The organism is Anatilimnocola aggregata (genome assembly GCF_007747655.1).
GTDB lineage: Bacteria > Planctomycetota > Planctomycetia > Pirellulales > Pirellulaceae > Anatilimnocola > Anatilimnocola aggregata.
Map to the genome: position 1 here is coordinate 2,940,469 of NZ_CP036274.1, position 57,671 is coordinate 2,998,139.

General features: G+C 57.3%; 45 protein-coding genes and 1 tRNA gene (2 of these 46 only partly in view). 24 read left to right on the forward strand and 22 right to left on the reverse strand.

The genetic code is table 11. The annotated features are described in order from the left end of the window. The 5 genes from ETAA8_RS11135 to ETAA8_RS11155 all read right to left on the reverse strand — a co-directional run. Positions 1 to 835 carry the start of a reverse transcriptase/maturase family protein gene (locus ETAA8_RS11135; protein ID WP_202921377.1) on the reverse strand. The gene continues 905 nt to the left of window position 1, outside the view, so the window shows 835 of its 1,740 coding nt (coding positions 1-835); the start codon lies at positions 833 to 835; its stop codon lies beyond the left edge, outside the window. 545 nt (positions 836 to 1,380) lie between these two features. Then, the gene (locus tag ETAA8_RS11140; RefSeq protein WP_145088091.1) at positions 1,381 to 2,445 is read right to left on the reverse strand and encodes an AAA family ATPase; all 1,065 of its coding nucleotides are present in this window, start codon (positions 2,443 to 2,445) and stop codon (positions 1,381 to 1,383) included. A gap of 96 nt (positions 2,446 to 2,541) precedes the next feature. Then, on the reverse strand, positions 2,542 to 2,736 hold the full coding sequence (locus ETAA8_RS11145; RefSeq protein ID WP_145088092.1) for a DUF2997 domain-containing protein: 195 nt from the start codon (positions 2,734 to 2,736) through the stop codon (positions 2,542 to 2,544). A 4-nt stretch (positions 2,737 to 2,740) separates the two neighbouring features. Further along, a complete protein-coding gene (locus ETAA8_RS11150) occupies positions 2,741 to 3,103 on the reverse strand; it encodes a DUF1257 domain-containing protein (RefSeq protein ID WP_145088093.1) in 363 nt (120 codons plus the stop codon). A 59-nt stretch (positions 3,104 to 3,162) separates the two neighbouring features. Beyond that, positions 3,163 to 3,726, reverse strand: coding sequence for a hypothetical protein (locus tag ETAA8_RS11155; protein WP_145088094.1), 564 nt, complete (start codon positions 3,724 to 3,726; stop codon positions 3,163 to 3,165). A 274-nt stretch (positions 3,727 to 4,000) separates the two neighbouring features. On the opposite strand from ETAA8_RS11155, the gene ETAA8_RS11160 reads away from it, so the two are divergent. From ETAA8_RS11160 to ETAA8_RS11170, 3 genes are all read left to right on the forward strand, one after another. Then, positions 4,001 to 5,287: a hypothetical protein gene (locus ETAA8_RS11160; RefSeq protein ID WP_145088095.1), complete on the forward strand. Its 1,287-nt coding sequence runs from the start codon at positions 4,001 to 4,003 to the stop codon at positions 5,285 to 5,287. 53 nt (positions 5,288 to 5,340) lie between these two features. Further along, on the forward strand, positions 5,341 to 5,649 hold the full coding sequence (locus tag ETAA8_RS11165) for a MerR family transcriptional regulator (protein WP_145088096.1): 309 nt from the start codon (positions 5,341 to 5,343) through the stop codon (positions 5,647 to 5,649). Positions 5,650 to 5,802: 153 nt separating this feature from the next. Next, positions 5,803 to 6,825: an IS110 family RNA-guided transposase gene (locus ETAA8_RS11170; RefSeq protein WP_145087198.1), complete on the forward strand. Its 1,023-nt coding sequence runs from the start codon at positions 5,803 to 5,805 to the stop codon at positions 6,823 to 6,825. Between the two features lie 1,345 nt (positions 6,826 to 8,170). Here the strand turns inward: ETAA8_RS11170 and ETAA8_RS11175 are convergent. The 6 genes from ETAA8_RS11175 to ETAA8_RS11195 all read right to left on the reverse strand — a co-directional run bounded on the left by ETAA8_RS11175 (position 8,171) and on the right by ETAA8_RS11195 (position 13,097). Then, on the reverse strand, positions 8,171 to 9,424 hold the full coding sequence (locus ETAA8_RS11175; protein WP_145088097.1) for an AIPR family protein: 1,254 nt from the start codon (positions 9,422 to 9,424) through the stop codon (positions 8,171 to 8,173). 133 nt (positions 9,425 to 9,557) lie between these two features. Next, entirely contained in the window at positions 9,558 to 9,869 is a 312-nt protein-coding gene (locus ETAA8_RS11180; RefSeq protein ID WP_145088098.1) for a hypothetical protein, read from the reverse strand. A gap of 31 nt (positions 9,870 to 9,900) precedes the next feature. Beyond that, entirely contained in the window at positions 9,901 to 10,131 is a 231-nt protein-coding gene (locus ETAA8_RS11185) for a hypothetical protein (protein ID WP_145088099.1), read from the reverse strand. Positions 10,132 to 10,711: 580 nt separating this feature from the next. Continuing rightward, positions 10,712 to 10,773, reverse strand: a tRNA-Phe gene (locus ETAA8_RS34575). Then, positions 10,750 to 11,913 (reverse strand): tyrosine-type recombinase/integrase, encoded by a 1,164-nt coding sequence (locus ETAA8_RS11190; RefSeq protein WP_145088100.1) that lies wholly within the window; start codon positions 11,911 to 11,913, stop codon positions 10,750 to 10,752. The genes ETAA8_RS34575 and ETAA8_RS11190 overlap by 24 nt, the downstream gene beginning before the upstream one ends. Continuing rightward, positions 11,910 to 13,097, reverse strand: coding sequence for a tyrosine-type recombinase/integrase (locus tag ETAA8_RS11195; RefSeq protein ID WP_145088101.1), 1,188 nt, complete (start codon positions 13,095 to 13,097; stop codon positions 11,910 to 11,912). Before ETAA8_RS11195 ends, ETAA8_RS11190 begins: the two co-directional genes overlap by 4 nt. 126 nt (positions 13,098 to 13,223) lie before the next feature. On the opposite strand from ETAA8_RS11195, the gene ETAA8_RS11200 reads away from it, so the two are divergent. Then, positions 13,224 to 14,723: a sulfatase family protein gene (locus ETAA8_RS11200; protein ID WP_238397734.1), complete on the forward strand. Its 1,500-nt coding sequence runs from the start codon at positions 13,224 to 13,226 to the stop codon at positions 14,721 to 14,723. Between the two features lie 4 nt (positions 14,724 to 14,727). Next, positions 14,728 to 15,579: an alpha/beta hydrolase gene (locus ETAA8_RS11205; protein WP_202921766.1), complete on the forward strand. Its 852-nt coding sequence runs from the start codon at positions 14,728 to 14,730 to the stop codon at positions 15,577 to 15,579. 91 nt (positions 15,580 to 15,670) lie between these two features. On the opposite strand, the gene ETAA8_RS11210 is transcribed toward ETAA8_RS11205, so the two are convergent. Beyond that, positions 15,671 to 16,603: a sugar phosphate isomerase/epimerase family protein gene (locus ETAA8_RS11210; RefSeq protein WP_145088103.1), complete on the reverse strand. Its 933-nt coding sequence runs from the start codon at positions 16,601 to 16,603 to the stop codon at positions 15,671 to 15,673. Positions 16,604 to 16,821: 218 nt separating this feature from the next. Between ETAA8_RS11210 and pstB the strand changes: the two genes are divergently transcribed. Then, complete coding sequence (gene pstB, locus ETAA8_RS11215) at positions 16,822 to 17,700, forward strand: phosphate ABC transporter ATP-binding protein PstB (RefSeq protein ID WP_145088104.1); 879 nt, start codon at positions 16,822 to 16,824, stop codon at positions 17,698 to 17,700. A gap of 55 nt (positions 17,701 to 17,755) precedes the next feature. Here pstB and topA read toward each other — a convergent pair whose 3' ends face one another. Continuing rightward, complete coding sequence (topA, locus tag ETAA8_RS11220) at positions 17,756 to 20,551, reverse strand: type I DNA topoisomerase (RefSeq protein ID WP_145088105.1); 2,796 nt, start codon at positions 20,549 to 20,551, stop codon at positions 17,756 to 17,758. A 420-nt stretch (positions 20,552 to 20,971) separates the two neighbouring features. On the opposite strand from topA, the gene ETAA8_RS11225 reads away from it, so the two are divergent. After that, complete coding sequence (locus ETAA8_RS11225) at positions 20,972 to 22,072, forward strand: calcium-binding protein (protein WP_145088106.1); 1,101 nt, start codon at positions 20,972 to 20,974, stop codon at positions 22,070 to 22,072. A gap of 114 nt (positions 22,073 to 22,186) precedes the next feature. Here the strand turns inward: ETAA8_RS11225 and ETAA8_RS11230 are convergent, their stop codons facing one another. Beyond that, positions 22,187 to 22,924 (reverse strand): peptidoglycan-binding protein, encoded by a 738-nt coding sequence (locus ETAA8_RS11230; RefSeq protein WP_202921767.1) that lies wholly within the window; start codon positions 22,922 to 22,924, stop codon positions 22,187 to 22,189. A 486-nt stretch (positions 22,925 to 23,410) separates the two neighbouring features. Between ETAA8_RS11230 and ETAA8_RS11235 the strand changes: the two genes are divergently transcribed. The 3 genes from ETAA8_RS11235 (at position 23,411) to ETAA8_RS11245 (ending at position 25,928) form a co-directional block, all read left to right on the forward strand. Then, complete coding sequence (locus ETAA8_RS11235; RefSeq protein WP_145088108.1) at positions 23,411 to 24,334, forward strand: DUF1559 domain-containing protein; 924 nt, start codon at positions 23,411 to 23,413, stop codon at positions 24,332 to 24,334. A gap of 62 nt (positions 24,335 to 24,396) precedes the next feature. Continuing rightward, positions 24,397 to 24,828, forward strand: coding sequence for a hypothetical protein (locus ETAA8_RS11240; protein WP_145088109.1), 432 nt, complete (start codon positions 24,397 to 24,399; stop codon positions 24,826 to 24,828). Between the two features lie 170 nt (positions 24,829 to 24,998). After that, a complete protein-coding gene (locus ETAA8_RS11245; RefSeq protein ID WP_145100408.1) occupies positions 24,999 to 25,928 on the forward strand; it encodes a DUF1559 domain-containing protein in 930 nt (309 codons plus the stop codon). 24 nt (positions 25,929 to 25,952) lie between these two features. Here ETAA8_RS11245 and ETAA8_RS11250 read toward each other — a convergent pair whose 3' ends face one another. From ETAA8_RS11250 to ETAA8_RS11260, 3 genes are all read right to left on the reverse strand, one after another. Then, complete coding sequence (locus ETAA8_RS11250) at positions 25,953 to 26,234, reverse strand: hypothetical protein (protein ID WP_145088110.1); 282 nt, start codon at positions 26,232 to 26,234, stop codon at positions 25,953 to 25,955. Between the two features lie 447 nt (positions 26,235 to 26,681). Continuing rightward, positions 26,682 to 28,805, reverse strand: coding sequence for a hypothetical protein (locus ETAA8_RS11255; protein ID WP_145088111.1), 2,124 nt, complete (start codon positions 28,803 to 28,805; stop codon positions 26,682 to 26,684). Between the two features lie 218 nt (positions 28,806 to 29,023). Continuing rightward, positions 29,024 to 29,521 (reverse strand): acyl-CoA thioesterase, encoded by a 498-nt coding sequence (locus ETAA8_RS11260; protein ID WP_145088112.1) that lies wholly within the window; start codon positions 29,519 to 29,521, stop codon positions 29,024 to 29,026. Between the two features lie 738 nt (positions 29,522 to 30,259). Between ETAA8_RS11260 and secA the strand changes: the two genes are divergently transcribed. Together secA and ETAA8_RS11270 are read left to right on the forward strand one after the other, a co-directional pair. Beyond that, positions 30,260 to 33,937, forward strand: a complete 3,678-nt coding sequence (gene secA / locus ETAA8_RS11265; protein WP_145088113.1) for a preprotein translocase subunit SecA — start codon at positions 30,260 to 30,262, stop codon at positions 33,935 to 33,937. Between the two features lie 211 nt (positions 33,938 to 34,148). After that, positions 34,149 to 35,498, forward strand: coding sequence for a 3-deoxy-D-manno-octulosonic acid transferase (locus ETAA8_RS11270; protein ID WP_145088114.1), 1,350 nt, complete (start codon positions 34,149 to 34,151; stop codon positions 35,496 to 35,498). Between the two features lie 96 nt (positions 35,499 to 35,594). On the opposite strand, the gene ETAA8_RS11275 is transcribed toward ETAA8_RS11270, so the two are convergent. Together ETAA8_RS11275 and ETAA8_RS11280 are read right to left on the reverse strand one after the other, a co-directional pair. Next, positions 35,595 to 37,400 carry an Hsp70 family protein gene (locus tag ETAA8_RS11275; protein ID WP_145088115.1) on the reverse strand — a complete coding sequence of 602 codons (1,806 nt, stop codon included), beginning with the start codon at positions 37,398 to 37,400 and terminating at the stop codon, positions 35,595 to 35,597. Further along, positions 37,401 to 37,949 carry a DUF2760 domain-containing protein gene (locus ETAA8_RS11280; RefSeq protein ID WP_145088116.1) on the reverse strand — a complete coding sequence of 183 codons (549 nt, stop codon included), beginning with the start codon at positions 37,947 to 37,949 and terminating at the stop codon, positions 37,401 to 37,403. 741 nt (positions 37,950 to 38,690) lie between these two features. Here ETAA8_RS11280 and ETAA8_RS11285 point away from each other — a divergent pair. The 4 genes from ETAA8_RS11285 (at position 38,691) to ETAA8_RS11300 (ending at position 46,072) form a co-directional block, all read left to right on the forward strand. Next, the gene (locus ETAA8_RS11285) at positions 38,691 to 43,724 is read left to right on the forward strand and encodes an Ig-like domain-containing protein (protein ID WP_145088117.1); all 5,034 of its coding nucleotides are present in this window, start codon (positions 38,691 to 38,693) and stop codon (positions 43,722 to 43,724) included. 155 nt (positions 43,725 to 43,879) lie between these two features. Further along, entirely contained in the window at positions 43,880 to 44,698 is an 819-nt protein-coding gene (locus ETAA8_RS11290) for a sugar phosphate isomerase/epimerase family protein (protein WP_145088118.1), read from the forward strand. Between the two features lie 99 nt (positions 44,699 to 44,797). Next, a complete protein-coding gene (locus ETAA8_RS11295; RefSeq protein WP_145088119.1) occupies positions 44,798 to 45,241 on the forward strand; it encodes an RbsD/FucU family protein in 444 nt (147 codons plus the stop codon). Positions 45,242 to 45,316: 75 nt separating this feature from the next. Continuing rightward, a complete protein-coding gene (locus ETAA8_RS11300) occupies positions 45,317 to 46,072 on the forward strand; it encodes a hypothetical protein (protein ID WP_145088120.1) in 756 nt (251 codons plus the stop codon). A 58-nt stretch (positions 46,073 to 46,130) separates the two neighbouring features. Here ETAA8_RS11300 and ETAA8_RS11305 read toward each other — a convergent pair whose 3' ends face one another. Next, positions 46,131 to 46,493, reverse strand: coding sequence for a response regulator (locus ETAA8_RS11305; protein WP_145088121.1), 363 nt, complete (start codon positions 46,491 to 46,493; stop codon positions 46,131 to 46,133). Positions 46,494 to 46,653: 160 nt separating this feature from the next. Here ETAA8_RS11305 and ETAA8_RS11310 point away from each other — a divergent pair, with 160 nt between their 5' ends. From ETAA8_RS11310 to gyrA, 6 genes are all read left to right on the forward strand, one after another. Then, on the forward strand, positions 46,654 to 47,268 hold the full coding sequence (locus ETAA8_RS11310) for a hypothetical protein (protein WP_145088122.1): 615 nt from the start codon (positions 46,654 to 46,656) through the stop codon (positions 47,266 to 47,268). A gap of 516 nt (positions 47,269 to 47,784) precedes the next feature. Further along, on the forward strand, positions 47,785 to 48,633 hold the full coding sequence (locus tag ETAA8_RS11315; RefSeq protein WP_145088123.1) for a hypothetical protein: 849 nt from the start codon (positions 47,785 to 47,787) through the stop codon (positions 48,631 to 48,633). Further along, positions 48,611 to 48,799, forward strand: a complete 189-nt coding sequence (locus ETAA8_RS11320) for a hypothetical protein (RefSeq protein ID WP_145088124.1) — start codon at positions 48,611 to 48,613, stop codon at positions 48,797 to 48,799. The genes ETAA8_RS11315 and ETAA8_RS11320 overlap by 23 nt, the downstream gene beginning before the upstream one ends. A 171-nt stretch (positions 48,800 to 48,970) precedes the next feature. Next, positions 48,971 to 49,729 (forward strand): hypothetical protein, encoded by a 759-nt coding sequence (locus ETAA8_RS11325; protein ID WP_145088125.1) that lies wholly within the window; start codon positions 48,971 to 48,973, stop codon positions 49,727 to 49,729. Between the two features lie 79 nt (positions 49,730 to 49,808). Beyond that, positions 49,809 to 50,501, forward strand: coding sequence for a hypothetical protein (locus ETAA8_RS11330; protein WP_145088126.1), 693 nt, complete (start codon positions 49,809 to 49,811; stop codon positions 50,499 to 50,501). Between the two features lie 330 nt (positions 50,502 to 50,831). Further along, a complete protein-coding gene (gene gyrA, locus ETAA8_RS11335; protein WP_391484817.1) occupies positions 50,832 to 53,633 on the forward strand; it encodes a DNA gyrase subunit A in 2,802 nt (933 codons plus the stop codon). 709 nt (positions 53,634 to 54,342) lie between these two features. Here the strand turns inward: gyrA and ETAA8_RS11340 are convergent. Next, complete coding sequence (locus tag ETAA8_RS11340) at positions 54,343 to 55,260, reverse strand: alpha/beta hydrolase (RefSeq protein WP_145088128.1); 918 nt, start codon at positions 55,258 to 55,260, stop codon at positions 54,343 to 54,345. Between the two features lie 183 nt (positions 55,261 to 55,443). On the opposite strand from ETAA8_RS11340, the gene ETAA8_RS11345 reads away from it, so the two are divergent. Further along, positions 55,444 to 56,232 (forward strand): hypothetical protein, encoded by a 789-nt coding sequence (locus ETAA8_RS11345; protein WP_145088129.1) that lies wholly within the window; start codon positions 55,444 to 55,446, stop codon positions 56,230 to 56,232. Positions 56,233 to 56,341: 109 nt separating this feature from the next. Next, positions 56,342 to 57,280 carry a DUF1559 domain-containing protein gene (locus ETAA8_RS11350; RefSeq protein ID WP_145088130.1) on the forward strand — a complete coding sequence of 313 codons (939 nt, stop codon included), beginning with the start codon at positions 56,342 to 56,344 and terminating at the stop codon, positions 57,278 to 57,280. A 30-nt stretch (positions 57,281 to 57,310) separates the two neighbouring features. Here ETAA8_RS11350 and ETAA8_RS11355 read toward each other — a convergent pair whose 3' ends face one another. Beyond that, positions 57,311 to 57,671, reverse strand: the 3' portion of a protein-coding gene (locus tag ETAA8_RS11355) for a carboxypeptidase-like regulatory domain-containing protein (RefSeq protein ID WP_145088131.1). The gene runs 62 nt beyond the window's last position; only the last 361 of its 423 coding nucleotides appear in the window; the start codon falls outside the window, past its right edge — the gene reads right to left on this strand; it ends in the stop codon at positions 57,311 to 57,313.

Genomic DNA, 57,671 nt, shown 5'->3' on the forward strand with positions numbered 1-57,671 from the left:
CATAACGCACGTAGGTTAGCCGCCGAAATTCCGGATCGCTCTGGTCACCGCACGGCAACAAGCGCATGGCTTGTCGTGCCGCTCGCCAACCTTCCCGATCTCCAGCTTTCCTGGCCACACGTGACAGGTATTCATAGTGACGGTAGTCACTATTTCTGGCACGTATTTTCCCTCGCGTGTACTGCGGAATCAGCACGTCTTCGACGTAGCGATCGAGCTGATCCAGGTAGATGTTGGAAAGAAGTGGGCTGATCACACCGCCTTGTGGCGTACCACTGAGCGTGCGATTCCACTTCCAGTCCTCCAAGTACCCGGCCTTCAGCATGTTCGCGACGAGTCGCAGCAGGCGGTTGTCCTGAATGCGTTCACCCAAGATCTTCAACAAGACCGAATGGTCTATTTTGTCGAAGCATTTGGAGATGTCGCCTTCAATGAACCAACGGCATGCCTTCCACTGTTTGACTCGGAAGAGCGCCGTATGGCAGCCCCGCTGAGCCCGAAACCCATGGGATGAATCCCGAAACTGCGGTTCGTAGTACGCCTCCAGAAGAGAGCGAACTACGTCCTGCAAGAGCTTGTCGGACCACGTCGGCAATCCCAAGGGACGAGTACCACCCGCTTTCTTGGGAATGTTGATCCGCCGCACCGGCGTCCATTCGTATCGTTCATGCCTTAAAGCATCAATGATCGCATGGATTCGCTCCAGGGACATTCCGTCTGCAGTTTCACCAGTGGCCCCCTTCGTCAGTGCTCCGCTGTTACTGTATATCTTGCCGTAACTTCGGAGGTAGAGTTCAGGGTTAAACAACTGTCGATAGACGCGCTCAAGGGGCATCCCTTGAGTTCCTCGTTCACGATAGATTCCAATTAAAATGTCGGCTTCTTGCATTTCGCATACCTCCAAATGATTTGGAATCAAACACCTGACCCCCTTCGCCATGTGACAGGCTTTCCCTATCTCGGACTACTATGGGGTCTCCGTCGCCGTAGGACTCGCGTCCCTTAGGCGATCCCGTCTTCCAACGTAATGGACATTCAGGGCGAGGTAGGTGCCTCGTTCAAGTCCTTGCGGTTGCTCATTGCAACCCGTCCCCTCGCGGATGCGTTGCCACAACTGGCTTAACTTTGTGGTATGCGAGAGGCAACCGGAAATACAACCGTTGTATCCGGCCTGCTGATCATTACAGCGTGGACTCTGAGGTTCAACCAATCCAGGTTTCACCGTATCGCCCGGGTCTCGCGATGCCTGCCCTAAACGGCTTCGAGGCAGCAATCGCTTTCCAGACATGCTACTTTCCCCCTTTCCTTTCGGTCCGAGGTGGGTCTGGTGACCCGTGGGTAAACTTGCATCCAACCCACTCCGAGTTTCTCGGAGATCCATTACGCCGTGAAACGGCGCACCAACCAGACCAACAACTGGCCAAAGAGCCGGGCCGAAACTCCCGAGTCGCCGCTGCCGGAGACTCCCGCGAGTCCTTTCTCCAGTTCATCAAGAAACAAGACGCAGGGCGCCATGGCATCGACCACCTGCAAGGCTTGCCGCAGATTGCGCTCCGACTCGCCAACCAGACTGCCGAGCATGGCGCCCAAGTCCAGGACCAGCGTTGGCCGGCCTGTCTCACGACCCAACGCCTTCGCAAACTGACTTTTTCCGCAACCGGGTGGCGATAACAAGAGCACGCCCCGCGGCCGCAGCAGGGGATTGGCCTCCCCCTGCCGGCGCATGGCCCGCAGACAAAAGGCTTTCAAGGACTCCAGGCCGCCGAGCTGCGCGAACGATTCTCCACCCCGGTGCAAGGTGAGGAGACCACTCTTCTTGAGCAACTGGGCTTTCTGTTCCCACAGCACCTCAGCCGACAAGCGGCCATGGCGAATGAGCGACAGGGAAAACGCACCTTCGGCCTCGTAACGAGTCAGACCGAGGGCGGCGTCGAGCACCCGCTCGAATTCCATTTCGGGTGGAAGTTCATCCTCTTGCGTGGCAATCCCGCGGGCGATCTCCGCCAGTTGCCGGCGGCCCGGCAAGGCATGCTCCACCACGACAAACTGCTTTTCGAGTTCAGGCGGCAGAGCTACTTGATGCGCCAGGATGACCAGTGAAGTGCGCGACTGCTTGCCGCTCACTACCTGATGGGTCAAGGCTTGCACCGTCTCCGCTCCTTGGAGAAACCGGTGAAAGTTGACCAGCACGACAATCGTTGGCTGGTCGGATGCTGGCAGCGTTCCGGCCACCTGAATGGCCGCGAGGGGATCGGCGGCGAGCGGTGCTGCCTCCAGGCCAGCGAGTTTCATCCCTTGCTGGATATCCCAGACCGCGAATCGCCAACTCTGGGCGTGGCAGAGTTGGGCAATCTCCAGGAGGGCCTCTTCATGTTCGTGCGACTCGATCCAGATTCCTGTGAAGCAAGCGCGCACGAGTTCTTCCAATCGCTGGGTAAGCGACATCGTCGGTTCCTTATTAACGTAGATTGAGACAAAAGAAGTGGCTGCGAGTAGAAACAGATGCGCTCAGCGCATCTGTGCGTGGCAGCCAGGTGGGGGCTAACGTTGCCCTTGAGACTGCGCGAGGTTGGTAGCCTGCTGCTGATAAAACTCCGGCGTCAGCTGTTCGGCCTGGCGCAAGCCGAGGGCCGCTTCGAGCGACTGGCTGGCAGCCTGGCAGCCGGTTCCCGCGAAACCACGGGTAGTGACTTGCGTGGCTCCTTGAGGAGAGACGATGACTTCGATGGTTGGCATCGGCTTAGGCTCCCACGTGAATGACGAGTTTGACGGAACCATCTTGTAACGACTGCTCGGTGACGCGATGTCCTTTGCGGCGCGCTTCGAGTTTGGTTTTTTCGATGGCGTAGGTTTGCAACAGCCGATCAAGTTCGACTTGCGCGCCCCATCGACCGTTGTAGTTGTCGTAGCGGACTTCGCCAGAGGCGAGTTGGCAGACGACCGGATAGCGCCAGCCGGGGAGTTCGACAGCGAGGCCCGTCTCCTGGCGGCTGAAGAGCTGCACGGTGCGGTGGATCGGTGGAGATAAGCGTAGCCGCTCGCAGGCACTGGCGATCGCCACCGGATCGCGCACCTGGGTCTGGATCTGCACAATGTGGGACATGAAATAAGGCTCCTAGGAAAATGGAACGTTGTGTTAACCGTTTACAAAAACTAGCTTGATCACTCCTCTCGACTGTCGGTCGAATCCTCGCGCTCCAACCGGGCCGGTTCGATGGGCGCTGAGAACAGCCGCGGTGAATCGCTGGTCAGTTCCGAGAGCAGGACTTCGGTCAGCGCCGCGTCGTCGGGATCGGGTTGACGGGCCAGGTACAGCAGGTAGGCCATCAGAGCGAAAGGCAACAGTACCGGTGCCAAAACAAGCAGAGCGCTGAGAACAGTCACAGACCGCGTCTCGCGCGCCCGTTCGTCGGCCAAAGCTCGCCGTTCTCGATCGAGAAGTTGCCGGGATTGATCGATTTGAGCAGTGGCCTGACGAAAGGCCGCCTGCTGCTCACGACTAGCCGAGAGTAGCTCTTGCCGCGCGGAAGCATCCGCTTTAACGAGCTCGTCAGTCGCGCGCGTCAACTCTTGAACGTTGGTGGCCATCGCCTCATTCTGCCGAGCTTGTTGCTGCACGCTCTGTTCGGCAAACTGCGCGAGGCGCTCATTTGGTGCAGGGTTACAGCCGCTCATCCAGAGTGGCAGGCTCATCCCCAGGGGGATGAGCAGAAGGGGACGGTTCATCGGGCGGTCTCCGGTGGTGAAAGATTCGGACAAGTAAGCGCTGCAAGGCCCGCCGCAGCCGAATCTCACGGACGAGCGCCAAGGTCAGCAGCAGTGCCAGAAGCGCAAACGCGCTCAGCACTTCGGTTCGAAACATGGGTTCTCCTTTCGAAGCAGAGACAAATAAAAAACCGGGATTGCATTTTCGGAGCGGAAGGGTTCAGGTTGACGCGTTGCCATGCAGAGCGAGAGCAGGGCGGTCTTTGGAAAGACAATAAATCTTTTGGGGTCAAAAATGAAAAAGTGGCTCGATGAGTTGGCGTACCTGTGGCCAACGCACAGCGGAGCAAGTCAGAAGTCGCTCCGGCAACCTTACGGGACGATCGCAGTTGCCGATGATGGATCTGAGCTCGCGCAAGAGGCTCGCGTCTCTTATTTGTGGCGGCCGACCACAGAACTTGGTGAAGAACTCGATGAACGGTTCTCTGTCTTGCATCGCGCCCGAGTAATGCCGAGCGGTGGCCGCATGATCCGCCCTGCTGACCCGGAGATTTTTGCTGGGCAGGCCTCCGCAGTGGGTCAGCTGATTCTTCGCCGTGAACTGAGCGACTACTTGGTAAGCGAACTCAATGCCCTTCCAATTCAACTGATTCGGTGTCGCGCGGCCTCGACTCACGCGTGCATCAGCCGCCGTTTCGCGTGCCACAGCGACTTACACGTCAAGCAAAGGGGAGCTGACCTTATCGGGGCTGGCTCGGTACTGCCGCTTGATCTCGGTCTTGACGCGCGAGGTACCGGCAGACCTTGGACGGTAGAGATCTTGTTGAAAGAGGGCCGGGCTCGCGCGAAAGCAGATGGCCATAGCAATTGTCCTACGGCGACCGTGATTAGCTTTGGGCTCATGGCCGCTGCCGAACGGAATCCGCTGGTGATATCTGCCGCTGAAAGCGAGTCGCTCGTCCGCGCTGCCCTGTTCGAAGTTGTACCCCCACCTGCCGATTGGGAGGATAGGCTGCTCAACGTCGTGACAGAGCGATACGTGGCGGCAGTCGAACGGCGCTCGGCTATGCCACAAGCCAAGTTCGACGCTTCGATGTCTGGTGGAAAATCAAATCTGCCCAAGACCTTGATGGGCAAACCCGGCACGAAAGGCGGCGTGCTTTCGAAAGCGGTGGTGCAGTATGCCTTGCAAGAGCTAACTTGGCTCTCCTACTATTTGTCGGCGATTGCCATCGACTGGTACGCGACTGCTTTCGTGCATGCGCTCGAGTCTCCTCTCGAGAACGAAGATCTGGTGCGATTTAGCCAACTTCATCGGTCACAACCTTACTTCGGCTACTTACCGCTGGCTCTCGTGTGGCGGCGGCAAGAATTGCTGAGGCCGATCATCACAAGGATCTGGCGGGAACCAAGCAATGAATCGCTGTGGCACGTGCTTTGGCGCATGCTTTATTTCTTTTCGTCCATGGTCGAAAACCGCCGTATGGCTGACCGAGCCTTTAAGGGGCTTGGCTTGGCTGATCTTGCGATGCGAGAAGAGATGATACGTCCGCGGCAGAAGAAGCACAGACGATCGCGCTAGACCGGATTTCCCCTGGTGGTCGAAAGACAACTCACCACCAGTGGGATTCGGCCGTGGAAGATGCATACTTAAAACCAACCGATGCCGCGCGCCGGCTCGGCATCTCGGTTACTACGTTCTACGACTGGCTTGGGCAGTCGGACTACGGGCTGCTTGAAATCCGTGGGGAACGAGTGCGGATTGACTATCTGCAAGGAGGTGCTAAAGGGCAAGGTCGTATTCGAATTGCGACGAGCGAAGTCGAACGCATTGTCGAACTGATGCGGGTGCAACCAAAACATCTTCCCGAGCGCCGACCCCCGGTACAGCGTGCCGCATTTCCGGGAATCACGGTACCGTTGGGTAAGCCACGAGAAGCTTGAAGCAGGCAATCCATCTCGTAACACCGCGCTACAGCAATAGATAACTCTCTCCTCAACTTACTATGCGTACCATAACCGCGAGGGGCGACCGTTTTTAGCTGTAAAATAGGAGCGCGGTAGCGATAGTCCACACATCCTCGCGGGAGAAATATCATGTGGCACATCGGTATTGATCTGCATCGGCAGAGCGTTGTCGTTGGGGCGGTCCAGGATTCGGGCGAGGTGCGACCGGTCAGACGTTTTGCCTGTTCCGAAGTGGAGAGCATCGTCAGCTTTTTCACAGAACTGCGCCCTTTCCGAGCCGTAATCGAAGCGACCGGAACCTATCGCTGGCTTTACTCCGTCCTATCGCCACTGGGAACTGTCCTGTTAGCGCACCCGCTGCGGTTGCGGGCCATGTTGCAGCGGCGCAGCAAGACGGACCGCTTGGATGCGATGCTGCTCGCGAACCTATTGCGGATCAACCAGATCCCGCTGGCTCACATTCCTGACGAGTCGTACCAACGGTTGCGCGACCTGACCCGGCATCGAAGTCGCCTCGTGCATGCGCAGGTCGAAGGCAAGAATCTCTTGCGCTGGCTGCTGGCGCGTCATAACGTCACAGCCCCTTACAAGTATCCTTTCGGGCCACGGGGCTTGTACTGGTTTAGTCGGCTTGATCTCGGCGGAGCGGACAACCAGGTGCGTGACGAATTGCTGGAGCGGCATGCGCACTACGAACGCCAACTCAAACTGATTGACGCCAGGCTGGAGACGATGCGCGATGAGTTTCCCGAATGCCAGGCCCTCTTGGAGTTGCACGGCATCGGCACCTTCACCGCGCTGGTGCTAATCGCCGAATGGGGCGACGTCACGCGTTTTCGCACGGCCAAGCAGGCTGCGGCGTACACGGGTTTGACGGCCCGGGTCGAACAATCAGGAACTCATTGCCATCACGGTCACATTACCAAGCAAGGCTCGCCCTGGATGCGTTGGGTGTTGATCGAGGCCGCCATGAAGATCGTGGGGCACGACGTGGCGCTGGCGAACTTCTATACCCGGATTCGGAAACGCGCGAGCGCCAAGATCGCTCGGGTGGCAGTCGCCCGCAAACTGGCAGAGATCTGCTGGAAGCGATTGCGGCGTTGGCAAGCCGACCACCAGGCAGCTGCGAAGGAGGTGGCCATGCCTGTATGAATCACTGCGGGCGCGCCGCAGAAGGCGAGATCGACCCGAAAATTTGCGTCTGGCGAGGCTCTGCCTGCGCCGAGTATATGAATGGGTGTCCCTCGCCGGTGAATGACTACACGGTGCGACGGTCTCCGACCGGCCGGCACGAATGGGTGACTACGATGGCGCGCTTCCCGCGCAGGCTGAGTCCGGAAAGCTAGCCGGACCCTCACTATATAATGACGCGAAATCGGCCGGAATTTAGCTCCCGGCCGCGGAACTCCCACAGTGGGATTGCGTGGAGGGGAGGATTTAGCGCTTTGATGCCAAGCCCGAATGATATAGTCGGGGGCGATCCCTCGCCCCCTTCGGTCCTGGCCCCTGGGACGGCGCTCGGGTCGGTTCCCACCGTTGCCCTATCCTCCGCCCAGGCCACTCATCATTTTAAGCGATGCGCAAGGCAAATAGCGCTGGCACCACCAAATGATCGTCGATGCCGAGCTGAAATCGCTACAGTCGCCCCGCTTGACTTCGCGGTTATGGGTGACGCAAGACTTAAAGAAATTTAGGTTCTCAGCCAGAACCGAGACACAGAGTGTCATTCAATGACATGGTCATGCGTGTGACGAATAGATGACGCTGGTCTCACAAGAGCCTACCTGGATGAACGCAAAGTGCGGACAGAGTTGGCGCCGAACCAATTCGACGACTTGCAGGAGATGATCGCGAAGCATGCCGCAGGGCCGACATTGTGGGCCTTCCCGCGGCAGTGAGGGCCAGCAGTATTCGAGAGGGCGGACTAGCGCCATCCTGGCCGTAGAATCCTTCAGCCGCCAAGCAATCGAGGCGGTTTACTTTGGCGGCCGTACCGTCAGCGAGGCGGCGTAATATCTTGGCTGGAAAATTTGAACGCTCAAGGCGCGAATCAATACGGGGCTGAAATTGCTGCGACAGCAAATGGCAGGTTAAGTGTTTTCGGCGAGAAAATGCGCGAGCCTCAACCTTGGGTTTTGCGTCAACCGCTCACCTAACGGCGCTAACAGCACGCCGATGCCGATCATCAGGAATGGTTCACCCATGCCTCTCACGACCCTTTCGTTGAACCGCCTGAATGAGATCGCCGAGGATCGGATAGACCGTCAGGCAAGCTGTGCGGTAAGGGTATCCTCTCACCGCTGATCTTGGGCGGAAATCCGCCCTTCTCAAGCCACTGCAGAAGGTTCCGTGCGTGGTCGCACGCGTCTTCGAAGTAAGCGTCCTTCATGCACTCGGCGATTAGTTTCCAACAGGCATCGGGGTCCAGGTGCTTCTCCTCTCGAAAGAACGGGGGTTCAGACGAGAGGAGCGTGCACCGACTGCAGTCATTGCGAAACTAAGTCGTGCTAAGCAACCGCATCTGGCGGATCATCACTTCGTTGAAGAGATTCTTCCAGTGGTTGGAACTTTTTCCGATCGCATCTGGATTCCGCCCGAGCTCACGGCTGGTTTCAATTGTGGCCTCCATCAGCTGCTCAGCCAGCGTGCGCCACAGTGTTAGTGTCTGATCAAAACCCTTCTGCCAGCGACACTTGCCGGTGACATCTTTCACAACCGTTGCCCGAAATGCGGCCAGCAGGGGGAACAATGCACCGCGGTACATGCGGCAGTCGCCAGTTTTTCCGATGAACGGAAAATCAAACGGCGGTTGCTTCTTTTCCTTAGTGTCGTTCTCTCGATTGACGGTTTCCATGAATGCGAGAGCCGCACCTTTGCGATTCGCCCCGCCCTTGTTCCACAGGTTGCGAGCTTCCAGGCTGATCGTGTCGTGGAGGACGAGGATGTCCTTCAGGATCGGCTCCAATTGCTTCAACGGAATGGGATTCCTCACGTGACTGTTGAGGACATTCTCCTTACCGGTGTAAGCGCGCGTCGGATGCTTATTGCCTTCGACCGGATAGTCATGGATGTTGAATAGCTCAAGGATACGGAGGACATCGCCGACGTCCATGTCCTGATCTTCGTTCTCGCGGAAAGCGATTTCCTTCAGGTACGGCTCATCCTTAAGCACGGCCTTGATCCAGTCGAATTTGCCGTCGAAATTCGCCAGAGTTTGTTCCTGCACCTGAACGGCGGTGTTCAGGCCGCGGGCGATCTCCGAAGTCAGGCTCGCATTAAGCCCGGTCAAGACTTCCAGCTTCACGAACTGGCGGATGTACATCGCCTCCTTATCCTGATCGGTCAGAGAAGAACTGGCGGCGATCATTGCGTTGTGCTCTTTGATCCGCTCCCTGTTATTCCGGATGATCTTATACGTGTGGCCACCGTCAACGATTCCCTGATTCTTGTGCGTGAACAGAATCTGCGTCGGGTCCTCGTCGTTTTGGCGCTTGACCTCCTGAGCAAGGACCGTGATCCCCTTGTTTTTCAGGTGGAACGTGTTCCGCTCGCCGCTTTCGTTGCGAAGGTGCTTCTCGACTTCCTTGTAGACCCGCTTATTTTCGTTCTGCGGGCGGACGTTCGCATCGTCTACCGGGATGTCGTCTGGAATCTCCTCGATCGGACAGAGGAGGACATGGCGCTCCGACCCTTTCATGGTTGGGTCTGGGAGTCGCCGCGCAAAGCGTGCGCGCAGAGTGATAGTAGTCATCGCATTTTCCCTTTTCTAAATCTGCCGGCATCCGCCGACGAAATGTAAAGAGACATGGCCGAATCCACGACCTGTCTCACTGTTGGTAGAAGAGCGAAAAGACGAAAACGTGTCAACTAGGCAGAATTAGGAATCAGGCATCGTCCAACGACTGACCGAATTCTTCTTTGTACAGACGCCTGGCTGCGGTCACTTCAGGCGACAGGCGGGACTGCATGGCCCCCCGATCGTTCACAAGTGCGGCTACTTCTCGGAATATCCTTTCGGCGAGCTTCTTGCTCGCGGGTGGGTTGACCATGACTCTGACCTTCCGCAGGAACTTCTTGCGATCATCGTTGTTCAGCATCATTCGCTGATCCCAGACCTTCTGGGCGTAGTGGTCGTCGCACCACTGGTTCTCGATGCAGATGCGGATGAAATGCCGTTCAAGGTCGAATTCGTTCACCGGCAGACAGTACGCTACGGTGTCACTTAAGTCACTTGCCGGAATCCCGATTCTCGTGCTCTTCCCAAAGGACGTGATCGAGGGCTATGCCGAGTTCGGTGTAGCGATAGAACACGATGTCAGCGACTACCCCACTCTCGTCGATTTGAGTGCGTTTCAGACCGGCCCGCATATCCTCTTCTGTGATCTCGGGGAGTTCCACGAAGGGAGCGTAGCAGGCAGCAAACAAAATGCCCTTGCAGAATTGCTTCCGCAGGGGCATCCTCTTTTTGCTAGAAAAGATTGGAACAATTATTACAGACTCCAATCTCGAAGCCAAGCGAAAGTCCCACAGATCCTGTTGCCAATGGGATTCAGCTGGTTCCTTCACATCAGAGCAGCAATACCCTGCCCCCGTTGAGTAATCACCGGATGAATCTCTGGCGTAGTCGGTAGAGCAGGCAAATTCTTGCAGAGTGTTCAGTGCTGGTGCCGTCCTTGGTGAGACACGCTACGTACGTAGCCTCGTGTTCGCATCACGAGTCCTAGCCGTTAAAAGCGGGGGCCGGGTAAGGTTCGAATCCTTGCCACCAGCCTTGAGCACTTTGCACCAGCGAGAACCACGGAGAGCGCCCCCCGCCCTCTTCGATTTCCGTATGACATTCCCGTCGTCTTAGACCGGCCGCGGAAAATCTTCTTCGACATCCCTTTGTTTCAGCAGTCCACAGCGAGCAGTTCCGTTCCACAATCTGATACAGAATCGGTGTAAAACGATACGGAATCTTGTAAAATCTGGAGACTGGCGAAGAGACGTCGCCCAAAAGAAAAAGCCGCAACTCGTTATCGAGTCACGGCTTATTAAGTGGTCAGGGCCGGAGTTGAACCGGCGACACATGGATTTTCAGTCCAATACTCGACTACAGCCAATCGCGGCCCACAGGGGGTCCTGATAGTGCTTGCCCCATTCCCGGCCATAGTGAGCAAACGCCACTTGAGGCGTGTTGCCCATCAGCTCGGCCAATGTCTCAATCGTGCAACCCGCGCCGTTGTTCCAATACCCGGAGAGCAAGCGATGGGCAAACGTATGACGGCAGGTGTAACAAGAATAGCCTTTGCGAACCGGATCGGTATCCCAGCCTAAGTCCTTCCTCATTTTCGAAAATCTCATTCTGCCGGTAACCTTATTCCAAGGCCTTCCTTGTGGATTAGGGAGCAAAGGGGCATCTTTTGCGGCGGTACCTACTCGCCACATCACCAACTTGGCCACTTCTGATCGGACAGGAATCTTGCGGGCCTTCTTTGTCTTGGTTGAATAAACTCGCCAAAGCATCCCGCCTGATTGCAACTCCACGTCGCAAACACGAAGCTTCGCCAGTTCGCAGAAGGGCCTCAGGCCTGTGTGAATGGCAGCAAACAGAAAATCCCGAAATGGCTTGTCAGTAGCACCATAGAGGGCCTGCTCATCGTCGGAACTTAGGGACTGGAGTCGCGGCCGCGGTGGTGGCTTTGGAAACCCACGCAGCGGGTTTACCACTCCATAACTATCGCTAGCGAATTCAAACGCGGCCAACACGGCCGTGAGTACGTTTCGCTTGGTCACTGGAGATCGCCAGTTCGGATGAGCTTCGACCCAGTGTTCGAGATGCCCCTTTTGAAGCTGTTCGATAGGCAACGCGCCGCAGTAACTCGCGAGATCGTTGAGGGTCCGGCGAACATGATCGCCGCTTTCTGTTCCGAGATGCTTGCCTCTTACTCTCGTCAAGCAGTGCTGGACGTAATCCGAACACACCGTGGCGACGAGTATTGCTGGTTTCGGCTCAACCGCTTCCTCGGGTGATGGTTTCCAATCCGCTCGCGATTTCAATCGAGCTAATGCTAACTCTGCTGCCTGCTTGTTCGATTTCCCCTTGATTCGTTTGCCCGTGGAATCGAGCAACGCTACCCGACGTTTCGTCCCAGGAGGCGTAAAGTACCATGCGTCGGTCTGCTGCCAATGCCAGGCTGACCCATGTGCCCGTCGTCGAGATTGATTCGTTTGGCTTGTAGTCAACTTTGTCGTGCTCATGCGCGCACCTTCTTGCCAGCTTTGGTTCCCTTTGGCTTGGGGATGTTCTGCGGCTTAGGTTGTTCACCGATTGCAGCCCAAAGCGGAGCCTGATAATGCTGCCCCCATTCGCGACCGTAGTGGTCGAAAGCAACCTTCGGAGTATCCCCAATTAGTTCCGCAACTGTCTCGATCGAACAGCCGACGCCATTGGTCCAGTAACCCGAAAGCATCCGATGCACAAACGTATGTCGGCAGGTGTAGCAGGTGTATTTGCTACGAACCGGGTCCTGGTCCCATTTCAACTTCTTGCGCAGGTTGCCAAACCTCACCACGCCCGTCATCCGCTTCCATTGCCCACCCTTGGTGTTTCGAAACAATGGCAGGTTAGAACCGGGCGGCGCGTCCTTCAGAAGCTGCGTGGCAAGCTGTGCCACTTCGGGGCGGACGGGAATCTTACGAGTTTTCTTCGTCTTGCTGGAATAGACACGCCACATCATCCCTCGCGGGGTCTGTTCGATATGCTCGGCCTTCAGTTGGGCGAGTTCGCAAAAGGGCCGCAGTCCGGTATGAACGGCCGCGAACAGAAAGTTTCGGAACTGCGGTTCCAGGTTGTCGTAAATCACCTGCTCATCATCTGGGCTGATCGATTGCAGGCGGGGCTTGGGCGTTGGCTTCTTGAGCCCCTTGAGCGGATTCGCCACCCCGAACATTTCTTCGGTCCGATTGAAGGCTGCCAGCACGATGGATAAGACCCCTCGATGCGTCTCGGTGCTGCGCCACGATGAGTGGGATTCGATCCAAGTCGTGATGTGTCCCTTCTTGAGTTGCGAAACAGGGAGGGCGCCGCAGTAGGCACAAAGGTCGTTGAGCCACATCTTCGCGCTGCGGTGGTGCCCTGCACTGGTGGTCGCCTTGGAAACGCCCCGTTCGCAGTACTGGAGGTAGTCTGAGCAAACGCGAGCGACGATCCACTCCCCCTCGGGGACGTAGCCTGGACCGTTGTCGGCCAGAGTTACCTTGATCTTGGCAAACGCGCGCTCTGCCCCGTCTCGCCTTGCCAGCCCCTTAATCCGTTCACCCTGTTCGTCGAATAGCGGCATTCGCTTCTTCGTGCCCGGCAATGTGTAGTACCAAGCGTCCGTTTGCTTCCAGTGCCAAACCGAGCCGTGCTGTTGGCGTCGCACCTTGCGTTTTCTACCCACGAAACAGTTCTCCTTTCAGCTTGGTTGACCGCTTAATTTCGCGCCTCGATACTGTCACCGTTACTCGCAACCTCGACGAAACCTCTGTGGTCGGCTTGTTGACCCGTTCCATCACACGGATATTTTATGCGTTTGCTACACAGATTAGCTACACTAATCATTGCTGCTGGCCTGTTTTGCGTACCGTTTATGCCGGTTTTCGCCGAACAGAAGCCAGATTCTGGCCGTGTACCTAATATAGTGCTGATACTTGCGGACGATTTGGGTTATGGCGATGTGCAGTGCCTCAATCCTGAGCGGGGGAAAATCAAGACCCCTCAACTCGATCGGTTGGCTGCGGAGGGGATGACATTTACTGATGCCCACAGTGGTTCGTCCGTTTGCACGCCCACCCGTTATGGAGTTCTCACTGGTCGTTATGCCTGGCGCACGCGTTTGCAGAGTAGTGTGCTGGATGGATATGTGCAGCCGTTAATCGCTGCCCAGCGACTGACAGTCCCCGCGCTATTAAAGCAGCACGGCTATCACACGGCCTGCATTGGCAAATGGCACCTGGGCTACACCATCGACGGCGCGGACAAGAGTGGTGGCGGCAAAGGGCAATTTGCAGGGGCACCGCTGGGAGCGGTTACCAAGGACGGTCCCATTTCGCGCGGATTCGACCAGTTCGTTGGTTTTCATCATGCCCGTATGATGAAGTCCGTCTTTGCCAACGATCGTGTGGCAGAAATCGTTGAACCGGTCGATATGCTTCCTCGCATTACGCGGGCATCAGCCGAGTACATAGCGGAGCGGGCGCGAACGAAGGAGCCGTTCTTTCTTTACCTGGCGTTGAACTCGCCACATACGCCCATCGTGCCGTCAAAGGAGTGGCAAGGTAAGAGCGGACTCGGCCAGTATGGCGACTTTGTGATGGAAACCGATTGGGCCGTAGGCGAAGTTCTTGCTGCGCTCGAAAGGGCGGGGATCGCCCAGAATACATTGGTGGTTTTCACCAGCGACAATGGCTGCTCGCCGCAGGCAGGAACTGACAAGCTGGAAAAAGATGGGCACTTTGCGAGTGCAGGATTTCGAGGTTACAAGGCAGATATTTGGGACGGTGGGCATCGCGTGCCGTTTCTGGTTCGTTGGCCGGGCAAGGTGCGATCTGCGTCCACGTCTGCACAATTGATCTGTCATACCGATCTCATGGCGACCTGCGCCGAGATTCTCAGTGCCCAGTTGCCCGAGACTGCGGGTGAGGACAGTGTGAGTATTCTGCCGGCATTGCTGGGTAAAGATTCGGCACCCTTGCGCGAAGCAGTGGTTCATCACAGCATCAACGGCCGATTTGCAATCCGACAAGGAGCATGGAAACTCGCGCTATGTCCTGGCAGTGGCGGCTGGGGTAAGCCTGGGGATGCGGGAGCCAAGAAGCAAAGCCTTCCTGACGTGCAACTGTACAACCTGAGTACCGACAGCGGCGAGGCGAAGAACCTGCAGGCCGAGCAGCCTGAAGTTGTGCAGCGATTGACCCGGTTGCTGGATCGATACATCGCTGAGGGGCGCAGTACTCCCGGACAGGTGCAGGCCAATGATACCGAAGTTGTCGTTAGGAAAGCAAACTCGCGAGCCGCGAAGGATTAAACCAATGAATCGCTTACTTGTACTCTTCACTCTCGCCACTTTGATTGTCACCAATAGCGAATGGCTGAACGCGGAAGAAGCGCTTGTCTATAAGAAGGTAGGCGATCGCGAGTTGAAGTTGTTCGTCGAGAAGCCGGCCGACTGGAAGTTGGGTGATAAACGTCCGGCGATAGTCTTCTTTTTTGGTGGCGGTTGGGTGGGAGGTTCGCCGAGTCAATTTGCTAAACAGAGCGAGTATCTGGCGACGCGCGGGATGGTCGGCGTGCGAGTTGAGTATCGAGTGATTCCCAAAGGCGAGAAAGGCCCGCCGCTTGTCTGCTGTGCCGATGCCAAGTCAGCGATCCGCTATGTTCGCTCGCATGCAGCTGAGTTGGGGATCGATGCGAGTCGCATTGCTGCCGCGGGAGGTTCTGCGGGTGGTCATCTCGCCGCGTTCACAGGTTTGGTGAAGGGACTGGATGATTCTCAGGATGATCTCACCGTGTCCTGCCAGCCAAATGCACTCGTGCTGTTCAATCCGGTCTTCAACAATGGCCCAGGCCAGTGGGGACACGAGCGTGTTGGCCAGAGGTACTTGGAGTTCTCACCGGCCCATCACGTGACGCGGGATGCTCCGCCGACCATCGTGTTCCTGGGTGACTCGGACAAGCTCATTCCTGTGAGCGTGCTCCGGGACTTTGAAGGCGAAATGAAGAAGTTAGGAGCTCGCTGCGATGCGCGTGTTTATCCCAACGCCGCGCATGGCTTCTTCAACCGTGACCCGCACTTCACACTCACCCTGATTGAGACGGACAAGTTTCTGACTTCGCTGAAGTGGATTGAGGGCTCACCGACATTGAAGCTACCATCGCCGTGATAACGAAAACAGGGCTCGCTTTGATGCGAGCCCTGAAGTTTGCACTTTCCAGATTTGGTTGTCGCCGCTCCATCGCGCCAACAACTTCCAACTACGCCTTCGCTAGTTCGTCGCGGACTCGTTCGAGCAGCTTTTTGGTGGCGACGATTCCTTCGTGTTCGCCCAGCTTGCTTCCTTCGTACTCGATGCCGCAGTAGCCGTGATAGTTGTGCTTCTTCACGACGATTTCGAGCATCTTCTTATAGTCCGTCTTGGTCTCGTTCCCCTTGTCGTCGAAGTCGTGGCTCTTGGCACTGACTGCCTTGGCGAACGGCATCAGCTCATCGACGCCTTGATAGCGGTCGTATTGCTTGCCGCCGCCGATGTTGAAGTTGCCGAAGTCGGGCAACGTGCCGCACATCTTGTGATCGACCTTCTTCATCACTGCAGCCAGCCAGGCTCCGTTGCTTGAGTTGCCACCGTGGTTTTCGACGATCACGTTAATCCCGTGCTTCTCGCCGAACTCGGTCAGCCGGCGAAGGCCATCCGCTGCCCGCTCGATTTGCTCTTCGTACGTGCCGCCCGATTGGGCGTTCACGCGGATCGAATGCCCGCCCAAATACTTGGCCGCTTCGACCCACTTGTAGTGATTCTCGACGGCCTTCGTGCGCTTGGCTTCGTCGGCATCGCCCAGGGCACCTTCGCCGTCGCACATGATTAGCAGCGTCTTCACGCCCAGGTCATCGGCCCGCTTCTTCAGGTCGGCCAGATACTTCTGATCGTTGGCCTTGTCCTTAAAAAATTGATTGACGTATTCGATCGCGTCGATGCCAAAGTCTTCTTTGGCCGATTTGGCGAAGTCAAGGTTATCGAGCTTCTTGGCGAACAGCGTCTTGTGCAGCGACCACTGAGCCAGCGAGATTTTGAAGAGGGGCGCGACTTTGTCTTCAGCTGCTGCAAAGGCGGGAAGCGAAGCAGCGACGACGCCGGCACCAGCCAGGCGGAGGGCATCACGACGAGATAGGGATTGGGCAGACAGATTCATGAGAGTTGAACTCGGGAAAGGAGAAACGAATGAAATACCGGAAAAGACGGCGGAGACAGCCTGTCTTCCACAATTCTTAACTGGAGGCGGACTCGCCGCAAGCGGCAGGGGAGTTTACGATGGTGGGGCGTCTCAGGTTAACCGTGCCGCTTGCGGCCGCTGAACTGCCCGACGAATCCTTTCGTAATACCCCGCCAGCACGTGGTTCGACTAACTCCATGGCCGCTCTTCCCCCCACTGCCAAACCCACCGACCCTAAGCCTGCGGTCGGCGGCACTCGGCTCGACGCAATCGCACGTGGTGAGCCGATTCAGCCGGTTATTCACAAGTCGCTGCAGGGGATCGATCCGGTCGTCGAGGTGAAGGATTTCAACCTTTGGTACGGTACCAAGCAAGCGCTGTTCGACGTGAACATTTCCTTCCCGCGCGGGCAGGTGACAGCCATCATCGGCCCCAGCGGCTGCGGCAAGAGCACGTTGCTCCGCTGCATCAACCGGATGAACGACCTGATTGAAAACGTCGAGACCAAGGGAGAAATGCTCATCAATGGGCAGTCGATTTATGCCCCGGGTGTCGATGTAATTGAACTTCGCAAACGAATGGGAATGGTCTTTCAAAAACCGAATCCCTTTCCGATGAGCATTTTCGAAAACGTTGTCTATCCCCTGCGAATCGACGGCGAACGCGATCGGAATATCATTCGCGAAGTGGCTGCCCAAAGCTTGCGCGGCGCGGCCTTATGGGACGAAGTGAAAGATCGACTGAAAGATAGCGCTCTGGGACTTTCGGGCGGTCAACAACAACGACTTTGCATCGCCCGGGCGATTGCCGGCGAACCTGATGTTCTCCTGCTCGACGAACCCTGCTCAGCGCTCGATCCGATCGCCACGTCGAAGGTCGAAGACCTGATTCAGGAACTTCGTGGCGACTATTCGCTGATTGTCGTTACCCACAACATGCAGCAGGCCTCGCGCGTGAGCGACTTTACGGCCTTCATGTATCTCGGCCGTCTGATCGAATATGGTGAGACTTCGGAAATCTTTACTCGTCCGAAGCTCAAAGAAACCGAGTCGTACGTCACCGGCCGCTTCGGGTAACGCCACGTCCTTGTGGCAGCAATCGCACCGTAGGCCCGCTTCGCCCTCGGCGACCTTAAAACGGAATGTCGTCGTTGGGTTTGGGATTCTTGGGGGTGGCCTTTTTGGCAGCTTTGGTCGCCGTCTTGGCAGCGGGAGCCTTCTTAGCGCTCTTTTTCGGAGCTGCCTTCTTAACTGTTGCCGCCTTAGGGGCTTTTGGAGCTTTGGGCGCTTTCGGAGTCGCGGCCTTCTTGGGTGCTGCTGCTTTGGCACCACGTCGCCCCTTCTTGGGCGGTCCCATCGCGGCCCGCTCTTCGAGCAAGGTCAGGGCTTGGGGCAGCGTCAACTCTTCGTGCGAGAGATCTTTGGGAAGCGTGGCGTTGGTCACGCCGTCGCTGATATAAGTGCCGTAGCGGCCTTCTAGCACCTTGATAGGTTGGCCGGTGACTGGTGATGATTCGAACGTCTTGAGCGGCTCCTTGGGGGCATTGCGACCCCGTCCGCGGACCTTGGGCTGGGCAAAGATCGCTAGGGCTTGATCGAGCGAGACCGTCACTGGCGAAATGTCCGGCGGCAACGAGCGGAAATCGGAGCCGTGCTTGATGTAAGGACCATAGCGGCCGTTGGCGGCCAGGATCGGCTCTTTCGTTTCTGGATTTTCACCCAGCGTGCGCGGCAACTTGAGCAGGTCGAGTGCGATCTCGAACGTCACATCGGCCGGTTGCATGCCCGGCAGCAGCGACGCATTCTTCGGCTTCTCGTCTTCATCGCCAGCACCCCGTTGCACATAAGGACCGAAGCGGCCTTGCTTTAAGTACACCGGCTTATGCGTATCGGGACAAATGCCGAGCGGCTCTTCGCCCACGCCAGCCTGGTCGAGCAGCTTGAGCGCTCGTTCGAGCGTCATCTCGTCAGGTGGTGTGTCCTGAGGAATTGAACCCTTCCGCTCGCCTTGTTCGATAAAGGGGCCGAACTTGCCCACTCGTACAAAGACTTCTTCCTGATGCTCCCCTTCGGTTGGCGTGCCGAGGGTGAAGCGTCCCATCTCGCGCGGATCGACTTCGATGATTTTCTTATCCAACTGGGGCTTGAGTCCAGCATCGCCATTGCCGAAGTAGAAATTCTGCAGATACGCGACCGAGTCTTCTTCCTTGCGACTGATCGAGTCGAGCAGGTCTTCCATCTTGGCGGTGAATTCATAGTTCACCAGGTTCGGCAGATGCTCTTCGAGCAAGCGTGAAACGGAGAACGCAACCCACGTTGGGACGAGCGCATTTGCCTTCTTGAAGACGTATTTGCGCTCGAGAATCGTATCGATAATCGAAGCGTACGTACTTGGGCGGCCGATGCCTCGCTCTTCGAGGGCCGCGGTGAGCGACGCTTCGCTGAAGCGCGCGGGGGGCTGGGTCGAGTGGCTCTTTTCAGTCAGCTGTTTGCAGCCCAGCGGATCGCGAATGTTCACCGAAGGCAACAGGCGCTCTTGATCGGCGAGTTCCGCTTCCGGATCGTCCGATCCCTCCACATAGGCTCGCAAGAAGCCGGCGAATTCAATCGTTTTGCCGGTAACCTGAAAAATCGCGTCTCCGCCGGCTACCGACAGAGTGATGCTGCGACCGCGGGCATCGGACATTTGGCTGGCGATTGTCCGCTTCCAAATCAGGTCGAAGATTTTGAACTGATCGGGAGTGAGTACGTTGCGTAGCGACTCGGGCAGTTTGAACGGATGACCGGCTGGCCGAATGGCTTCGTGAGCTTCCTGCGCGTTCTTGACCTTGCTCTTATAAACTCGCGGCTCGGCGGGGACGTAATTCGGTCCGTACTCAGTACGAACCAGATCGCGGGCCGCATCGATGGCTACCTGCGCCAGATTCGTCGAGTCAGTACGCATGTAGGTGATGTAACCGTTTTCATACAAACTCTGGGCGACGTTCATCGTCCGCCGCGCGGTGAACCCCAGTTTGCGGTTCGCCTCTTGTTGCAGCGTGCTGGTGGTGAACGGTTCCGAGGGCTTGCGCGTGTAGGGTTTGTCGTCGAGCGAGCTGACCGCGAACTTTTCGTTGTGTAGCTTTTCGGCCAACTCCTGCACAGTCTTTTCGTTGAGCAGCAGCAAGTTCGGATCTTTAATCTTGCCGGTGGCAGAGTCGAAATCCTTGCCGGTGGGAACTTTTCGCCCGCCGACCGACACGAGTTCGGCGTCGAACTCTTTGCCGTCTTCGGTGACAAAGCGGGCAATCAAGTCCCAATACGTGGCCGAACGAAACGCCATCCGCTGCCGTTCGCGTTCGACAATCAACCGCACCGCCACGCTTTGCACGCGACCTGCAGAGAGACGCGGCGCTACCTTTCGCCACAGCAACTGCGAGACTTCGTAACCATACAAACGGTCGAGGATGCGGCGCGTTTCTTGGGCCCGCACCAGCCCATCGTCAATGTCGCGGGGATGTTCGAGCGCGTCGAGAATCGCCTCTTCAGTAATTTCGTGAAAGACCAGGCGATGGACCGGAATCTTCGGCTTGAGGACTTCGAGCAAATGCCAACTGATGGCTTCTCCTTCGCGGTCTTCGTCCGTCGCCAGATAGAGACGCGAAGCATCTTTCATCAAGGCTTTGAGCTTGGTGACCTGCGGTTTTTTTTCTCCGGGAATGATATAGACCGGCTCAAACCCGTCGTCGACGTTCACTCCCAGGTATGACCACTTCTTCCCTTTGAACTCCTCCGGCATCTCCTTCGAGCCCTGGGGTAAATCGCGAATATGGCCAATGCTGGCTTCAACGGTGTAGTCCTTACCAAGGTACTTCGAAATCGTCCTCGCCTTGGCGGGAGATTCGACGATTACCAGGGATTTTCCTGTTCCAGCCGCACGCTTGGCCATATTCGATTCACTTGCCAATGAGGATGGGCCGGCCTGTGAAAGCCGACCATCCGAGCTTGCCTGTTGTTCCGTAAATCGTTGCCCGCCAAGAGCCTAGTACTGCTCCTGCCGGTCACCCTGCTGCCCGAGGGCAGTGGTGGAGTAGGACGTTTCCTAAGCTTTAGAGCGCCCCTTCGTCAAGCCGTCACAGGCCGAGAAGGGATTTGAAGCCGGCCGCGACTGGCGGCGCAAAGAGTGCGCGGCAGGTGGTCAGCAGCCACGAAATAATTGCTCTTGGCAGTTTCTCGCGCGTTTGCTACCGTCCGCCGCGCTTATCGAAATTGCGTCTCCACAGAAGCAGGGCTTGCCAATCTCTGCGCGGGAAGTGGTGCGCAATCACTTGTCTGGTATTTGATCTTTTCTACAGAGTGAGGCAATGTCATGGCGGATACGCAAAGTGCGCGTGCGCGCAAATCGAAGCAGCGTCGGCCTGCTCCCCCCCACAGCAGCCGTTACCTCGGCATCGAGTCGCTGGAAGCGCGCGAAGTGATGGCTTCGAGCGTCACGGCCGTGTTGAATGATACGACGCACGTGCTGACCATCAATGGCTCGGAACGGGCCGACAATATCGTCGTGCGCCTGATCGGTGGGAAGTATCAGATCAGTGGCGTTTCGACCCGCTATGACGTGGCCGATGTCACTTCAATCGTGGTCAACGGCTACGAAGGCAACGACCGTATCGACTTGGGCTCGGGACGTATGAGTTCGGGAAAACGAGTGCCCGGCGCACTCATCACCGTGCCGACCACCATCAATGCCGACGAAGGAAACGATACCGTTATCGGCAGTTATGGCACGAATACTGTCGATCTCGGCGATGGCAACGATAACTTCTGGGGCATGGATGGAATCGATATTGTCCTCGGCGGTGCGGGGAACGACATCCTCCGTGGCGGCCTGGGAGATGACAACCTCGACGGTGAAGCCGGCAACGATCAACTGATTGGCGGCAACGGGAATGACGTGTTGATCGGCGGCGACGATAACGACCAGATTGATGGTGGACTTGGTAATGATCAGATGGTAGGCGGTGCCGGCGACGATCGGCTCGAAGGCCGCCAAGGCGATGACACCATCAGCGGCGGTTTAGGGAACGACATCATCAACGGCAGCGATGGTGACGATACCCTCAGCGGCGACGACGGTGACGACAATCTGCACGGCGGCCTTGGCGACGATGAGTTGCATGGCGGCCTCGGCAACGACTTCCTCAATGGCTTTAAGGGGAATGACGTCATTTATGGTAACGAAGGCAACGACACCATTTATGGCGGCGATGGCAACGACGAACTTGAAGGTGGCAGCGGCAACGACTTGATCTACGGCGGCAACGGGAACGATTGGCTGAAGGGTGATTCGGGGAATGATACCCTCGATGGTGGTGCAGGGATTGATATTCTGGATGGCGGTACTGGTAACGATCGCGTCCGCAATCGGAAGAGCCAGGATACGCACTCCGATATCGATACGACTTCGTTCTAAGTTGAAGCCGTTAGAGATAATCAGCCACAAGTCCTCACAGGCGACGTGAGGACTTGTGTGGATACTGACTGGCTCGGAAACCCATCACGCGGGCGCCATCTGCACCGGGTGGGTTTATAGCCACACAAAGTAACACGATGAACTGGAACGGCTGCGGGTAAAGACCCCAATGCCGTTCGCGCTGCCGTCGTTATTGGTATTGCCTTCGACCGTGTTGATCGAGCCGCCGGTGACAATGCCGGTATGAATGACGCTGGGCTTGCCATCGCGCAGGCCTTTGACCAGGAAGATATCGCCCCGCTGCGGCGTGGTGACGAGTTTCTGGTTGTCCCTGGCCCATTGATAGAGGAATGGGCAATAGGCCGTTTGAGGCATGGGGTTCGGCTGTCCCGTTTGCGCTGCCGCTTGCTGAAAGCTCCAATAGACAAACGACATGCACCAGAGCGCGCCGTTGTTGACACCAGCAGCCGCGTTGTAAGCATCAACCTTCGCGCCCCGATTCGAACCCGCTGGTTCCTCGCGCACGCCATTTTCGCCCAAGGCGATTTGTACAGCCTTCTCAACGAGCGAACTAATGACCGGCCCCGCTGGCGGCGGCATCGGTGGGGGAGGTGGCGCACCAGGTGTGGAAGAAGTTTGATCGAGCGCAGCCCAGGTGTTACCGCCGACCACACCATCCACGGTTAGCTTGCGGGCTGATTGAAAGGTCATCACTGCGGTCTTGGTCTTCGCACCAAACGAGCCATCGACCACTAGCGGTGGCGCGGGTCGCACCAGTTGATTCAACCGAGTTTGCAATTCCTTCACCGCTTGGCCAAAACTTCCCTGACGCAGGATCGGACGACTGTTCATGGGATAATCCTCGCTCGAGAACGGTGGGGTAGGCACATGGGGAAGATTAGGCAGAGGGCTATTCAATTTGAGCGTGATTCGTCGCATTTTGTGACAGACAATTCTGTGCGATTGGGATTGCGACAGTGCTAACTTTTGGTCGCAGCATCCTCCGTTTAATCGCAGCGCTCAACTAGTTGTCAATTGAATCAGCTGCGCGAATCCGCAACAACAAAAAAAACAAGTTATCTCACTCGCTCGGCACCTGCGATCTTCTTGTGTGTTGCCAACGACCAGCCTGACCGCACGCGAGCACATTCAAAGTGGCTCTAGCTGATTTCTAGACGCGAATTAACCGCAACGGCTGCGGATTGCCGCGAATAATCGACGGGATGGGTTTACGAACCACCTTACCTCTCCAAAATTTCGGGTACGGAACACTTCCTGCACTTCCGTTGAATTAACAGGCCACCTCTCCCCCGACTTCGAAAGCGGAGTGCCGCGCTCATGCTGAGTACTATTCGTTCGCGCCGATCGACGGCAGCCTTCACGCTCGTTGAATTGCTGGTCGTGATTGCCATCATTGGCGTCCTTGTCGCGCTCTTGCTCCCTGCAGTTCAAGCTGCTCGTGAAGCGGCGCGGCGCTCGCAGTGCCTCAATCACTTGAAGCAGATTGGTTTGGCAGTTCACAACTATCACGACACCTACAACTACCTGCCCAACTCTCGCCGCGATGCCAGTTTCACCTGGCAGGCGCAGATTCTTCCGGGGCTCGAACAGTCGTCCCTATATGCCAAGTGGAAATTCGGTCCCAGCTTCGACACTCAATTGCAGGAATGTCGTGAAGCAAAAATCACGGTTTACTTTTGTCCTTCCCGGCGTTCCGCAAGCAGTGCTCAGCCGATCACAGAAACCATGGACTCGGGGCCATCGACCACGGGTGTTGGCAGCGACTACGCCATCTGCTCGGGTAACTCGGCGTTGTCAAATAATGACTATTGGCAAGCGAACTCATCGAATCAGGCTGCCGATGGTGTCGGGACGATTTTCAATGCTAGTGGTACGGTGACTCCCGGAGATCCGTCATTCAAAGCGGGCCCCAGGCTCACGGATATCACCGATGGAACAAGCAACACGATCATGGCTGGCGATAAGCACATCTACGTTCAGGGGTTGAACAAGATTTCCTATGAAGGCCCTGCATTCAACGGGGACAAGGGACACTCATATCGGCCACTGGGTGTCTCGTATCCGTTGTCGAAGGGACCGATGGATAAGGCGACCAAGGCTTTCGGCAGTGCTCACCCGGGCGTGACGAACTTTGTCCTTTGCGACGGCAGCGTGCGAGCTTTCTCGAATGGTGGAAATGCCACGATGCTGGGCTATATGGCCGGCAAGGACGATGGTCAGGTTGTTTCGGGCCTGGAATAGTCGTTCGGCATCGACAGCGTTACCGATAAGAAATCTTCAGGCAGTACACCAGGAGAGACACCATGAAAACGACTCGAATTTCCATCGCGGGATGCACCTTGGCGCTATTGGCGTTCGCATTGGGTTGCGGCGCGAGCAGCAAGTTCGAGCCAGTCACCGGCGAACTCGTATTTCCCGACGGTACGCCGGTCAGCGGATTAGAAGGTGGACAAGTCACCTTTCGTCAGCAGTCGATTGGCAAAGAAGAGGTGCCAGTATCAGCCTCGGGTTCGATCGATGCGCAGGGCAAGTTCTCCCTTGCGACTGAGCAACTGAACGACGGAGCACCGATTGGCACGTACGACATCCTCATTAAGGTGCCGGAGCCATCTGGCGATGTCCCTCTGCCCCCGGTGATCCATGCGAAGTATGGCAAGTTTGAAACGGCTGGAATCTCGCAAGAGGTAAAAGAGGGCACAAATCACTTCAAGATAACGGTAGAGCCCGCCAGGTAAGTGGCGGCGACTAGCTTTCCCTCCCTAATTCTCTGCGGCTTTCCGCGAATGCTCGATGGGTGGGTTTACGTAGTACACAAGTTCAGGAATATTCGAAAAGTAGATTTCTCGCTGTTTTTTGCTTGTCAACTGCTTTGGCCCCTCTCTCGTCCGCTTGCGGAGTGCCCTTCATGTCGTTCAAGTCCCGCCGCCCCTACGCGGTGCGTGGTTTTACGCTCGTTGAATTGCTGGTCGTGATTGCCATCATTGGGGTGCTCGTGGCGCTACTGCTCCCGGCAGTTCAAGCTGCTCGCGAAGCAGCCCGCCGAACGCAGTGCATCAACCATCTCAAGCAGACTGGCTTGGCAATGCACAACTATCACGACACCCACAACTGCCTGCCGAATTCGCGTCGCGACGCGAGTTACACCTGGATGGCTCAGATCCTGCCAGGAGTCGAGCAGATGGCACTTTACAACAAGTGGCAACTAGGAACATCATTCAACTCGCAACTGCAGGAATGCCGCGAAGCAAAGATCTCGATTTACTATTGCCCTTCGCGCCGGACTGCAAGTAATGCGAAAGTGATTTCCGAAAACATGGACGGCGGAACGGCCACGACTGGCATCGTCGGTGACTATGCTGTCTGCACCGGCGATTCGAGCGTATCTGGCGGCGACTATTGGCATCCCGATGGTACGAGTGCGGCCAACAACGGTGTGATGGCCTGTTGGGGTCGCATGGGTACAGCGCCCCCCGCGGGAACACCTGCGTTCAAGATCGGGACGAAGTTCTCTGAGATTCAAGATGGCACCAGCAACACGTTGCTCGCCGGAGATAAGCACATCTATTTGAAAGAGTTGAACAGCCCGGGCTACGGTGATGGCACGGCCTTCAATGGTGACAAAGGCCATTCCCACCGAGCGATTGGTACGACGGTGCCTTTGGCGAAGGGTCCCTTTGACCAAACGAAACGTGCATTCGGCAGCAATCATCCTGGCGTTTGCAACTTCGTGTTGTGCGATGGCAGCGTGCGGGGAATTGCAGTTAACGCCAATCCCACGATGCTCGGCTATATGGGCGGCATTGCCGATGGCCAAGTAGTTCAAGGCGTCGACTAATCACGATAGCGCATTCGACGTGCATTAAAACCCCGTCACCACCATCGAGCTACGCAAATCGAGCGTGGCTCCCACGGCCATGACCGAGAACGTGGTGCCACACCAGGCCCACGAACCACTTTGGGCTTCAATGGCAACCATTGTCGCCACGGCCAGGCCAATCAGGCAGCCGAAAAAGAGGGTGCGGAAGCAAGCACATTGCAATGGACAGCGGCGGGGCAAACGGGCGAGCACGACACTCACCAGTCCCACCAGTTGCAAAGCGAGCGTAGCCCAAAACAGCATCGGATCCATGAATTCCAACATGCGCGCACTCCCTGCACGCAGCGATTTTTAAGAGTCGGCCTGAAGTCAGGCTGGGTCGATCATCGACACCATCGACCTGCCATCCACCGCCTCTTCACAACCACCGCGAACGCGCCGGCAACTTACCCCAACCGAGAAAATCCAGCCGGGTAATCTGACCGCCGCAACCCTTGGGCACCATTCATCCATGAACGGCTTGCCTCACCCTTAGCGACTGCCGTGCCAGATTTTCGAACTCATTTCAGGAAAATCGGCTCAGCACGAAAGAATTGTTGTAGATTCCGGGGGAAACTGTCGACCCCAACTTCACATTTGGCTGAAGATTTGCGCAGAAGTGCTAGCAGATTGTCATTTTTACCAAGGGCAAGCTTGTAGGACTTACAAACTTGCAGAGCCTGGCAGGTTGACCGCTAGCAAGTACTTAGTAGAAACCGCGTAAGATTCGCGCTACCAACGTTCGCCGCGGCGACCGTAACGGCGCAAAAAAGGTCGCGGCTCGAAAGGCTCGCGACCGAATGATTCGCGAAGTCGCTCCTGAGGGTTCTCATCAACTAGGCTTTCAATTTCTGCTGGCAGTTGGTTTTGCCCTACTTGTTCGCGGGCCCCATGCTCGGTGCTTACCAAGATAATCGGCGCGCTTTTGTCAGCCGCTGACCGTGAGTCGTGCCATTCCCACGGAGGCGTCGCCCAATTGCCTGGGCGAGGTGGGCGTGGGCCGAAGCCAGCCCCCCAACCACGTCCTAGTGCGCGCCACGAAGGTCGCAGTACACCTTCCAAACTCCAGTCGTGACCGTTGTGGTTGTAGGCATCGCTACCAAAGCGATGGAACTTGCCGCCGTCGTCCCGCGCATCGGGCCCGGTGCTGTAGAGCACATAGCTGTACTTCAGCGGACGATAAAGGAGGGGCTGTTGCGTGAACGGATCGAGGGGCATCATTGCCAGGATGTGCGGCACGAGTTCCTTGAGCGATGTCGGCAGGCGATCGTGCTGGTGGCGGAACAAACGCAGGGCCAGGTCGGTCGATAAGAGCCGTCGCTGGGCCGCTTCGCGGTTATAAGGCTGGGCCAGGGTGTGATAGCCATTGCTCTCGGTGCTGGGAATGCTGAGAGCGCCTTGCACGACGGTTTCGAGCCGGTGCCGCCAGCCGTGGGCAACGTCGGTCCAGTAGCGATCGCGAGCATTCGTTACTTCAGGATGCTCGGCCGCCGCATCAAGCGCGTCGAGGACATTCAAGATGGTCGGCAGTGAAGTGGGGGGCAAATGGTCGCGAAACTGCGCCAGATGAACCAACCCCAGGCTCTTGATGGCACCAGCCGCCTGCGCGTGAATGCAGATGCCGCCGCGCGAGAGATGATTTCCCAGACGCAACGTCGCCAGGTCGAACTCGATGCCGCGTTGCACGTTGCCATCGCGATAAGCCGACTCGGCTTCACGCGACCAGCGACGGGCCAAGCCGCGCAGCGTCGATAGTTGCGCATTTTGCGTTTCTAGCGAACCCTCGTCGGCGCGCCGCTTCAGATCCAAGGCAACGCAACCGGGCTGCTTTACGAGTCGCAGCGAGTGGTCGTAAATCGCTGCGACGCGCGTCGAAAAATTCGTATTCGGGTGACGCCCTTCGAGTTCACTCAGCGTGTATTCGCCGACTCCCATCGTCTCTAACTCGGTGCCAACGGCGACTAACTCCGGCAGCACATTGTTGCGAATGTGAGGTGCCGTAACTTCCGGCGGGCCCACAAACATGGCCATGTACAGCACCACGACGGGCGAAAACGTCAGAGCAGCAACCGAGCCGACTAGCCGCCGCCGCTTTTGAAACAGTTCGTTCTGATCGATAACTTGCCAGCACCAGCGCACCAGCCAGAGTCCCACCAGCAGCAGTGTGGTAAAGAACAAATAAAACTCGCCAATCGGAGTCCATGTTAAGTGCTGCGGTCCCGCGACTCCAAGCAGATACAGGGCCTGCAAACCGTCGCCCCAGGTCGATTCAAACACAATACCCAGCGACACGCAGATGAACATGGCGATCGCCCACACCGAACCGCCACGCAGGCCAACCACGCCGAGGCTGATAAAGCTGATTGCAAAGAGCAGTGCCAGGTCGAAGCATAAGCCGGTCCAGGAGAAGTTCAGGTTGCGCCACGGCAACTGCACCAGTACTCCCAGTGTCACGGCAATGACCGTCATTCCCAGCCAGGCATCGCAGAGCGAAATTTTCCAGCGTTTGTTGCGGGCAGTCTTCGCTGTGGCTGTCTGCTTGGATTTGGCAGTCTCTTTCGCTGGAACAAGCTTCGCCGGAACAATTCCCAGGCCCGCTTCCCAGCGCTGGCGCAAGCTGGCAGCAGCAATTGCCAGGGCCAGCACGAGCGGGAAGAGCATCACTAGCGGCTCGTAAGCGCGGATGGGAAGCAATAGGACCAACGGCGCGCAGAGGAGCGAGACGCGCCAGAACCAAGGCAATCGACTCAGCCCAGCCAGGATCGCGGCCCAGCAGATGCCACCAGCCGTGAGGGCTAGCGCAACCACATGAACCTGGATGGCAATGGACTGTAAGGTGGTAATTTCGTCAGGCATAACGATCCCTTTCAAGCGAACTGAATCATCACTAACGAGACTGGCTCATCGTGATTAGTTCAGTTTGCAGCCCTGGAGTTAACTCCTCGCGCACGAAAAATTAAGCTCCTGGAATGGTCAACGACTCCATCGCCCGGTTGTTACGGTGGCCCGTTGTCATGCCTCGACTCACACTCTCTAGGAAGAAATGCGAGCCGACTTTACTCATTTGTAATTTTCTAATTGTCCGCCAACATGCGACCTTCTAACCCTTCGATGGCTGTTCGCACCTCGTTGGGAATCAACGCCGGCCGCTGCGTCTGATAGTTAAACACCACAATCACGGAAGAGGACTCGGCGACGATGGCGTTTTGCGCATTACTTACAATCGCGTGCTCCATGGAGAGGCTGGTTTTACCCAGACGGGTGATTCGCGTACCGATCAGCACGCTATCGGGAAAGTGCAACTGCCGTTTGTAGTTACACTCGATTTGCGCGAGGATCGGGCCCAGTACGGTCGGGTTCAGCCAAGCGGCGAGCCCCAAACGCTGGAGATAGGCAACTCGCGCTGATTCGCACCAGCGAAAGTAGACGGTGTTATTCACGTGACCGAGTGCGTCTTGATCGCCCCATTGCACGGGCCAATCAATTACGACCGGAAAACCCTTTAATAGCTCGCTTGTTGCCAGCTGCCCGAGAGGGAGTTTTCTGTCGTCACGATCTGCTCCAGCATTCATGCGCGTCTCGTTCTTCCTGAACGCTTTCGATTTTGAGGTGTACTCAAAAAAGGTGGTCAAAATAGTTGCTTTGTCAGTTCAACTGACACGAAGAAGCACTTTTTCGCCGCTGCGCGGTCATTCCGCTACGAGAGAGGTTCCGTCCGAGGGAGGTGGGTGAGATTCGGGCGGGTTGCAGTCGCGACCGGGGAGAAGATAGTCGCGGTACAGTTTGAGGCGGGTTCCAATCTTGACCACTATACGCGACTGACCTCGAAAAGGAAACCAGACCAGAAACCAAGTGCTCCGTTCCAAGTGCTAAGTTCTGAGGCAAGAGCTGAAGGTGAGGAACTTAACTGTCTGTCGGCTAGTAGTTTAAGGGGCTTCGTGTCGGACTCCAAATTGCTCCCTTTGCTCTTTCCTTCATTAAACTTTGAATCTTAAACCAGAAACCTCAAACCCTTCCCGGCGACCACTGCTAGCAATTTCCTGTCTCACAACTCTGAACTTTGATCTCCGCGCTTCGAATACCCCGCTGCCATTCCGGCAGCCAATCCGCAATTGACCATTTTCACTGGTCGCAATAAACTTCTGGGGCTGAGCAAGTTGCGCCAATCTGACGAGATTGCTGCAACCTCGGGCAGGACTTTTGCATTACCACCACGGATTGCGCCAGAGCTGGCAAGATGTCACTCTGTGCTGGGGAACCACGGCCCAGCCCAAGCGCGTGCTAAATACTCTTTGCGACTGATGTGAAGTATGGACTTACTAGAGCGGACCTGGGAATCGTTTGGCCAGTTTTTCGGCGGCCTGCTGTCTGGGTTCGAGCGCGGCGTAACAGCCATGTTCGGTACGTCCAACGCGCGGCTCATTCGCAAGATGTATGCCCGGGTCGAAGGAATTAATGAACTCGAGCCGCGCTTTCAGGCGATGTCCGATGCGGAATTGAAAGAACAGACGATCAAGTTTCGCCAACGGCTGAAAGCGGGCGAGTCGCTCGACGACATCCTCGTCGAAGCCTTTGCCGTCGCCCGCGAAGGTGGCCGCCGCTATCTCGGCATGCGTCACTACGACGTACAAATGGTCGGTGGCATGGTGCTGCACAGTGGTGCCATCGCCGAAATGGTGACTGGTGAAGGCAAGACTCTCGTCGCCACGTTGCCTGCCTATCTGAACGCCATTGAAGGGAAGGGTGTGCACGTCGTTACCGTGAACGACTACCTCGCCCGCCGCGATATGGAATGGATGGCGCCGCTCTATATGGGGCTCGGTCTCACCGTCGGTGCGATTCAAAGCGATATGGAAGTCGACGAGCGTCAAGCGGCCTACGACTGCGATATCACCTACGGCACGAACAACGAGTTTGGCTTCGATTACCTGCGCGATAACATGCGTCCCGCTGCCCGCGGCGACGATCGCTTTCCCAAGCCGCTGCAGCAATCGCAAAAGCATCTTAACTTCGCGATCATCGACGAAGTCGACAACATTCTCGTCGACGAAGCTCGTACTCCGCTCATCATCAGCGGGCCGGCGTTTCAGAATGTTGCCAAGTATGCCGAAGCCGACCGCGTCGCGCGTCAGCTGAAGCGTGAAACGCATTTCGTCGTGAACGAAAAAGATCACAATGTCAGCTTGACTGACGATGGCGTGCGCGAGGCCGAACGGCTGGCCGGCGTCGAGAGCTTTTACACTGCAGACAATATGGAGTGGCCGCATCTTATCGATAACGCCCTCAAGGCTCACTACTTGTATCAGCTCGATGTGCGCTACGTGGTGAAAGAGGGTAAGGTCATCATCGTCGACGAGTTCACGGGCCGCTTGATGGATGGCCGCCAGTGGAGCGATGGTTTGCACCAGGCCGTCGAAGCCAAAGAAGGGGTCAAGATCAAGGAAGAAACGCAGACGCTGGCCACCATCACGCTGCAAAACTTCTTCAAGCTTTACAACAAGCTCTGCGGTATGACTGGCACGGCCATGACCGAAGCCAGCGAATTTTGGAAGATCTACAAGCTCGACGTGATCGCGATTCCGACAAACCGCGGCATGCAGCGGATCGAATTTCCCGATGCCATCTATCGTACCGAAAAGGAAAAGTTCATCGCGGTGGCCGACGACATCGAACGCGTCCACAAGTACGACACGGTCGTGCTCAAGACGGGCGAAGAGCTCGTGGGTCTCATCCTCAAAGAGACCGACGACAATATCCAATATCAGCCCAAGGAAACGCGCGACGTCGAAACGATCGAACGCGCGAAGATCGATCACCTGGAGTATCGCGGCCGGCCGGTACTCATCGGTACCGTCTCGATCGAGAAGAGCGAACGAATTGCCGCGATGCTGGAAAAACGCGGTGTGAAGCACCAGGTGCTCAATGCCAAGCATCACAAGCGCGAAGCCGACATTGTGGCGCAAGCCGGCCGCCTCGGCGCTGTGACCATTGCCACGAACATGGCTGGCCGCGGTACCGACATCATTCTCGGCGGCAATGCCGAAACGATGGCCTGGGCCAAGCTGCAAGACAAGTACGCCACTCGCCTCGACGTGCCGCATGCCGAGTGGGACGCGCTCACGCGCGAGATTGAAGAAAAAGAGCAGATGAAGCCGGAAGGCGTAAAGGTCAAGGAACTCGGCGGCCTGTACGTCATTGGCACCGAGCGCCACGAAGCTCGCCGCATCGACTTGCAACTCCGCGGTCGCTGCGGTCGCCAAGGCGATCCCGGTAGCAGCCGTTTCTTCTTGTCGCTCGAAGATGACCTGATGCGGATCTTCGCCGGCCAATGGGTGAAGTCGGTGCTCGATTGGCTGGGCATGAAGGAAGGCGAGCGAATCGAACACCCGATGGTCAGCCGCCGTATTTCGGCCGTGCAAAAGAAGATGGAAGAGCGGAACTTCGAAATCCGCAAAAACTTGCTCGAATACGACGAAGTAATGGACGAACAGCGGAAGCGGGTTTATCGCTTTCGGCAGAACATTCTCGATGGCGAAAATTGCCGCGATGTCATCCTGAACATGGTTCGCAAGCAAGTGAACCAGAATGTCGAATCGTTCCTGAAACGCGATTATGGTCCGGGTGTCTTCGCCGCCTTTGCCGCCACTCGCCTGGCTGCCACCTTCGAAGCTCGCGATTTCAACGGCATGGACTTCCCTGCTGCCGAAATGTTTGCCCTGAGTGAAGCGACCCGTTCGGCCGAAACGCACGTGCAGGACGGCCTCGATGAAAACTTGCCCGAAGGTACCGATGAAGAGGAATGGAACTGGGAAGCGATGGCCAAAATGGCCAATACTCGCTGGGGTTTGAATCTGCGCGACCGGGACTTGAAGAAGGTCGGCCGCGATCATGTTGCCGAGCATATCATCGACCTCGCTCGCGAGCGCATCAAGACGGTCGATCTGACCGAAGGGAAGCCGTTCCTCGAAGAGGATTTTGGTTATCGCACGGTGGTCGCTTGGGCGCGGGCCAAGTTCGGTCTGGAACTCGATCTCAAGGAAATCGAGAAGCTCGACGTCTCGGCCCTTAAGAAGTACGTGGTCGATCAGGCCGTAGCCTCATACGACCGCAAGGAAGCTGAATATCCGATCATGGCGGGCATCTATCGCTGCGGCGGTGGAGAGAAGGGGCAACTCGATCGCGAAGCCCTCATCGCCTGGGCCCGCGAGCGCTTTGACTCATCGCTCGAAGTTGACGACCTGCGCAATAAGACGCAGGCCGAGATGCTGCAGTTGTTGGCACCTTTGAGCCAACGGAAGCAACAGCAGGCCGAGCAGGCAATTGCAGATGTGAAGAAGCGCGTTGCCGAAGCTTATCAAAACAGCAACGGCGACGATGGCGAAGCCAAGTACCAGCCGCTGGCAACGTGGGCTGCCGAAACGCTTAAATCGGAACTGACCGCGGAAAAGATGGCCGAACTGGATCGCGACGAACTCGAACATCAATTGCTGATCGATGTCGAAGATCGTTATCGCCCCGAGATGCGCCGCATGGAGCGCTCGGTGTTGCTGCAAGTCGTCGATAGCATGTGGAAAGACCACCTGCTGATGATGGACCGCCTGCGCAGCTCGGTGGGGCTGATGGGCTACGCCCAGATCGACCCCAAGGTCGAATACAAACGCGAAGGGATGAAGACCTTCGAGCAGATGTGGCAATCGCTCGACGACCGCGTGACGGAACTTGTCTTCAAGGTCGAACAGCTGAACGAAGACTTCGTCCGCAGCACGTTCCAGGAAACGAGCGCTCGCCACGATTCGCTGCCGGGTGCCGACGACGAACTGGAGAGTTCGCAGGAACAAACGAGCAGCGGTTCGTCCGGTACCGATACGCGGCCCGAACCGATTCGCAATCGCGGCCAGCGTGTTGGGCGGAATGACCCGTGCCCGTGCGGCAGCGGCAAGAAGTACAAGAATTGCCATATGAGAATGGGTGGCGGAGCCACTGTGTAGGGCAATGGCTCCGCGCTTAACTCACGTTTCCTATACATTTGGAAGTCGTACTCCCTCTCCCCGTTTATTCATGGGAAGAGGGGCGCGGTGAAGAGCTGAAGCTGAGTGGTTACGGCCATTGCAATTCAGCCCCTCACCCTAACCCTCTCCCCGGAGTACCGAGGAGACGGAACTAAGAGCGAAACAACACCAACCGCGAAAGGATTCGCGCATGGCCTACGTGCTTAACGTTGCGTACGTGCTGCTGCTCATCGCGGCTGCTCCCTACCTGCTCTACTCACGCATTCGGCACGGCAAATATCGCGATGGCTGGCGACAAAAGCTGTGGGGCGATGTTCCCCGCCGCCGTTCGCGCCGCACGCCCTGCTTGTGGCTGCACGCAGTCAGTGTGGGCGAAGTCAATCTGCTGCAACCGTTGATTGCCCGCTGGGAGAAATCGCATCCCGATTGGGAAATTGTCATCAGCACGACGACGCAAACTGGCTACGCGCTCGCGCAAAAACGATATGCTCCGCGGATGATCTTCTATGCTCCGCTCGACTTCACCTGGTCGGTCGAAACGTCGCTCCGCATCATTCGGCCCACGATTCTCGTCTTGGCCGAACTGGAACTGTGGCCGAACTGGATCGCCGCCGCGCAGCGCGCTGGTACGAAGGTCGCCGTGATCAACGGTCGCCTCAGTGCCAAGAGCTTTCGCGGCTATTCACGCATCGCAGGTTGGCTGCACAGCACGCTGGCAGCAATCGATTTGGTGGCCGTACAGAACACCGAATATGCCGAACGATTTGTGGCATTGGGTGCGCCGGCCAAGAATGTCTGCCTTACCGGCTCGATGAAGTTCGACGGCGCGAGCATGGATCGCGGTAACCCGGCCACGCGCAAACTAAGCGCGCTCGCGGGAATTCAAGACAGCGACGTCGTCCTGCTCGCCGGCAGCACGCAAGCGCCGGAAGAGCAGATCGCGCTCGATGTGTTTCAAAAACTGTCGCCGCAGCATCCGAATCTGAAACTGCTCATTACCCCTCGACATCCCGAGCGATTCGACGAAGTCGCGGCGCTTCTCGACCGTAGCGGGGTGCGTTGGCAGCGTCGATCGCGTCTGGAAACAGCAGGCTCTGATCCGCTTGCGCGCGTGCTGCTCATTGATGTTGTTGGTGAACTGGGAGCTTGGTGGGGCGCTTGCCAGATCGCCTTCGTCGGCGGCAGTCTCGGTCGTCGTGGTGGGCAGAACATGATCGAGCCCGCTGCGTACGGCGCGGCGATTTCATTCGGGCCCAACACCTGGAACTTCAAAGACGTCGTGCAACTGCTGCTCGGCAAACAAGCGGCCATCGTCGTGAGGGATGCGGCCGAACTGCAGTCGTTTGTCGCACGCTGCCTGGTGGAATCAACGTTTGCATCCCATCTAGGTCAGCGGGCAAAGGAATTGGTTCTTCAGCAACAAGGGGCAACGGATCGCACCGTGACACTCTTGGAAACATTGGCGGCGAAGAACCTCGCCCCGACGTTGCCAGCGCATCCCAGCTGGAAGAAGCATGAGAACAAGAGACGAGCGGGGTAGTAAGAGTTCAGGATATACGAGCCGACGAAGTCCTTAGTAGAGCAGGCCCCTCACGCCAACCCCCTCCCCGGAGTACCGAGGCGAGGAAGTTAGGAATCACGCGTCAGCATCTTTGCGCACGCTAAATTCGAGTTTCCAGCGCTGGGGTGCTTCGCTGTTGGTGTTGCGAGTGCCAGCGCACCAAAGTTCGAAGACGCCAAGTTCGGTCAGGTTCGATTGAAACCGAACGGGAACATAGTCGTCCTGGGTGTCGTCTTCTTTGGGCAAGGCGGCTTCGAGCGAATCAGTCTCGGCCAGTTCTTCGTCATCCCACGAGCTGAGTAGGTCACCAGGTTTGTCGGTCTTGCGCGTGGGGGAACTGAAGAAACGGAATGTCGCGGGTTCGCCGACGACGAGACCAATCTCGCCCGAAGGGACATCCACGCTGGTTCCTTCCTCCATGCCGAATGGCACGACGCAGAGTGCTCGCAGCGGACGCGGCGCGCCGGGAATGGCGAGGCCGGCGGTCTCGATCCCTACGTAATACGAGCGAGCGGTGCCGCCGCGGATGCGAACGCCGCCGTGCAGCTTGGCCCAGCCGTAGTAGGCAGCCCCGCGGGCCACGGCATGATCGAGGTCTTGCTCTCCTTCCAGAATCTTGGCGGGCTTGCTCGGGGCCCAGTCGGCAAGAACTTCCATCAGCCGATTGCGGAATGGAGCAGCTTTAAAGACGCCGCCGTTGAACAGAACGTGCGTCGGTTGCACCGCGGTTCCATCCGCACCGTGCGCCGATAGAAACGCCGCGAGGTGACGCGTCACCGCAGTATCGGATTCAAACGGCAAGCCGATTTCTTGAAAGCCCGATTGCCGACGGCGTGCCGGTTTATCGCCGAGTGCGGTTTTCGGGAAGAAGCCTTCTAACAACAAGTCAGCGGCACTGGCACGTTCGACTTCGACGGTCACTGTACCGCCGATCAGTTTGCTGCCGCGGCCGAGCACACTTACGGGATGCTTTTTCGGCCCTTCTTCGGGTAACAACGTTTCTTTCGCCGTGCGGCAGGCATGCCAGAGCGAGACCGATTGCCAGGGATCGAGCTTGGTTCCCTTGTCGGCGAACTTGCCGGCCACGAAGTGGGCGAGGGCCAGATCCATGTTGTCGCCACCGACGAGCAAGTGATCGCCGACGGCAATCCGCCGCAGCATCAGTTCGCCACGTTCTTCGGCCACACCGACGAGCGTGAGATCGGTCGTCCCACCGCCGACGTCGCAGACCAGTAGGGTATCGCCCACTTTGAGTGCGCGGCGCCAACGTTCGCCCATGCTCGTCAGCCAGGCATAGACGGCAGCTTGCGGTTCTTCGAGCAGTACCAGACTCTGCGGCAAGCCAGCTGCCAGGGCTGCTTCGCGCGTGAGTTCACGGGCGGCGGCATCGAACGAAGCGGGAACAGTGAGGACGACTTGTTGACTGGCCAGTGGGGCATCCGGAAAGGCTTCTTCCCAGGCCGAACGAAGATGTTCGAGGTATCGCTTGGAGGCAGCAACCGGCGAGACCTTGGCCACTTCGGCCGGCGCGTTCCAGGGAAGGATGGGCTGATGACGATCGACCTTGCTGTGGCAAAGCCAACTCTTGGCGGCAGTCACCGTTCGTTGAGGGGCATCGGCAGCCTGCTTACGCGCTAGCTCGCCGGCGACCTGCGTTTGGCCATTCTGCCAGGGAAGATCGAGCGCGCCGCCAGTTGCTTCGTGTTCGGGGGCCAGATAGAGGAATGAGGGGAGCGTATTGCGCTTTTCAATTGAACCTGGCGCAGTTAACTGCGGAATCGCGAGGAGTTGCACCTGCGGATTTTCGGCGTTAATCGGTGCATAGGCGAGCACGCTGTTGGTGGTACCCAGATCGATGCCGATGACATATTGAGCGGTCACTTAAATCTCCACTTCGGCAGGGGCGACGACGAGGGCTGAGTTGTTGCTGCCGGTCCAGGCGGGCAGATTCACGTGCTTGGCTTCCCAGCCCGCATGGGTGAGGCTTCCTTTATACGGGCCATTGCCGGCGACATTTCCCACGAGCCGGTAGCGGGCCGGATCGTACCCCGCAGGGACTTCGGCGGTATCGCCTTCGGCCTGGGTGGTGACTCGCTTGAGCGCGAAGAAACGCTCGATAACACCCGCAGAATCCCGCAGCACGTTGCGAGCGGCAGCCCCGATTTGCTCGTCGGAATAATCACCCAGTGGCTCTTGAATCAGGTCGATCAAGCGGGCCTCACGCTGCAAGGCGGCCAGCAGCGTGAGGGCTTCGCTCCGTTTCGGTGTGGACGGAGTCTTCACTGCCACGTTTTCTTTCGGCAACGTCTCGTAGCCAGCGGTGACGGCGGGCAACGCCTGGCCGGCGAGCGCAGCATCGATTCTGGCCGCCGATGCAGCATCAAAAAGAGCCTTGAAGAAGGCCCGAAAGGCCACTCCGATTCGTCCCATGTGTATGTCTCAAATAGAGTTGCGGCGAATTTTGCCGCGCGAGTGAAAAATCCGCACAAACGGACGAAACTTCCCAGGGCGTGCCTGCGTCAAAGCTCTGGCGTATTTCGCTGCGCGGTTGGAGCGAGGTTTGCAAATTGGTGAAGGCACCGGTAGTACAACCCGGCTGGAGGCCAGTTGTCAACCGCCTGACTGGCAACGTGCAGCAGAGTGGTTGCCATTGCCCAAGTGTCTAAGTTCACTGGTTCATCCCGAAAAAGCGGCATTTTCGAGCCTTATGTCTTTCCACACTTCCCTAACCGGCTATCTTGGAAGTTGTGAGCGATCCGACAGCGGCGGGTCGTTTGCCGCGATTCAACCTCGCGCGGGCGTATTTCGTGTCAGCACTGTCCGGAACCAGGGCTGGCCACATCCGTTTTCCACTCAACGCGGCGGCCTGCGATGGCTCGCGCCGACGCGGACATGCGGCAACAACCTCGATCACTCCACCGTCGAATCACGGTCGGCGCTGCGCTTTCAGTGCAGGCCCGTCCAAAACGATAGCGGTCGGAGGGAGTGTGATGTTGCTGGTGTTTTTGCAAACCCTGTTGTGGCAACAGCAGGGTCGATGATCCCCTGTTCGTCGTCTGAACGTGACGTCTGGTAAGTCGGAACCTTATCCGTCGTTCGTCGCTGGCAACTGGCACTCATCTCCCGACACACGCTTATCTCGGCAACAGAGCAGAAGGCAATCTCTCGAATATGAAGAAGCACCACCCGAGCCTTGCACAACGCACCATCGCCTCGTTGAAGAAGATCTGGAGCCGTCGCGAATCGGCCGAATCACGCAACGAAGACCTGCGGGGCCGCAAGAAGGCGTTCTTGTTCGAATCGCTCGAAAATCGCTCGCTAATGGCTGGCGATCTCGGCAACGTTCCCGATTACGGCACACCGGACAACGACGATACTCCGGCCATCACGTCCAACAGCGCCGGCGAAGCTTCCATCGTGGCGAACGATCTGGTCGCGTTTGCCAAACTGCTGACGGCTGCCAATATCAAGTTCTATGGAGCAGCTTGGAATCCGGCCACAACAGCGACAAAGAACCTGTTTCAAGACGGTGCCCAATATCTCAACTTTATTGAGGTCACCAACCCCGACCGAACTCTAAACGCAACGGGCAGCGCCAACAGCATCAGCATCTTCCCGACTTGGGTCTTTCAGGACAGCTCGCGTTTGACCGGCGAATTGACGCTGGCACAGATTGCGACCAAGGCGGGCATTGCGATTCCGCAGACCAGCACGCCTTACCTGGCGGAAATCGACGACAAGACCCTGCTGGGTGGTTCGCCACTAATGGTCGGCCTCGATGGCTACGATCCTAACGGCGGCACGATTACTTACACCGTCACCAGCGACAACCCGAGCCTGGTTCAGCCGACCGTTCTGACCGGCAACCAAAGCCTGCGGATGAACGTCGAAGGCTACGGCTCGATGGTCTATCAGCTGTTCGATAACTACGCGCCGCGCGTGACCAGCCGGATCAAGCAGTTGGTTTCGAGTGGCTTTTATAGTGGCGTGACGTTCCATCGCGTTATCAACGACTTCGTGATTCAAGGTGGCGATCCCACCGGCACAGGTTCGGGCGGTTCATCCTTCCCCGACTTCGCCGATCAATTTAATGTGAACCTGCAGCACAATCGCTCGGGCCTGTTGTCGATGGCTAAGAGCCTCGACGACACCAACGATTCGCAATTCTTCATTACCGAAGAATTGAACCAGGGCTGGTTCGTCACTCTTAGTGGTTCGCCCACCGGTGGCACGTTCACGCTCAGCTATCAGGGACAGACGACTGGGGCGATTTCCTTTGATAACTCGAGCATGACAAATACGGCGACCAGCATGCAGAACGCGCTGGCTGCCCTGACCAAGATTGGCGCGGGGAACATTCAGGTTACGCATTCGCCGCAAATGAGCGGTAATACCGTCCTTGAGAATCGCCGATTTTACGTTGAATTCACGAACGAACTGGGCAAGCAGAACCTGATGCCAGTGACCGGCAGTGGTACTGGCCTCACCGGCGGCACTTCACCGGCCTTGTCGATTGTCGAAGGTCCGCGCTCGGCTCGGCACCTGGATTTCAATCACTCGATCTTTGGTGCGATGGTCGAGGGTGAGACTAATCGCGATGCAATTAGCAACGTCCCGGTCAATGGGAGCGATAAGCCGCTGACGAACGTCGTCATCAGCTCGATGGAGATCTTTAATGACACCGAAAACGGCATGCTGCAGCTTTTTGCTGCCGAAGGTGCCAGCGGTTCCGCCAATATTACGGTGACGGCCACCGATGCCGACGGCCAAATCTTCACGCGGACCTTCCGCGTCGATGTGAAGGCCGACACCGTCGATGGAAAGCCATTCCTCGCCGATATCGACCCGATCTCGATTACTCAGGGAGGTTCGACCACCTTCCAGATGCAGGCGACCGACGTCGAAGGGAACGCAATCACCTATCAAGCTGTAAAGCCCAGCAACAACACCGTCGACTACACCCTGAACGTGAACAACAGCACGGGCCAGGTGACGATTACGCCGCCAACCGGCTTCGTCGGGACATTCAACGTCATCATGCGAGTGCGGGCCAGCACCGCGGCCGACGTCGAAGGGAGTTACGACTCGCAGCTTGTGCAAGTGAACGTCGGCCCATCGGGAACGCCGACGCTCGACCTGAACGACGCCTCGGATACAGGCAGCAGCAACTCAGACAACGTTACCAACGCCAGCACCCTGAACTTCACCATCTCGGGCGTGACGAATGGAGCCACCGTCAAGCTGTACAACGGCAACACGGTTATCGCCCAGGGCGTTGCCACGGGAACTTCGATCACGCTCCCCACTGTCGCTATCTCATCGCTCGGCACAGGCACGTATCAGATTTCTGCCAGTCAGACGGTGAATGGAGCCGAAGGGGCTCGCTCGGCGAATCTCGAACTTAAGTTCGACAACACGGCTCCTGGGGCCTTCAGTTCGACCGCTACGACCGAAGCGACCGTGGGCACGAACTATGTGTACAACGCCCAAAGTGCCGATGAAGGAACCGCTGGTTACCTCTATTCGCTGGTGAGCGGTGCGCCTGCAGGCGTGTCGATCAACGCTCAAACGGGCGTCGTGAGTTGGAACCCGACGGTCGCGCAAGTTGGCTCGCAGACGTTCGCCATTCAAGGGACCGACCTGGCCGGCAACAGTGTGTTGCAAACGGTCAACGTCAACGTGGTTGCTCCGGCACCCAAGGATGTTGATTTCATCCTGAAGATTGTGGATGCCAACGGGGAAATCTTAAACAACCTGACAGTTGGTCAGGAGTTCTTTCTCGTCGGATATGTTTCCGATACCCGCGACGACAGCGAGAGCGAAGACTACGGTATTTTTGCCTTTTACGCCGACGTGACCTACTCGTCGAACGTGATGGTGAACGGAGCGATCCAGCCTGGCAGTACTTACACTGGCAGTCGCAGTGGCTCGACAGCGACGGCTGGCGTAATCGACGAATTGGGTGGCATCGCCGGTTTGACCCCTGTCGGTCGTGGCGAATTCGAGTTCTTCCGGGTGCCGATGAAGGCAATTGCTGGTGGTACGGTTACGATTTCATCCGATCAGGCCGACTCGGAAGTTGATATCGCCATGTACGGCGCTGCGGCACCCACGCAGCCTGACGATGTAAACTACGGCACTACGACTGCTTCGGTCGGTCTGTCGTTTGCCGCGGTCAACGACACCTTCAACTTCGACGAAGATTCCACCAACCAACTGGTCAGTCCGCTCTCGAACGACACAGTCGAAAACGGCAACTTCAGCGAACTGACGATCACGGAAGTCGGAACCACGAACAACGGCGGCACCGTCACGATCGCTGCCGATGGCAAGTCGCTGCGATATACGCCGGCCCCGAATTTTGCCGGTTTGGATACCTTCACCTACACCATCAAGCGTGGCACCGGCACCGAAACGACTACCGGCACCATTAACGTGCAGGTGCAACCAGTGAACGACCCGCCGGTGGGTGTCGATGACACCGCCACGGTCGCCGAAGACAGCACCAACAACTCGATTGACGTTCTCGGGAACGACACGAGCGGTCCCGATATCAACGAAACTCGCATCGTTTCCGCAGTCACCCAAGGGAGCAACGGCGGTACGATCACGATCGGCCCCGGTGGCAACTCGGTTCGCTACACACCGGCTGCGAACTTTAAGGGAACGGAAACATTCACCTACACCGTGCAAGATAACGGCGGCTTGACCGACACTGCCACTGTTACCGTGACGGTAACGGACTCCAACGACAATCCGGTGGCCAATCCCGATACGGCAACGACGACCGAAGACATTGCCACGCCCATCACCATCAACGTGCTGGCAAACGATAACAGCGGCGACGAAACGGGCGAAACTCTGATCGTGCAGAGTGCTGGTTCGGCCAGCAACGGCGGTACAGTCGCAGTTGTTGCTGGTGGTGCAGGTGTCACCTACAAGCCAGCTGCCAACTTCACCGGTACGGAGACGTTTACCTACACCATCAGCGATGGCAATGGCGGCACCGCCACGGCCACCGTGACGGTCACGGTAACTGCCGTCAACGATCCGCCGACGGCGACCAACGACACGCTCAATGCATTCAAGAACAGCACGACCACGATGCAAGTGCTGGCCAACGATTCGAGCGCGCCCGACACTGGCGAAACGTTCACCGTTACCGCAGTCACGCAAGGAACTGCGGGGGGCACCATCGCCATCTCTGCAGGCGGCGGCAGTGTGACCTACACGCCCGCTGCGAATTACACCGGCTCCGATACCTTCACCTATACCATCACGGATTCCGGCGGTTTGTCGGCCACGGCTACGGTCACCGTCACCGTGCAGAACTTCGTTCCGTCTTCGCTCGCAGGCTTCGTATTTAAGAATGGAGACAGCGGCCCGCTCGAAGGTGTGACAATTACGCTGACCGGAACCGACGTGAACAATACCACCGTCAACCGCACGATTAAGACCGACTCCAACGGTGCTTACAAGTTCGATGCTTTGATTCCTGGTACCTACAAGATCAAGGAAACACAACCCGCGCTCATTAACGATGGGACCGACACCATCGGCAGCCAAGGTGGCACCGTCGCCAACGATGAGTTCACGATCACGCTGGCTCAAGGGACCGACGGCACGAATAACAACTTCGGTGAAGCGGGCGTCCAGTTGACGACCACCACCGGAACCACGACGACCTTCAACTTCCGCAAGAGCGATCTGTTCTCGCACAACAGTTCGAACTATGTGCTGGCCGCTGTCGATAGCGCGACCGGCAGTGCTTGGCTGTCGGATGTCGGGACTACCTTTGCCGACGGAATGTCGTCGACCCTGGTAACCCAGCAGAATGGCAACGAACTGAAGATTGAAGTGAAAAACGGCACTTCGCCGGCCCAAACGGCCACCGTGAGCATGACCAGCCCTCATGTCCGCGCGGTTGGCAAGGTTGGCAATACGACGCTCTATCGCCTCCGCGGCAATTCGAGCTTCTATAACTTTGCACCGGTGACGGCCACCACCACGAGCAACGAGTCGGCTGGTGAGTTTGTCGATGACAGTCTGGCCGCCTCGGTTGCCGCCAATAACAATTCCAGCGACGACAACTCGGGTTCTGCTGGCGAATACGTCGACCCGAATGAGGCCGCTGCCGTCGATGCCCTGATGGCGCTGATGGGCAGCGACCAGGACGACGAAGACGATGGCAACGACAGCAACTAGCTCGTGATGTCGCTGTAGCTGAGCAGTAGACCTCGAACCCGGCGCGATCCCCTCTCGCCGGGTTTTTTCGTTTCGGCACGTCTACTGGCAGTTGGCGGTTTGGGCCGCGATACTAGCCCGCTGAAAAGTTCATTACTTCAGCAACTAGTTGTCCTATGCCACTCTCCAGTGTGACCATCAGCCTTGTGCCCGAAGCGCGCGGCGGTCCCTTTGTCTTTTGGGACGATTTGCCGGCCGCTTGTGCCGCGGCGCAGCAATTGGGTTTCGATGCGATCGAGATCTTTCCTCCCGGGCCCGAAGCCATTGATGTCGCCGCTGTCAGGCAGCTCCTCGGCGAACATCAGTTGCAACTGGCGGCGATGGGAACTGGCGCAGGCTGGGTGAAACATCGGCTACACTTGACGCACGCCGATCCCACGATTCGCACGCGGGCCAAGGATTTCATTCGCTCGATCATCGATACCGCCGGGCCCCTTGGTGCGCCAGCCATTATCGGTTCGATGCAAGGCCGCTGGGGCGAAGATGTCAGCCGCGAACAAGGCTTCGCCTGGCTGGGTGAAGCGCTCGTCGAACTTGGCAGTTATGCGCGGCAATACAACGTGCCGCTGATCTACGAACCTTTGAACCGCTACGAGACCAACTACTGCACCACGGTTCAGCAAGGCGTGGCCCTCCTGCAACAAGCGGGGGCGACCAACGCTTTGCTTCTCGCCGATCTGTTTCACATGAACATTGAAGAGCCCGATCTTCCTGCTGCCATTCGCGCGGGAGGGGGATACATTGGGCACATTCATCTGGTCGATTCGAACCGTCGTCCCGCCGGGCTGGGCCACCTCGACTTCGCTCCCCTGGCTGCCGCGCTTCGCGACATTAACTACAGCCGCTTTCTCTCCGCCGAAGCCTTGCCATACCCTGACTCTTACGCTGCCGCGCAACAAACGATCGAAACCTTCAACAAGTTCTTCAAATTGTAGATTGCAGATGTCAGAGTGCAGATTGAGGACCAGCGACCTCTACTGCACCTGCTTACTCCCCAATCTGCAATCCTCACTCTGAAATCTGCAATTCTTCCCATGCTTAACCACAAACTGATCCATCCTGAAATCAACGCGATTCTCGGCCGGGCAGGGCACCATTCGACGATTTTGATCGCCGATGGCAATTACCCCGCAGCCTCCAAGCGCGGGCCGCGCGCGGAGCTGGTGTCGCTCAATCTGATGCCTGGGGTGGTGACGTGTACGCAGGTGCTGGAGGCGATTCTGTCGGCCGTGCCGATCGAGGCGATTCACACCATGATGTACGAAACGGAAGGCCCGTATGCCCTCAAGGGGGATCCCGAGGTTTGGGAATCTTATCGCCAAACATTGAAAGCGGCGGGCTCTTCGTTGAAACTGGAGCCCATCGAGAAATGGAAGTTCTACGATGCGGTCGTCACGCCCGACCATGTGCTGACCGTGCAAACCGCCGATCAACAGCGGTATGCGAACGTGCTGTTGCACATTGGGGTGAGGATGTAGGGGAATGGGTTGGGGGCTAGGGAAAGGCCGGGGAACTTGAATCTCGAATTGAATCTCAGAGGGCTGGATAAAAATATGAATCGCGTTGTGGCACTAGTAGTGATCGGATTGCTGAGCCTGGCGACCAGCGCGCTAGCGGCAGATGCGAAAGCGGCAACCGCCGAGCAGTTGGCTGCGCAGAAAGATCAGCTGAGCAAAGTGCAAAAGCTGGTGGGTTCTTGGAAAGGTGTTGGGCAGCCCCAGCGCGGGAGCACCAAGAACTCGTGGATCGAGCAGGCCGATTGGGCCTGGCGCTTCAGTCCGGAACGAACCACGCTCTTCACCCGCACCGACAAGAGCAAGTACTTTGCGAAGCTAGAACTCGTGGCTGGCGAGCAGGCCGATTCGTATACCCTACTGGCGACCCCGATTGCCGGGACTGAGGTCGTTACCTATCAAGGCAAGCTCGATGCCGACGGCCGCTTGGCGTTAGAGCAATCAGCTGCCCCTGCAGGATTGCCGCAGCGGATTTCGCTCCGTTTTGTCGCGGACGGAAAACGCCTGTTGGTTCTGTACGAAGGAAAGACCCAGTTCAGCGATCAGCTGGTGCGCCTGGCCGAAGTGGGGCTGACCCGCGCTGGCAGCGGCTTTGGTCAAGGCGCGCAAGGACCGGAGTGCATCGTCACTGGCGGTGCGGGCTTGATTGCCGTCGAGTTCGACGGGCAAAAGTATTTCGTCTGCTGCACGGGCTGCCGCGACTACTTCAATGCCGATCCCGCCAAAGCGCTCGCAGAATACAAAGAGCGCAAGGCGGAGGAGAAAAAGGCGAGGGAGGAAGGGAAGAAGGGTTAAAGGGAGGAAGAGAAATCTCTTCGCCCCTTCATCGCTTCCGCCCTATATCCCTACTTCACTAGCAGCCGAACTTTTCGAGCTTCTGACGGAGCGTGTCGGCGGTGAAAGGCTTCACCAGGTAGTCGGAAACGCCGGCCTGAATGGCTTCGAGGACGCGGGTCTTTTCGGCTTCGGTCGTCACCATGATGATCGGTACCGTGGCGTTAATCGCGCGGATCTCGCGAATCACGTCGAGGCCGTTCTTCTTGGGCATGTTCCAGTCGGTCAGCACCATGTCGTACGTGGCTTGCTGAAACATGTTGACCGCTTCTTCGCCGTCAGCTGCTTCGGCAGCATCTGGCACGCCCACGGCTTGCAGCGAGCGCAAGATAATCTTTCGCATCGTGCTGGAATCGTCCGCAACCAAAACCTTCTTGCTCATGTCAGTACTTCCACTCGCGTGTTCTGGAAAACTGCCCCAACTGGCGGCTCAGTAAAAGTACGTTACCTAACCCTTATGTCAAACGTGCGGAATTCCCCACCGGCACCGGCTACTCATTTGGCGCGATTGCGTCTAACCTGGACGGCTCAGCAGGCCGACCGTGCGGACTGTAGTGGTTGAACCGTCGCTCGCTCACACACTCGTCATGAACAAACTCGCCACTCCGCCTGCTCAGGAACCTGCTCGCCCCGCGGCCAGCCAGTTGGCTGGCAAGGTGGTGGTCATCGGCGTGCTGGTGATTGCCGTCGCGCTGGCTTCGTTCGCGCTCTGGTGGAATGTGAACCGCGCGAAGCGCTCGCTGGAGTTTTGGCAAGCTGATGCCGTGCGGATCATACAGCATGGAAAGCGCGTGGAGTTGCTAACGCTGCGACAAGTCGCAGGAGCGAGTACCGCCGAGGACGCTTTCGCGCTCGGGGGTCAGCAGATCGAGGTGGTTTCGACGTTGGACATCTCGCAGGCCAAGGGGCTGATTCACGCCCGGCATGCCCTGACGGATGACTCCAGTTTTGTGTGGAATAACGAGAAATCGCCGGCAAATCCTCAGTGGATCTATGCCATTCGCTTCGCGGACGACAAAGGCGAGGTCTTGTTGGCTCTCGACCTGAAAAATCAGCGTCTGGCGAACGTTCACGGCGGACGAGAAGTAACGGTGATTCCCAAGATTGCCGAAGGCTGGCAAATTTTCATCGACAAACAGCTGAAACGGCAGGAATGAACTGCTGTTTCTGCACCGCAGCTGCGCTCAAGGAAAAATCTCCGCGGGAATAATCATGAGATTATGAACCGAATGCAAAGGTGAGCGATTGTTCTGATTGTCTCGGCGGTAACGGCTGGCCCCATCGAGGCCAAAGGATGGTAGTAGCGGTTGCAGCAGGGACGCGGGTTTAGCCTCAGTCACTGTGGCGACAGCTGCCACTCGTTCAGGGAGTCTGGCGTCGGTCGAGCGTGCGGATTTGGGCTTTCAAAATGCTCCGCGGGCCGGTTACCAGCCGAGCTAAATTGGCCAATCGTCAGATTTTGTAGCGTTTCGTTGAATTTGCCAGCAGGCGAAATTATACTGCAGTTACGTTCTGCTCTTCTGTCGCTCGGTGGTATCGCGCTGGGTGGAATCGCAGCGTGGTCGCAATTGCCCATTCGGGCGATTGCTACATGCCAAGGTTGCGAGGCTGCTAGTGCTGCCCGGATAGTTTCACCGTGCTGGCTGCGGACCTTTCGTTAAGGTGACTTACCTATGACTCTCGTCGGAAAGATTTTCACCGTTTTGATTTTCGTCATGAGCATCTGCTTTATGACGGCCTCGGTGATGGTCTTCGCCACCCACAAAAATTGGAAACAGTATGCCACCAACACCGATACTTCCCTGGGGAAGATCGGGCTGGAAAAGCAACTTGCCGATCTCAAAATTCTCGAGCAGAACCTGAAGGACGAGCTCGAACGGTACAAGCGAAAGCTCGAAGAAGAGCGTGTGGCCCGCCGTGCTGTCGTCGGCAGTTTGCATGCCCGCCTGGCGAAGGCTGAAACAGAACTGGCCGCCAAGCAAAACGAATACGCCACTTTGATTACTTCGAACACCGTCATTTCGCAAGAAGTGAAGGTCGCCCAGGACCGCCTGGCCGAAATCGAAAAGATGATCGCGGCAACGCGGCAGACCCTCCGCGATACCGAAGCCGATCTGGACGACAAGTTTGCCAAGGTCGTGCAACTGACCGACGACTTGAATCAAGCCACTGGCCTCAAGGCTCGGCTTGATGAACGCAACACGCAGTTGGCCATGCAAGTCACACGCATGAAACACGTAATGACTTCGGTGGGTGTAGATGAATACACTCCGGTCGCTCACATCGCTCCCCGTGTGAAGGGGAAGGTTCTGGATGTGAAGACCGACCTGATCGAAGTCTCGCTGGGTTCCGATGATGGCATGAAGCCTGGGCACCTGGTGCAGGTGTATCGCGGCAATCAATACCTGGGCCAGGCCACCGTCCGCACGACGGGCCCGGATCGCGCCGTGGCACAAATCGATAAGAAGATGCTCCGTGGCCCGATTCGAAAGGACGACAATGTCACTACCCAGTTCAAGTAATCCGGGCCAGCCTGCCGTCCAGAAGCAAGGGACCAACATCTACACCGTAATGTTGATTCTCTCCTTCCTGGCGCTCGTCACCGGCACCGTCCTGCTCGCCATGGAACTGAATCGCTACGGCGAATATCCCCAGTGGCGAACCCCCGCGAGCGCAGTTGGTTCGTAGTCCGCACTCCCCAGGGCGAACAGCCCTCATCCAAATCACGCGGCCGCAGTGACTCAGCTGAATCACTGCGGCCGCAAACATTTCTTGGCCGCTGATTCGATGGCATCTGCTCGCGAAAACCGTTATCGTGGGGAGTAGAATCCTGTGGGGCTGCCAAGAAGGATCCAAACTGTGCCCAACCTCTTCCGCTGGTGTTTCGCCCGCTCTGTGCTTGTGCTGCTCTTCGTTGGTTACTCTTCGGCCGATGCTCAGGTCTCGCTCTCCGCTACCGCCGACAGTGATGCCACCGCCGAAGAGAAGATCGAAGCCATTCTGCTTACCAAGATCTCGCTGGCGTTCAAAGAGACGCCCCTGAGCGATGTGATGACCGCGGTCAGCGAGAAATCGGGCATTCAGATCATTCTTTCGAAGAAAATCGAAGACGCCGGCGTTCAGCCCGACCAGCCCGTCACCATCGCGCTCAAGGACGTTTCGATTCAGTCGTTTCTGAACCTGACGCTCCGCAATCTGAATCTCACCTTCATGGTTCGCGACGAAGTGCTGGTTATCACGACGGTCGAAGAAACCCAGTCCCCGGAAAACATGACGACGCGGGTTTATCCCATCAAAGATCTGCTCGACGCGAAAACGCACGATTACGACGCGCTCATCGATCTGATTACTTCGACAATCGAACCCGACTCGTGGCAAGATGTCGGCGGACCTGGCAGCATCAGCGCGTTCGAAAACTCTTGTTGCCTCGTCTTCTCCCAGCGCCGAGACATCCATCAGCGCGTCGCAGCACTGCTGACAACCCTGCGCAAAGCCAAGACGGTGCAAGGGATCGCTCCTGCAGCGCCCGTCCCCAGCAAAGCCAGCACCGGCTTGCCATCCACCACTGGCCGCAACAGTGGCTTCTTACTTCCGACGACGAGCGCAGCGAAGGAATAACCCTCCGCGTCTCGGCTCGCTGTTCGTCGTGATGATGCGCCCGTCGATACCATGGATGTGTGAAAGCAGAGGTGTTTTCGTGAAGAGTTTCCACGTATTACTGACTGCGGCAATACTCGGTTCACTTTCAGCCGTCGAAGTTCCTGCCCAGGTGCCAACATCGCTGGCGGTAGCCACTGACGAGGAACAGCAGCAGATCAAGCGAATTGAAACCGCGCTCGCGAGCAAGGTTTCGTTCGATGTCAAAGATCTGCCGCTGGACGAACTGCTACAAAAAGTCTCGCAGCAGTGTGGCATCCCCATTCTCTTGAGGAAGAGCCTCGCGATTGCGGGAATAGACTCGGCACGACCAGTCACCATTTCGCTGCGAGACATTTCGCTCCGGGCCTTCCTGCGCAACTTGCTGGGTGAACTCAATCTAACGTTTGTCGTGAAGGATGAGGTAATTGCCATCACGACGACCGACGACTCATGGGCCTATCCGGTCACTCGCATTTATCCCGTCAAGGACTTGATTCAAACCAGGCCGACACCGAGCGCGAAGGTTGAGTACGATTTTGGCCCGCTCATCGAGTTGATTATCTCCACGGTCACCATTACACAAGAGAGTGGGGCATCGCCAGTGGACGGATTCGACAACGCCTTATGTATTATCATCACCACGCGCGACGAGGAGCATGAACAAGTGGAGCGGCTACTGACGACTCTCCGTAAGTCGAAGGCAAGGCAACAACTGGCCCCGCCTCCGGAGCCGATTCGCAGTGGGAAATGACTGGTTTGCCGGGCTGAATTCCCGGGTTGCGAGGTCTGCATCCGGTGCTTTGGCGGGAGCGTGCGGCAGCACTCGCAAGTCCTGTTTTCCGAAGCGTTTGCGCCCCCAATAAACGGGCTGCTGGTCGTTGTTGACAGGCTCCAATTTTGCTACATTATGGGCACTCCCGATTTGGCCTGAAAATCACGAAAAACGGCCTGTTTTTTGGCTGTTCCCTCTGCAGTAACCGCGGCTCCGCCCCAGCGAGTTGGATTCTGAAACTGAGTTCGCTCCTCGCTCCGGTTTGCCTGCTCCGCGGGAAAGGATTCTCACTTGTCGACCGACGATGATTTGCCCGTTGATCCCAGTTCTTCGGACCCTCCCGTTCCCCCTGTAAGTGATCGCGACCGGGCTCAGGATCAGCCCATCGAAGACGAGTTGAAAGAGAGCTACCTGGTCTACGCGATGAGCGTGATCGTGAGCCGCGCGCTGCCGGACGTGCGCGACGGGCTCAAGCCTTCGCAGCGGCGCATTCTGGTCGCTATGAACGACTTGAACCTGGGTCCCAACGCGGGCCGCGTGAAGTGCGCCAAGATCTCGGGCGATACCAGCGGTAACTATCACCCGCACGGCGAAAGCGTGATCTATCCCACGCTGGTCCGCATGGCCCAAGACTGGAACATGCGGCACGTGCTGATCGACAAGCAAGGGAACTTCGGTTCGATCGCTGGTCTGCCCCCAGCCGCCATGCGATATACCGAAGCCCGCTTGTCCCCCATCGCCGCGCTGATGCTGGACGATCTCGATCGCGACACGGTCGACTTCCTGCCCACTTACGACGAACGGGCTCTTGAGCCCACGGTGCTGCCGAGCAAGTTCCCAAACCTGCTGGTGAACGGCACGCAGGGGATCGCGGTCGGCATGGCGACCAGCATTCCGCCGCACAACCTGCGCGAAATCTGCGATGGCATGATCCGCGTCATCGATGAGCCCGAAGTCTCGATGGACGAACTGCTCGAACTGATTCCCGGCCCCGACTTCCCCACCGGCGGCATGATCTGCGGCCGGGCGGGAATTCGCCGCGGCTATCTGACGGGCCGCAGTACGATTACCGTGCGCGCCCGCGCCAAGATCGAAGAGTACAAGAAAGATCGCTATCGCATTGTGGTCACGGAAATCCCGTACCAGGCGATGCGCGACAACGTGATGGAAAAGATCGCGGCCCTGGTCAACGAAGAGAAGATCAAGGGGATCAGCAGCGTCACCGATTACAGCGACTTGAAGCAGCCGGTCCATATCGTCATCGAACTCAAACGCGATGCCGACCCCGAAGTGGTGCTGGCCCAGTTGTATCAATTCTCGCCGCTGCAGGATTCGTTCTCGATCATTCTGCTGGCGCTGGTCGACGGCAAGCCGCGCAATCTGACGCTCAAGCAGATGCTGGAGGAATTCCTGCGGCATCGCGTGACGGTGATTCGTCGCCGGACGCAGTTCCTGCTGGCGAAGGCCCGCAAACGCAAGCACACGGTCGAAGGTTTGCTGCTGGCCTTGGCCAATATCGACGAGATCATCCGCATCATCCGCCAATCGCGCACGGTCGCCGAAGCGAAGTCTGGCTTGATGAATGTCGAAGCTCCCGCGGCGATGATGGAGCGCGCACTCGGCCCAGAAGGTTTTAAGTTCTTCCAGTCGGAACGAGGCGTAGCTGCCGGCTATCGCCTAACGGCAGTCCAAGCCGATGCAATCCTGCGCATGACGCTGAGCCAACTCGTCAATCTCGAGCAGGAACGCCTGGGTGGCGAGCATGCCGAACTCTTGGCCGAAATGGCCGAGTACTTGCGCATCCTCTCTGACGAAAACAACATTCGCGCGATCATTCGCGAAGACCTGACCGAAATCAAGCGGAAGTTCGGCGAAGATCGTCGTACGGAACTCAGCGGTACCGAGATCGGCCACGTCGATTTGGAAGATCTGATCACCGAAGAGACGATGGTGGTCTCGATCTCGCACAAGGGCTACATCAAGCGTACACCTTCGAGCGTCTATCGCGCTCAGCGGCGCGGTGGCAAGGGACTCAAGGGAGCCGAGACTGAGGGTGAAGAAGATCCCATCGAGCACCTGTTCGTCGCCAGCACCCACGCGTACCTGATGTTCTTTACGAACATGGGGAAGGTCTATTGGCAGAAGGTTTATGACCTGCCCGAGCTCAAGCGCGACTCGAAAGGGCGGGCCATCGTCAATCTGCTCAACCTGGCCCCGGGCGAAAAGATTGCTCAGTGCCTCGCCATTCGCGATTACGACTTGCCCGAGCACTACCTGATTATGGGTACCCGCAACGGGCTGGTGAAAAAGACGCCACTGGCGCAGTACAGCCGGCCGAAGAAGACGGGCATCATCGCCATCAATCTGGTCGAGGGTGATGAGCTCGTGAGCGTGGCGATTGCCAAGCCCGGCGATGAGTTGATCCTATCGTCGGCCAAGGGGCAGGCGGTTCGTTTCCGTCAATCGACGGTGCGCAGTTCGGGCCGCAATGCCCAAGGGGTGAAGGGAATCAAGCTGCGAAAAGAAGACTACTGCGTGGGAATGGTCGTCGCCGATCCCGACGCTACGCTGCTGACCGTTTGCGAAAAGGGTTATGGCAAGCGAACTCCGATCGGCCCGAACAGTGGCATTCCCGATGTTCCTGAAAGCGAATTGCCCGAAGATGGCAGTGTGCCGGAAGCTGTGGCCGAAGCGGCCGCTGAAGTCGATGAACCCGCCGGGGAAGATGGTGAAGCTGGCGATTCGTCGGGGAGTCGTTATCCCACCAAGGGACGCGGTACGATGGGCGTGCGCGACATCAAGACCACCAATCGCAATGGTCCCGTCGTGGCCATTGCCGTGGTTCGCGATGGCGACGAACTGCTGATGATGACGGCCCGCGGCAAATTGCAGCGGATCGCAGCGGGCGAAATCAGCGTGATTGGTCGTAACACCCAAGGGGTGCGGATCATGTCGCTGGACGATACCGATGCGCTGGTTGCCGTGGTGCGCGTGCCCAAGGAAGAAGTGGAAGTGCTGGATGCTCCGCAGGCTGTCCCCGGCATCGCCCCGCCGAGCAGCCCGCTTGCTCCGCCACCGGAATTGCCGGAAGACGACGAAGCGTCGTCCTGAGCTACTTTCTGATCTTCATCGATTCTTACCTCTGAACTTCTCTGCATCGTGCGGAGAAGTGTGCGGTGCCTGACCGTGCTTGCGCAAGAATCGGCATTAGTGACTTGACAAGTGTTCATAAAGTCGTAATGATATTAGCAGCTGGATTGGCAACTTGGTGGAAGGTCCTGCGCCTGTGCAGCGGGAACAGTTTGCGCCGCTGTGAGGAAATGCTGATGAGCATTCCGGGCCAGGTATCGATCGTGGCTGGCAGTCGACTTGGCGTTCAATGTCATCTGGTTAACCCACGCGCATGCCCGGGTACACTGCAAAACAAACGAACTACCAGTTCAACGGCCGCAAGCGGCCCGGTTAACCAATGTTTGGCAACCTGACATCCATCGATAGTTCAGCTACTAGGTGTACTGAAGACGTTTATCAACAAACAGGATGATTTCAGAGTTGGCAAATTAGACGTAATTCGTTGCGGCGAAACACCTTGTTAGTGATGCACGCAAAAGGGGGGTGTTGATAAACCTCGCGGCGATGCGACTGAGGAGCCGGGGCAACGAGCGTTCTGTAAATAGTGACTTCGAGCGCGACGGCAAATCAGGGGGTGTTCAATTATCCAGTCCGTTATTGAGTCGATAATGGCGTAACTCTCGTGTTTCCGCGAGATTGGCTACTAACAATAGGCCGCTTAGTTGAACACTTTGGGCGCTCGAAGGACTTACTTCGTCGGAGTGTTGAAGCCTTGATTGATGAGCCACTCGGCACAGCGGTCGGGCCACTGATTCACCGGGTGCCCCGTTTGCCGCATGCCGTAGCCATGTCCGCCGCTGGCATAGACATGCAACTCGGCGGGGATCTTGGCCTTCTTCAGTTCACTGAAGAGAAGGACGGAGTTAGCTACCGAAACGCCGTCGTCCTGCGCGTGAATGAGGAACATCGGCGGCGTGGTGCTGTCGACCTTCACGTGGTCTTGCAGTGTCCAGGGATTCTTCTTGTTCTCGAAGCCGCCAGCATAGATGAGGGCTGCGAAATCGGGGCGGCAACTTACTTCGTCAATTTTATCGACGGGTTGATACTGCCGCTGTTCGTGGAGGATGGCAGTCAGGCCGGCCGTTTCGCCCCCTGCAGAGAAACCGAGAATGCCGATTCGCTGCGGGTCGAGTTTCCAGTCCTTCGCTCGGCTGCGAACCAGGCTCACCCCCCGCTGAGCATCTTGCACCGCGGCTTCCCAGCGCTTGTCGGGGTTACGAGCGGGCACACGATACTTGAGCACGATGGCTGTCACGCCCCGCGCGGCGAAGTACTGGGCACACTCGGTTCCTTCGTGGTCGTAAGCCAGAATGCTATGCCCACCGCCCGGAGCGATGATGAGCGCACAACCGGTGCGGAGATTGGCCGGCGGCTCGAAGACGGTGATCTGCGGTGTGCTGACGTTCGCCAGCTTGATGATTTTGCGATCGCCGATCAACTTGTCGGTCGGCTTGTTCACGTCCTGTTCGGGAGGCAACTCCCTCACTTCGCCGGGGGCTTTCGCCGGCCAAAGATCGATCGGCGTGGGATCTGCTGCGGTTGCCAATCGAATGAGGCAACCAGACACGAAGCAAGCGCAGGCGAGTGTGCGGAGAAACGATTTCATGAGATCCTCGTTACAAGAGTAGGGCGGGCGTGTCGTTATTTCAGCAGAATTCAGAGCGCCGCGGAAGAGTCGCAGTTGGCGAATTGAGTTACATTGAACGAGAAGATATTACGTTAGAGAGCGTTCATTCAGTCGACAGCGAATGCAGTCATTTGAAACGGCGGCCAAGGGGAGGGCGGAAAAATGTTGCGCTTGAATTTGTGGTTCGTGGCACTATGTGCACTGATGATCAGCGGCGGAATTGCGTCCGCTGCCGACCCGCTGGAGACGACCGTGCAGGGTAAGTTGACTACGGGTGTTAACGCCATCGGTGCGGAAACGACCGGGACGACGATTGAGGGGAAGGGATTCACCTGGGAACTCGATTTCGGCAAGAACGATGCGTTAGCGAAAGCGGCCGAAAAGCTGAACGGCCAGCAGGTCGTCGTTTCCGGCAAGTTGAACAAAGTGCCCGGGGTCGAAATCAAGGAACGGCTGATCTTCACGGTAAAGACGCTAAAAGCCGCGGCGACGAAAGTCGAACTGGAAGCTTACGGCATGAAGGGGGACACAAAGATTGAGTTCGCCAGCGAAGGGGAACGAACGATAGTCGATATTCACTGCGCCAGTGGTATCGACCGCTGCGGGCTGAAGCGAACCGGTGCCACGTGGCCGAAAGACGTCGTCGTGCGGCTGCACCTGAAGGGGCTCGAAATGTTTCTGGTCGCCGCCGACAAGAACACCATCGAATGTGCCGTGCCCAGCAGTGGAGCCCCGAATTCGACTTGCCAGCTGATGTCGGGCAAGCGAGTCGGCGAAATTACCGCGGCCAGTCCTTATTTCGCGCAAGTGCGACTAGTGGCCGCTGGTGACAAGAAACCCAAGATTCCGCTGGAAGGTGGTTACTTCGAAGTTCCGTTGCCCGCCCAACTGCTGGCCGACAACGCCAAGAACGAAATCATGCTGCAGTGGGTCGATTTCTATCGGCGGTAAGCGGGCTGAAATCGCTGTGGTAATTAATGCTTGTTTTAGTGATTTTTTGCTATACTTGCTGCGTGCCACTTTTCAGACGGTTTTTGCGGCCTCTCTCCCAGGTTGTCTCATGCGGACTCTGTTCTTTGCTGGTGGGCCACGACGCTTCAAAGCGGGTGGTTTCACGCTGGTGGAATTGCTGGTGGTGATTGCGATCATCGGCGTGCTTGTCGCCCTGTTGCTGCCGGCGGTTCAGGCGGCCCGCGAAGCATCGCGCCGAACGCAATGCGCAAATCACTTGAAGCAAATGGGGATCGCCACGCACAACTTCCACGACACCTACCACTACTTGCCCGGCAGTCGGATTTGGGACCACTGGGCCACATGGGCCGTGCAGTTGATGCCGTTCATGGAACAGCAGTCGCTCTACGAAAAGTGGAACATTCAAGAGCAGTACTACAACCAACCGCAAGTGATCCGCGAGACGAACATCAAACTGCTCTTCTGCCCCACGCGAAGGCCACCGGGCAAGCCGAGTTCGTCGGGCGATAATCCGGATAACGGCATGCCAAATAGTACGCACAATCCAGGAGCCCTAAGCGACTACGCTGGCTGCTCGGGCGATTTCGGCTATTCGGGTTGGTTCGATGGGATCAACGCCAATGGAGCAATTTTTACGGGGGAAGTGTTGGAGCAATCGGGCACGACCATCAAACGCTGGAAGGGGCGAGTGAACTTCGCCAAGATCGAAGATGGTACGAGCCAGACATTCTTAATCGGCGAGAAGCACATTGTGCTAGGCAAGTTCACCATCGGTACAGGTGACGGCTCGATCTACAATGGCGATCACGAATGGGGCTTCGCCCGAGTCACTGGCCCGGGCTATCCGCTCGCGCCCAATCCGAAGTATACGACGAGCAGCAGTCTCATTTTCGGCAGCTACCATCCGGCCGGTTGCCAGTTCGTATTGGTCGATGGTTCCGTCCGCAACATCAAGCTCGAAACCAGTACAACCGTTCTCGGTCGCCTGGCTGTCCGCAATGATGGCGAAGTGATTCCCGATTTTTAGTCGTCGATGTGGGTAAAACCTGCGACGATCTCAATAGCTGCCAGGCACTCGCGTTCCAACAGGAATGTCGTAGGTATTCTGATTGTTGGGCAGAACTTCAAAGCGTAGGCCAGAAGTTTTGTAGTCCATAAATTTGCGCTGAAGGGGTGAAGGTTTCGGCTCGCTATTCAAATTGCCTACCTCTGGCGACGGTGGCGCGAATACTACAACTTCATGCTCTCCGACCAACGCTTCCAGTTTAAACTTGCCATCGGGCCCAATTTCAGCGTGAGCGTTTACCTGCTTTGCGATATCGTCTGTGACGTTCCGAAATTCGATCGTGCCACCGGCCAAAGGGCTACCATCGGCGAACTTCACCGAGCCTGTCACCGGAAAAACGGTCGGCTTGTTG

Coding starts and splice junctions, on each gene's coding strand:
- ETAA8_RS11140 (WP_145088091.1), bottom strand. CDS start 2,445: ATGTCGCTTACCCAGCGATTGGAAGAACTCGTGCGCGCTTGCTTCACA.
- ETAA8_RS11145 (WP_145088092.1), bottom strand. CDS start 2,736: ATGCCAACCATCGAAGTCATCGTCTCTCCTCAAGGAGCCACGCAAGTC.
- ETAA8_RS11150 (WP_145088093.1), bottom strand. CDS start 3,103: ATGTCCCACATTGTGCAGATCCAGACCCAGGTGCGCGATCCGGTGGCG.
- ETAA8_RS11155 (WP_145088094.1), bottom strand. CDS start 3,726: ATGAACCGTCCCCTTCTGCTCATCCCCCTGGGGATGAGCCTGCCACTC.
- ETAA8_RS11160 (WP_145088095.1), top strand. CDS start 4,001: ATGAAAAAGTGGCTCGATGAGTTGGCGTACCTGTGGCCAACGCACAGC.
- ETAA8_RS11170 (WP_145087198.1), top strand. CDS start 5,803: ATGTGGCACATCGGTATTGATCTGCATCGGCAGAGCGTTGTCGTTGGG.
- ETAA8_RS11175 (WP_145088097.1), bottom strand. CDS start 9,424: ATGACTACTATCACTCTGCGCGCACGCTTTGCGCGGCGACTCCCAGAC.
- ETAA8_RS11185 (WP_145088099.1), bottom strand. CDS start 10,131: ATGCCCCTGCGGAAGCAATTCTGCAAGGGCATTTTGTTTGCTGCCTGC.
- ETAA8_RS11190 (WP_145088100.1), bottom strand. CDS start 11,913: ATGAGCACGACAAAGTTGACTACAAGCCAAACGAATCAATCTCGACGA.
- ETAA8_RS11200 (WP_238397734.1), top strand. CDS start 13,224: ATGCGTTTGCTACACAGATTAGCTACACTAATCATTGCTGCTGGCCTG.
- ETAA8_RS11205 (WP_202921766.1), top strand. CDS start 14,728: ATGAATCGCTTACTTGTACTCTTCACTCTCGCCACTTTGATTGTCACC.
- ETAA8_RS11210 (WP_145088103.1), bottom strand. CDS start 16,603: ATGAATCTGTCTGCCCAATCCCTATCTCGTCGTGATGCCCTCCGCCTG.
- pstB (WP_145088104.1), top strand. CDS start 16,822: ATGGCCGCTCTTCCCCCCACTGCCAAACCCACCGACCCTAAGCCTGCG.
- topA (WP_145088105.1), bottom strand. CDS start 20,551: ATGGCCAAGCGTGCGGCTGGAACAGGAAAATCCCTGGTAATCGTCGAA.
- ETAA8_RS11225 (WP_145088106.1), top strand. CDS start 20,972: ATGGCGGATACGCAAAGTGCGCGTGCGCGCAAATCGAAGCAGCGTCGG.
- ETAA8_RS11230 (WP_202921767.1), bottom strand. CDS start 22,924: ATGAACAGTCGTCCGATCCTGCGTCAGGGAAGTTTTGGCCAAGCGGTG.
- ETAA8_RS11235 (WP_145088108.1), top strand. CDS start 23,411: ATGCTGAGTACTATTCGTTCGCGCCGATCGACGGCAGCCTTCACGCTC.
- ETAA8_RS11240 (WP_145088109.1), top strand. CDS start 24,397: ATGAAAACGACTCGAATTTCCATCGCGGGATGCACCTTGGCGCTATTG.
- ETAA8_RS11245 (WP_145100408.1), top strand. CDS start 24,999: ATGTCGTTCAAGTCCCGCCGCCCCTACGCGGTGCGTGGTTTTACGCTC.
- ETAA8_RS11250 (WP_145088110.1), bottom strand. CDS start 26,234: ATGTTGGAATTCATGGATCCGATGCTGTTTTGGGCTACGCTCGCTTTG.
- ETAA8_RS11255 (WP_145088111.1), bottom strand. CDS start 28,805: ATGCCTGACGAAATTACCACCTTACAGTCCATTGCCATCCAGGTTCAT.
- ETAA8_RS11260 (WP_145088112.1), bottom strand. CDS start 29,521: ATGAATGCTGGAGCAGATCGTGACGACAGAAAACTCCCTCTCGGGCAG.
- secA (WP_145088113.1), top strand. CDS start 30,260: ATGGACTTACTAGAGCGGACCTGGGAATCGTTTGGCCAGTTTTTCGGC.
- ETAA8_RS11270 (WP_145088114.1), top strand. CDS start 34,149: ATGGCCTACGTGCTTAACGTTGCGTACGTGCTGCTGCTCATCGCGGCT.
- ETAA8_RS11280 (WP_145088116.1), bottom strand. CDS start 37,949: ATGGGACGAATCGGAGTGGCCTTTCGGGCCTTCTTCAAGGCTCTTTTT.
- ETAA8_RS11285 (WP_145088117.1), top strand. CDS start 38,691: ATGAAGAAGCACCACCCGAGCCTTGCACAACGCACCATCGCCTCGTTG.
- ETAA8_RS11290 (WP_145088118.1), top strand. CDS start 43,880: ATGCCACTCTCCAGTGTGACCATCAGCCTTGTGCCCGAAGCGCGCGGC.
- ETAA8_RS11295 (WP_145088119.1), top strand. CDS start 44,798: ATGCTTAACCACAAACTGATCCATCCTGAAATCAACGCGATTCTCGGC.
- ETAA8_RS11300 (WP_145088120.1), top strand. CDS start 45,317: ATGAATCGCGTTGTGGCACTAGTAGTGATCGGATTGCTGAGCCTGGCG.
- ETAA8_RS11305 (WP_145088121.1), bottom strand. CDS start 46,493: ATGAGCAAGAAGGTTTTGGTTGCGGACGATTCCAGCACGATGCGAAAG.
- ETAA8_RS11315 (WP_145088123.1), top strand. CDS start 47,785: ATGACTCTCGTCGGAAAGATTTTCACCGTTTTGATTTTCGTCATGAGC.
- ETAA8_RS11320 (WP_145088124.1), top strand. CDS start 48,611: ATGTCACTACCCAGTTCAAGTAATCCGGGCCAGCCTGCCGTCCAGAAG.
- ETAA8_RS11340 (WP_145088128.1), bottom strand. CDS start 55,260: ATGAAATCGTTTCTCCGCACACTCGCCTGCGCTTGCTTCGTGTCTGGT.
- ETAA8_RS11345 (WP_145088129.1), top strand. CDS start 55,444: ATGTTGCGCTTGAATTTGTGGTTCGTGGCACTATGTGCACTGATGATC.
- ETAA8_RS11350 (WP_145088130.1), top strand. CDS start 56,342: ATGCGGACTCTGTTCTTTGCTGGTGGGCCACGACGCTTCAAAGCGGGT.